Here is a 55,890-nt window from a genome sequence, read left to right as displayed (position 1 = left end):
TTCCGCCGCCAGGACCTGCTGGACGCCTGGGGCGAGCCCCAGGACGTATCCGACGCCCTGTCCAGCCTGTGGGTGGACCTCTATGACGCCCCCACGCTGGGCGGCTGGGTGACCGTCCGGTACGACACCTCGGAGATCTCCGACCCGGACACGGAGCTGGACACGCTGCCGGTGGCGGCCGTGGAGCTCCAGACCATCGGCTGAGCGTATTTTCTTGAAGGAGGGGTTTCATGACCCGAGACGAACTGAAGGCCGCGGCCGTCGCCATGCTGGACCGGTCCTACTGCCCCTACTCCCACTTCCCCGTGGGCGCCGCCCTGGAGTGCGCCGACGGCACCGTGTTCACCGGCTGCAACATTGAAAACGCCGCCTTCTCCCCCACCATCTGCGCCGAGCGGACGGCGGTGGCCAAGGCCGTCAGCGAGGGGCACCGGGACTTTGTGCGCATCGCCGTAGCCGGCCGGTGCGACGATTTCTGCGTGCCCTGTGCCGTGTGCCGCCAGGTGCTGCGGGAGTTCGCGCCGAATATCGAGATCATCTGCCTCAACGGCGCCGGGCAGGAGCGGACCTTTACCCTCCCGGAGCTTCTGCCCCACAGCTTCGGCCCGGAGTATCTGACCCCGGAGAACTGAACCGCAAAACAAGGCCCGGACGCATATGCGTCCGGGCCGTTTTCGATATATCTGCCTGTGTGGGCCTACCGGGCCCGGAAGAGGCGGACCAGCCAGTAGATCATGTCCCCGAACAAGGCGATCAGCACCACCGGCAGAAACCACACCGGCAGGGGCCGGGCCAGGGCGCACCAGACGGTGATCCAGGCAAACAGGACCACCATCAGGAATTTCAGCGTGCTGAGCATGTGGGCCAGCAGGGCGTAGACCCGCTCCCGGTTCTCCTCCGTCACCTTCACGCCGGTGTTCCAGGCGCTTGGAAACTGCTCCACCACGGTGAGAAGGCCGTACATCAGCCAGGCGATCACCGGCAGGATCAGCAGCTCCGCCTGACTGCCCCAGCGGTCGATCTGGCCGGCGGCGTTGAAGTGCATGGGCACCCGGGCCGGGATGCGGTGCCAGTACGCCGCGAGAAACACGGCGGCGCCCGCCAGCACCAGCAGGCTCAGCCGGTTCATCAGCCTGTCCAGGGGATGCTTTTTCACAGTGCGTCCCTCCCTCCGCTTTTTCAGTCTCAGTATATCACGCCGCCGCGACGGCGGCAAGAACGCAGGCCGCTCCGCCCCGCAGGAAAAAAGCGGCCGCCTGTGGAGGCGGCCGCTTTGTGTGCTCTGCCGCCAGAACAGCGGCTCACACCAGTTTTTCAAAGTAGAAGAAGGTCTCGTCCTCTCCCTTTTTCCGCATACAGGACGAAAGCATCTTGTAGGAGGCCTGGTTCTCCTTGTAGCACTTGGCCACCACCCGGCTCAGGTGCACCTTGTACAGCGCCCAGTCCGCCACGGCGGCAAAGGCCTCGGTGCCGTAGCCGCAGCCGGCGTGGGCGGCGTCGACGCGGCAGCCCAGCTCCGCGCCGCCACGGCAGTCGAAGCGGTAGAGCACCGCCTCGCCGATCAGCTGCCCGTCCAGCCGCACGGCGAAGTTCACCGCCTGGCGGTTTTCAAAGTCCCGGCGGGCCACGTCCAGGAAGCTGGTCTGCGTCACCGGTCCGCCCAGGCCGCCCACGTCGTCATAGCCCCACCAGCGGTTCCGGCCAGCGTCCAGCACCAGGGCGTTGTAGGCGGGCAGATCCGCCTCGGTGATGGCGGAGAGGGTCAATCGCTCCGTTTTCAGCTCCGGGATGGCCGCCACATGGCGGATCAGCTCGTTCTGGGGCTCGAAGCGGTACTTGGGGGCCAGCTTGGCAGGGCCGTACTGGAGCTTGGAGGTCCGCAGGCCGCGGTCTGCGGCGTCGTCCTCCCGGTTGATCCACTGGCAGCCCTCGCCGAATGCATCCGCCACCAGCTGCACCAGGGTGGGGTACACGCCGGTGTAGGAGTACAGGGCCTTTTCGATGTGGATGATCAGCGTGTCGCCGCACTTTTCCGACAAAGACAGGCCGATCAGCTTCTCTCCGTCAAAAAGCCCCCCCGTAAAGAAGCAGGATTTCCCCGCCAGCTTCAGCATCTTCCGGGCCAGGGCCAGCTCGTCCAGGGCCTTGGCATTGTTGCCCTTGGGAAACTCCGCCTCATAGTCCTGCCAGAACCGCTGGATCACCGCCTCGTCCGCCGCCGTCAAGGGCCGGAAGGCGGCCTCCGGCCAGCCGGCGCGGAACTTGTTGATATGATTGCGCTGACCGGAGTAGCGGCGGCCGGTGAAAAACTGCAGGTCCTCCCGGTAGTACACATAGTCCTGCCAGGTGCGTACATTGCTGACCTGGGCGTAGGGATAGCGGGCCAGCAGCCGGGGAGCCCTGCTCTCCGGAACCACGGAGATCACCGGCGGGAGCCCCTGCTCCAGGCAGTAAGTCTCAATGGCCTCCAGAGCGGCGTCCTCATCGCCCTCCGGCCCGGGCACCGGGTAGTCAAAGACCACCTGTCCGCCGATCTCGTTGCGGACTACCAGGCAGCCCGCCGCCTCGGTCCAGCTGGGGTGCAGCACGCCCCGCCACATGAGCTTGGTGCCCACGGAGTACTCGCAAAGGCCGAAATCACAGCCCTGATAGTACCGCCGCAGCCGGGCCGCATCTCGTTTTGTCACTGACTGAAACTGCAACATACTTTCAAACCCTGTCCTTAATTGTGAAATATTTGTCCATGGCAAAAAGACACATCTGGGCACTTCCCATGAAAGACACTTGACGGGAGCACCGGAACGTAGTATATTTTTAACAGAAATCCGTATAGGAAAGAGGGGAAATTTTATGTCAAATGAACGAGGTTCCTGGGGCAGCAATATCGGCTTTCTGCTGGCTGCCATCGGCTCCGCCGTCGGCCTTGGCAACATCTGGGGTTTCCCGTACAAGATGGGCAAGTCCGGCGGTTTTACCTTCCTGATCGCATACCTGTTCCTGGCCATCTTCGTGGGCTTTGTGGTCATGGTCAGCGAGCTGGCCATGGGCCGGAAAGTCGGCAAGGGCGTCATCGGCTGCTATCACACCCTGTCCAAGAAGTTCAAATGGGTGGGCTGGCTGGCAGTGTTCTCTCCCTTCATCATCATGAGCTTCTACTCGGTTCTGGGCGGCTACTGCATTGAGTACATGTCCCTGAACATGAGCAACCTGGCCTTCGGCGGTACGGAGGTGCTCTCCACCGGCTCGGAGCTGTTCAGCGCCATGCTGACCAATCCCTTCGGCTGCGTGGTGTTCACCCTGCTGTTCCTGGTAATCTGCTTCCTCATCAACCGGGGCGGCATCTCCGGCGGCATTGAGAAGTTCAACAAGATCGGCATGCCGGCCCTGTTCGTGATGCTGGTCATCATTATCATCCGGGCCCTGACCCTGCCCAACGCCGTGGAGGGTCTGAAGTTCATGTTCGTCCCCGGCTACGCCGTCAGTGCCGGCTTTATTGCGGAGGCGCCCAACTTCATCACCGTCCTGGCCACCGCCGGCGGTCAGATGTTCTTCTCGTTGTCCCTGGCCATGGGCGTCATGTTCACCTACGGCTCCTACCTCAGCAAGCAGGAGAACCTGGTGAAAAACTCCATGGTCATCGTGTTCTCCGATACCCTGGTGGCCCTGATGGCCGGCCTCGCCGTCATCCCCGCCGCCGTGGCCAACGGCATCAACCAGGGCATGAACGTGGCCGACATCAAGCTCAGCGGCCCCAACCTGCTGTTCGTCACGCTGCAGGACGTGTTCAACGCCATGGGCACCGCCGGTCCCCTGTTCGGCGTGATCTTCTACCTGCTGGTCCTGATCGCCGCCATCTCCTCTGCCATCTCCCTGGTGGAAGTGGTCGCCACCTTCTTCCTGGACCGCGCCGCGGAAAAGGGCAAAACTGCCAGCCGCCACAAAGTGGTCCTGATCGTGTGCCTGGCCATCACCGTGGAGGCCATTCTGGTTGCGGTGGACGGCCTGGGCTCCAACGGTCTGTGGGTTCCCGGCCAGGCCACCTTCGGCATCCACACCTGGAACGACTGCTGGCTGGACTTCATGGACATGATGTCCGAGGGCATCGCCATGCCGCTGGGCGCGCTGCTGATGAGCCTGATGGTAGCCTTCGAGGTCAAACCCAAAACGGTGCTGGACGAAGTCCGTCTGGGCAGCAGCGCCAAGATCGACCTCTTCTACAAGATCTGCATTTACATTGTCACTCCGCTGGGTATGTTCCTGGTCCTGCTGGGCCAGCTGAACGACTTCGGCTTCATCCACCTCTTCGGCTGATCGGCGCTTGTACATCAGAAAACGGCGCGGCCTGCGGGCCGCGCCGTTTTTTCGGCCTTATGGGAAGTATACCCCAAAAGGAGGCCGAACGCAGTCGTTTTGGCAACATCCAGTTTATTTCAGGCCAATGTAGGCCATGCCGTAGCAGCCGGGCCCGGCGTGGGTGCCGATGACGGGACCCAGCTCGTCCTGGGCCCAGTCCCGCAGGCCCAGAGCCTGGATGCACTTGTCCCGATAGGGCTCCATGGTCTCCAGGCACCGGGAGTGGCCGAACACCACACAGTGGCGGCTGTCCACGGGATAGTGCTGGGCAAAATCCATGGTGTAGCTGAAGATCTTCTCCCGGCCCCGGACCTTGCCCACGGCCTTGACCTCTCCCTCCACCAGGGCCACCACCGGGGAAATGTGCAGCATCCCTCCCAGCGCGGCAGCGGAGGCGGACACCCGCCCGCCCATTTTCAGATACTTCATGGTGCCGATGAAGGCCAGGAACCGCACCCGGCGGCGCAGATCCTCCAGGGCGGCGGCGATCTCCGCGGCGGACTTTCCCGCGTCCCGCATCCGCACGGCCTCCCGCACCAGCAGTCCCTCGCCGATGGTGGCGTTGAGGGAGTCCACCAGATGCAGCCGCTCCCCGGCCTCCTCCAGCATCTCCTTGGCGATGCAGGCGGACTGGTAGCAGCCCGACAGCTTGGAGGACAGCAGCACGGCCACCACCTCGTCCCCGCTCTCCAGCAGCGGGCCGAAGGCCTCGCAGTACTCCTGGGGGTTGACCTGGGTGGTCTTGGGCAGCGCGGACGCCGCGGCCTGCTTGGCGTAGAACTGCTCCTTGTCCATATCCACGCCGTCGGTGAACACACCGTCCTCGAAGATCACCCGCATCCGGATGACGTGGACGTTCAGCTCCCGCAGCTCCTCATTGGTCAGGTCGCTGGTGGAATCGGTGATGATCTGGACAGCCATGGCTCCTCCTTCTCCGGCGGAACGGGCCGCCGGCAATCCTGAAAGGTTGGTTCCATGATACCAAATCCCCCGGAAATTGCAAGGGCTTTCCGTTGACAGCGGCGGCAATTTCTGCTTTACTGGCCTTATCAATCTCACAGTCCACAGGAGGGGATCGACCTTGACAGAGCGGGAGCGGATGCTGACCGGACAGCTTTACAACGCCGCAGATCCGGAGCTGGCGGCGGCGCGGCTGCGGGCCAAGGAGCTGTGCCGGGCCTTCAACGACACGGCCCCGGCAGACAGCGCCGGGCGGCAGACCATTTTGCGCCGCCTGCTGGGCCATATGGGCGCGAACTGCTGGATCGAGCCCAGTTTCCGCTGCGACTACGGCACCAACATCACCATCGGCGACCACTTTTACGCCAACTACGACTGCATCATTCTGGACGTGGCGTCCGTCGCCATCGGCTCCCACGTGTTTTTCGGCCCCAGGGTGAGCCTCTTCGCTGCCGGGCACCCCATTGACGCCGGGGTGCGGAACACCGAGCTGGAGTTCGGCGCCCCCATCACCATCGCCGACGATGTCTGGATCGGCGGGAGCGTGACGGTGCTGCCCGGCGTCACCATCGGGGCGGGCACCATCGTGGCCGCCGGGTCCGTGGTGAACCGGAGCCTGCCTGCCGGCGTCGTGGCCGCCGGGAACCCCTGCCGGGTGCTGCGGCCCATCACCGACGCCGACCGGGCGTACTGGGAGGCCCAGCGGGCCGCCTACGAGGCGGAGCGCGGCATCCGCCTCACCTGAGCGGCCCAGGTGCCCCATCTGGCCCGCAAACGCACAGAGACCGCCAAAAAGGCCGCCCTGCCGGGCGGCCTTTTTCCTGTCTCTGTTCAGTTCATCTGCTTGCGGCGGCTGAGGTTCATGGTGCCGTCCTGCATGGCGTTGAGGGAGTCCAGGCTCTTGCCGGTGCCCAGGGCAACGCAGGAAATGGCGTCCTCGGCGATGACGGTGTGGATGCCGGTGCGGGCGGTGACCAGCTTGTCGAAGCCGGAGACCAGGCTGCCGCCGCCGGTCATGACGATGCCGTTGGTGGAGATGTCCGCCACCAGCTCCGGGGGCGTGCGCTCCAGCACGGAGTGGATGGCCTCCATGATGCGCTCCACCGGCTCCTCGAAGGCGTCCATCATCTCCGTGGAGGAGACGGTGACCACCTTGGGAAGGCCCGTCAACAGGCACCGGCCCTTGACGTCCATGGTCTCCTCTTCCTCCTTGGGGAAGACGCAGCCGATCTGCTTCTTCATCTCCTCGGCGGTGCGCTCGCCCACCAGCAGGTTGTGCTTGCGGCGCATATACTTCACCACGGACTCGTTGAGCTGATCGCCGGCGATCTTGATGGAGGCGCTCTCCACAACGCCGCTGAGGGAGATGACGGCGATGTCGGCGGTGCCGCCGCCGACGTCCACCACCATGTGGCCGTCGGGCTGGGTGATATCGATGCCGGCGCCGATGGCCGCGGCCACGGGCTCCTCGATCAGATACACCTTCCGGGCGCCGGCCTGGATGCCGGCGTCGATGACGGCGCGCTCCTCGACCTCCGTGATGCCGGAGGGCACGCAGATGATGACCCGGGGCTTGAAGAAGGACACGCCGGCCACCTTGTGGATGAACTCCCGCAGCATCCGCTCGGTCATGTCGTAGTCGGAGATGACGCCCTCCCGCAGGGGACGGATGGCGATGATGTTGCCGGGGGTGCGGCCCAGCATGGCCTGGGCCTCGGTGCCCACCTTCAGCAGCTTGCCCGTGGTCTTATCCATTGCCACCACGGAGGGCTCGTTGAGCACGATGCCCTTGCCCTTTACATACACAAGTACCGACGCGGTACCAAGATCGATACCGATATCCTTCGTCATGGACATAGTTCCACCTCATTTGATCTTTCTAACAGGTATTATGAACGGGTTTTCCCGAACGCAATCATACAAGGTACATTATACTGACAGTTTTCGCCGATTGCAACCCTATTCTTTGGCCGGATTGTGAACTTTTTCCTTCTCCCGGGTCAGCGCGGCGGTCACGCAGGCCACGGACTCCGCTCCGGCGGCGCGCAGGGTCCGGGCGCACTCGGCCAGGGTGGCGCCGGTGGTGCAGATATCGTCCACCAGCAGCACCCGCCTTCCCCGGAGCTTCTCCGCCTCCGCCGCCTCGTAGACCCCCAGCACGTTGGCCCGTCGGGCGGCGGCCTCGCTGAGGCCGGACTGGGCGGGGTTGTCCCAGGTCTTGCGCAGCAGCCGCTCCGGTCTCACGCCCCAGACCCGGCAGGCGCTCTCCGCCAGCAGCCGTGCCTGGTCGTAGCCCCGTTTGCGCAGCCTGCGGCGGCTGACCGGCACCCAGGTGACCACGTCGAACGCCCCGGAGAACCGCTCCGCGGCGCACTGGGCGATCAGCTCCCCCAGGGGCGCCGCCGCGGCGGCGGCGCCCTGGAACTTGAAGCGCAGGAGGCCCTCCCGGGCCAGGTCCTCGTACCACAGCGGCGCGGCGCAGATGGTGCCGCCGGGCAGCGTTTTCAGGCCCTGGTCCCCTTCGGTCCAGGGCAGGGCCTTGCGGCAGGCGGGGCAGATGCCCCGGGTCTCCTGAACCTTGCCGCAGAAGGGGCACTTGGGCGGGTAGAGAAGGTCCAGAAAACTCTCCCAAATTTTCATGGGTTATTTCTCCGCCGGGAATAAGGGCGCTTTTCGTCCGTCAGTCCTACCAGATAATCCAAGCTGACGCCGTAATAGTTTGCCAGCGCAATGGCGTAGCGCAGCGGGAGTTCCCGCTCTCCCCGTTCATACTTCGAGTACAGCGACTGGTCACAAAGCAGAACTTCCGCGATTTGCTTCTGCTTCAAATCACGGTCCTCACGCAGATCACGAATCCTCAAATTCATCAAACATCACCGAAGTGATTGTATTCTTAGGACACATTGTACTGCGCTATTTTGGACTATTTGTCCTATTATATGCAGTGAGCCGTCACTATCAGGCGGGGGGCGGGAGTTTCCCGGAGGAATCCGCCCCCATTTTCTTTTGTCTTGACAAAAGAAAACGGCCGCGGCCGGTCAAAAGAAAACCGCCAGGACAAGAGGCCGGCCCAGAGGGCCGGCCTCTTGTAAATGCGGGGGTCGTGCGAATCGGTCCGGCGCGCATCGACGGCCCCGTCGGCCCTGCGCCTGACTCCGGAGTTTGAAGAGCCCTGTACCCGCATAACAACTGCGGTGGATAAGCGGGGGGAAACCTGAATCGGCGTATTCCCACTCCCGCGCGTTCCGCTTCGCTACGCGCTGCCCTGGCACTTGCAGACGCCGCCAATAGCTGCGCGCTTCCCGACGGGCGCGGTAATTGGGACCGGCGATTGATGTTGGTCCCCGCTTACCGCAGGGGTAGATTCTATATCCTCCTGCTGAGGCCCATGCGTCCGACCCCTGAGCATTCCCTTGTTCGTCAAAACTCTTGCCGCCACCGGGCCAGCGCCTAGCAGCTGCGCAGCCGTTGGCAGCTCTGCTGCCTTACGGATGCGGCGTACCCCTTGCGGGTAAAGCGGAGGGCGCGGAAAGAGAAGCAGGGGCAAATCCGATTTTGCACCCCGAACAATCGCCGCAGTCGTTATGCGGAAACGCAGTTCCACGACCGCCCGGGTAAGGCGCAGGGTCGACGGGGCTGTCGATACGCGCCGGACCGATTCGCACGACCCTCGTTGCACGAAGAGACGGCCCGCACGGGCCGCCTCTTCGTCTCAGCGATTTTCTCTTCCACCGGGCGCGGCGCATTCTCTTTTGGCAAGACAAAAGAGAATGGGGGGCGCATCCCCCGCGGGGACCCCGCGCCGCCCTCCCGGCCCGCCGGGAAAAGGGACATCCCACGAACGCCCCTGCCGGAAACGCTGGCGGCAGACTGCCTCCTCACTCCCCGCTGTGGGCCAGCCGCCACCGCAGCCCCGAATACCGCTTCTGCTGGCGGTCGTTGGCCGCCATGGCCCGGATGGCGGCATCGTCCCCCACCAGGATCAGCAGCTCCCGCGCCCGGGTCAGGGCCGTGTACAGCACGCCCCGAACCATCAGCGACGGGGCGGCGGGCATGACGGAGAGCACCACGCAGCGGTACTCGCTGCCCTGGGCCTTGTGGACCGTCTGGGCGTAGGCCAGGTCGATCTCACTGAGCTGCTCCGCGCCGTAGACGGCCGCCCGGCCGTCGAAGTCCACCTCCAGCCACTCGCCGGAGGGGTCGATCTTCAAAATCTTCCCCACGTCGCCGTTGAACATCCCGGTGCCCACGGTGCCGTCGGCCTTCTCCCAGACCACGTCGTAGTCGTTGCGGGTCTGCATGATCCGGTCCCCCTCCCGGAACAGCCGCTCGCCCCACTGGAGCTCCCGCTTGTCCTCCGCCGGGGGATTCAGCGCCGCCTGGAGGCGGCGGTTGAGGCTGATGGTACCGGTGGGGCCCTTGCGGGTGGGAGTCAGGACCTGGATCTGGTCCGCCGGGACGCCCATCTTCTCCGGCAGGCGGCTGCCGCACAGCTCCACCACCGTGGACACCACCCGCTCCGGGTCCCGGCGGCACAGGAAGAAGCAGTCCCCCTGGTCGTTGGTCAGCTGGGGCGGCTGCCCCAGGTTCACCGCGTGGGCGTTGCGGATGATGGCGGATGCCGATGCCTGGCGGAACACCTCCCGCAGGAAAACCGTCTCCACCTTGCCGCTGCGGATCAGGTCGGAGAACACATTCCCCGCCCCCACCGAGGGCAGCTGGTCCGCGTCCCCCACCAGCACCAGCCGGGTCCCGGGCCGCAGGGCCCGGAGCAGCGCGTCGAACAGCGTCAGGTCCACCATGCTCATCTCGTCCAGGATGACCGCGTCGGCCTCCAGGGGCTCCTTCTCCGACTTGGCGAAGGTCACCTCTCCGGTGCTCTCGCTCCAGTTCATGCCCAGCATCCGGTGGATGGTCTGGGCCTCCCGGCCGGTCAGCTCACTCATGCGCTTGGCGGCCCGGCCCGTGGGGGCCGCCAGCAGGATCTCCAGGCCCATCTTCTCCAGCAGGGCCACGATGCCCCGGACCGCCGTGGTCTTGCCGGTGCCGGGGCCGCCGGTGAGGATCACCACGCCCTGCCGGGCGGCCAGCTCCACCGCCTGGCGCTGAAGGGGCGCGTAGGTGATGCCCTGCTCCCTCTGGATCTCCTCCACGGCCCGGGCGGCCTGGGTGCTGGTGTCCGCCGGGGAGGCCAGCAGGCCCAGCAGCCGCACGCAGGCGGACCGCTCCGCCTCCCACAGCCGCCGCAGGTAGCAGGCGTCCACGTTGGCCACCCGCTCCTGGACCACGGCGCCCCGTTCCACCAGCGTGTCCAGGGCCTGCTCCACCGCCTCCGTGCCGCAGGAGAGCAGCTGGGCCGTGGCGGCGATCAGCTTGTCCCGGGGGAGAAAGACGTGGCCGTTGTTCTCGTTGTGGCTGAGCTCAAAGGTCACCGCCGCCTGGAGCCGCTGGCTGCTGTCCGGGTCGATGCCCATGCCAAGGGCGATCCCGTCGGTGACGGAGAAGGCCACGCCGCAGCTGTCGCCGGAGAGGAGGTACGGGTTCTCCCGGATCTTCTCCAGGGCCGCGTCGCCGTACTGGCGGCGCAGCTGCATGGCCAGCACCGGCGGCAGCTGATACCGGGCCAGGAAGGCCATCAGCCGCCGCAGTCCCATGTGGCGGCGGAAGCTCTCCGCAATCTCCTGGGCCTTTCGGGCGGTGATGCCCTTGAGCTCCGTCAGCCGCTCCGGCGAGAGCTCCAGAATGTCCAGCGCCTGGGCGCCGAAGCGGTCCACGATCCGCTCCGCCGTGGCGGGGCCCACGCCCTTGCACACGCCGGAGGACAGGTAGCACACGATCTCCTCCTCGTCCTCCGGCAGGCTCCGCTCCAGCTCCACCGCCCGCAGCTGCTCGCCGTGCTGGGGGTGGGTCTCCCGGACGCCGGTCACCGTCAGGTGTTCGCCCGGCGCGGCACAGGGGATGCACCCCACCACCGTGACCACCTCGCCCTCCTCGGTCAGGAGGCGCAGGACCGTATAGCCGTTCTCGGCGTTTTGAAAGATGACGCTATGTACGGTGCCCTCGCAGGCGGTCAGCTCTTCCATATCCTTCGTTCACTCGCTTTCGGGGTCTCACCCCAGTTTGATCTCCGGCCCCTCCGTCAGGGCCACGCCCTCGGTCCGGTCCGCCAGGTACGCGGCCAGAGCCCGGGCGTCGGCGCTCATGCCGCAGTCCGCCAGGAGGATCCCGGCCCCCGGCAGCTGGCGGCGCAGACGCCGCAGCTCCCGCACGTCCGCCTCCATGGCCAGGGCCTCCCCCCGCAGGGGCAGCACCAGCAAAAGCCCGGGGATCGCGGGCCGCCCGGCCCGGAGCACCGCCCCCGCCAGGAGCCAGACCACGGTGGTCACGCCCACCGCTGAGAAAAAGGCCAGCAGGCCATCATGGAGCATTACCATCCTCATCACCTCGGGACAGTATATGCCCCATCCGCAAAGATGGTACGCGGCGACTCACCGCCGGTCGCTGCGCCCCACCAGATAGTCCAGGGACACCCCGAAGTGGTCCGCCAGCTTCCAGGCGTTTTCCAGGCTGGGCAAATGCTTTCCCAGCTCAAAAAACTGATAATGCCGCTCACTCAGTCCAACAGCCTCTCCAACCTGCTTCTGCGTTTCGTGGCGTTCCGCGCGTAGTGCCCGTAATCTCTCTTGCACTAAAATATCCATACTCTATTGACACCTAACTTATATCGTGCTATCCTAGTGATAGCACCTAATAAATATCGTGTTTCGGGGGGCTTATCATGTCCGACTTCCTGCTCTGGCTTCACGCCCACTACATCAGGCCCTACCTGGAGGGGCTCCCACAAGGGGACTACAAGCTCTACTTCGATGAGATGTTCGATGTCATGAGCTTTCGGTGTGAGCAGCTCTACGATAAGACCCAGGAGTTTGTTGTGATCCACGCCTTCCTGCTGGGCCTGCACACCGGGCGGGGGCTGCCCCGGGACTAGCGCCCGATCCCCAGCTGGGCCAGGATGGCCTCCTCCCGGGCGCGCATCTGGGCCTTCTGGGGTCCCTCGTCCAGGTGGTCGTAGCCCAGCAGGTGCAGCGCCGAGTGGACCACCAGATACGAGAGCTCCCGGCGCCGGGTGTGGCCGTACTCCCTGGCCTGGGCCGCCACGTGCTCCATGGAGATCACCATGTCCCCCAGGGGCACCAGGCCCGTGCCCGGGTCGGCGTCCTCCGCGCCCGGCAGCTCGCCGGGCGTCAGGTCGAACTCCGGAAAGCTCAGCACGTCCGTGGGCCGGTCCACCTGCCGCATCTCCCGGTTGATCTCGTGGATGCGGGCGTCGTCGGTCAGCAGCACGTCCACCTCGCAGGGGAAGTCCACCCCCTCCGCCTCCAGCGCCGTGCGGATGACCTTGCGGATCAGGGCGCAGTTGCCCTGGCTGGCGGCGCCGGGAATGTCCGCGGTGACCGGAATATAATGCCGCTTTGCCATCACTTCTTCCCCTTTCCGCCGTTTCTGGCGTTCTCGTACTCCTCATAGGCCGCCACGATCCGCTGGACCATGACGTGGCGGACCACGTCGGCGTTGGTCAGCTCGCAGATGCCGATGCCCTCCACCTTCCGCAGCACCCGCATGGCCTCCCGGAGGCCGGAGGCCTTGCCGTCGGGCAGGTCGATCTGGGTCACGTCGCCGGTAATGACGATCTTGGACCCGAAGCCAAGGCGGGTCAGGAACATCTTCATCTGCTCCCGGGAGGTGTTCTGGGCCTCGTCCAGGATGATGAAGCTGTCGTCCAGGGTGCGGCCCCGCATATAGGCCAGGGGCGCCACCTCGATGTTGCCCCGCTCCAGGTACTTCTGGTACGTCTCCGCCCCCAGCATATCGAAGAGGGCGTCGTACAGGGGCCTGAGGTACGGGTCCACCTTGCTCTGGAGGTCGCCGGGAAGAAAGCCCAGCCGCTCGCCGGCCTCCACCGCCGGGCGGGTGAGGATGATGCGGTTGACCTGCTTGTCCCGGAAGGCCTGGACGGCGGCGGCCACGGCCAGATACGTCTTGCCGGTGCCCGCCGGGCCCACGCCGATGGTGACGGTGTTTTTCAGAACGGAGGCGATATACTCCTTCTGGCCGATGGTCTTGGGCTTGATGGGCCGGCCCTTGGCGGAGATGCACAGCACGTCCCCGGTCAGCTGGGTGATCTGCTCCTCCTTGCCGGAGCGGACCAATCCGATGACGTAGCGCACGTTCTGCTCGCCGATGGCCTCTCCCCGGGAGGAGAGGGTCAGCAGGGCCTGGATGGCCTTGCAGGCCAGCATCGTGTTCTCCGGCTCGCCCTCCACCCGGAGCTCTCCGTCCCGGTTCACCACCGTGACGGAGAACTCCTGCTCCAGCAGGCGGATGTTCTCGTCGAAGGACCCGAAGATGTTCACGGCCTGCTCCAGCCGCTCAATGCTGATTCTCTGTTCCAAAGTATCACTCCTGTGCTTTTTACGGGCGGTCTCCGTCCGGTTCTTCCGTATAGATGGGCACCGTCTGGGCGATCTGCTCCACACACTCCGCCGTCAGCGTCACTGTCAGCGTCTCGCCCCGCTGGCGGGAGGAGCAGAGGGTGGAGGACACGGTGCCGTAGTCGTCCACCAGGGTGTGAAGGTAGTCGGTCAGGGCCGCCTCGGCCGCGTCCTCCGCGGCGGCGATATCCACGGCGGCGGCCTGGGGCTCATAGTACCGGCACGTCTCCCGCTCCAGCGTCACCGGCAGCGGCACGCCAAAGAAGGTGAGACGGTCTCTGGTGGTTATTTTATCATAAGAACCGGCCTCCATGCCACTGTTTGAGAAGAATTTTATCCGCTCCGTCCCCAGGACCAGGGAGTAAAAGGTCCTCTCCTCCCCGGTGTAGCGCTTCACCGGCGCCGAAAGGGGCAGGTCGGCAGTGAGCGTATACCAGGTCCGGGCCTCCACGGTGCCCATGCCGGTGAGGACCCGGGCGCCCAGGGTCTGCGTGTCCTCCACGCCGGAGATCAGGATCTGCCCCTCCGTCACAGCCGTGCCCGGCAGCACGCAGGCGGTGCCGTCCAGCGCCTGGATCTCCAGCACCAGACCGGCCCGACGGGCCACTACGTTGGCCGGTTCCCGTTTGCTGACCAGCTCCGGCACCGGCCGCCGCTCCTGCACCTGGACCGTGGCCCGGCAGCCGGAGACGTTGACGGTGAGCCAGTTGAGTTCCGGGATCTCCAGCAGGATGTGATTGCGCAGGTCCTCCGTGTCCAGGCCCAGGCCCAGCGTACCGATGCCGATGCCGTTTTTCTCCAGAGCCCTTAGGATCTCCTCGTCCGAGACGGTCTCGTTGCCCTCCACGGTGAAGTCCCAGATGAAGAAGGACCCCACCGTCACCCACAGCACGCACGCCGTGAGGCCCGCCAGCAGCACCTGCCGCCGGCGGAACCGGCCCAGAAAGAAGGGCACGCCCTCGCCCCGGACCACGGTCATCTCGCACTCCATCCTCCGCAGAGCCCGCCGCAGCCGCCCGCAGTCCCGGCGGCTGAGGCGGCAGGTGAAGGCGGTCTCCGACTGCCACTCCAGGTCCCAGAAGGCCAGCCCCCTGGCGCTGCACAGGTTCAGCACCCGCTCCGGGAAGGGGGCCTCCACCCGCACCCAGGTCTGGCCGCGGAGGCGGTTGACGATCTCTTTCAGCATGGCCTACACCCACTCCACGGCGGCGATCCGCCCGCCGATCCGCAGCTCCTCCGCCGTCATGGCCATCAGGGACAGCCGCTGCCCCCGCACCCGCAGCACACCGCCGGAGGTGTTCACGTCGATCTGCTCCTCCCCATAGGACAGGATCCCGGCGTGGTGCTCCAGATACAGCTGGCGGCTGCCCACCATCTCCAGGTGGGGCAGGCCCGCCACCACGTCCGCCGGCAGGTCGAACAGCTCCGCCACCGTGTCCAGGACCCCCGCCTTGTCTTTTTTGTTCCGCTCCATCGTCTCACCTCTCCCCCGACTGTATGCGCCGCCGGGGAGAAACTTGCGTGTCCCACGGCGGCATAGCCGCCGCCGGCGGGGCATAGACTCAGGCGGGGGGTGACGGGGGAATGAGACTGCGCTGGCGCCTTTTGGCCTGTCTGGGACTGTGCGGACTGCTGCTGTGGATGCTGGCGGACGCCGCCGCGGTCCGGGCCTCCGTGGAGGAGGCGCTGGACCTGTGCGCCCGGTCCGTGGTCCCGGCGCTGTTCCCCTTCCTGGTAGTCACCTCCGCCCTGCTGTCCCTGGGCTTCGGCGAGCTGGCAGCCCCCTGGCTGGCGGGGCTGATGGAACCGCTCTACCGGGTGCCCGGGGCCGGCAGCGCCGCGCTGGTGCTGGGGCTGGTGGGGGGCTATCCCATCGGCGCCTCCACCGCCGCGCAGCTGTGCCGGGCGGGGCTGGTATCCCGGGAGGAGGGGGAGCGGCTGCTGACCTTCTGCAACAACTCCAACCCGGTGTTCCTCATCAGCGTCCTGGGCGTGGGGGTGTTCGGCAGCGTGCGGACGGGGATCTGGCTGTGGCTGATCCACCTGCTCTCGGCGCTGCTGACGGGCCTTTTGTTCCGGGGCCGGGCGCGGCCTGCCCGCCGGCGGCAGCTGACCCGTCCGCCGGCCTTCCGGGCCGTGTCGGCCCCCGCTGCCCTGGTGGAGGCGGTGGCGGCGTCTCTGCGGGGCATGGCGTCGGTGTGCGCCTTCGTGGTGTTCTTCTACGTGCTGGCAAGGCCTCTGGCGGCCCTGGGGGGCCGGGCCGGGGCGTCGCTGGTGGGGCTCACGGAGCTGTTCTCCCTGACGCCCCTGCTGACGCCGGACCGCTTCGGCTTCATCCTGGTCTCCGGCATGGCGGGCTGGGGCGGGCTGTCGGTGCTGTGCCAGACGGCGGCGGTGCTGGAGGGCAGCGGCCTGTCCCCGGCAGCCTGTCTCCGGGGCAAGGCGGTCCAGGGCCTCCTGGCGGCGGCGCTGGCGGCTTCACTGGCGGGGTACGTGCTGGGATAGGCAATCCCTCCTCCGGCGTCCCGGTCCGGCCTCCCCTGCGACGCACCGCACCCCCGGCGCCCAGGCGCCGGGGGTGCGGTTTCGCTGCGTCATATGACAGAATAGCCGAAGCTGTTGACCACCGCGTCCAGGGGCACGCCCCGGCGGCAGAAGGGACACTGGTCCGGCGGATAGCTGGCGTAATCCGGCAGGTCCGTGTAATCGAACAGCGACGCCACGGGCACGTCCTCCATGACCGTCTTATGGCTGTAAATGGCGGCCACGCCGGCCACATGGCCGCCGTAGTACGCCACGCACTCCATGCCCCGGCGGGCGGTGGTGCCGGTGGTCAGAGAGGCAACCAGGAGCAGCACGTTCTTCCCCCGGATCATGTGGCGGGCATTGTCCCGAATCAGGATCTTGCCCTCGCCGTCGGCCTCCGCCCGGAGGACATACATATCCCGGCCCTCGTTCATGGAGCGGTAGCCGGACTGGGTCAGCTGCCGGGCAAGGCAGGTGCCGATGACCCGGGTGCCGTCCAGGCACAAAATGGTGTCCACCAGGCTGTTGGACAGGTGCCGCTCCGCCAGCTGCGCCGCCACGGCCTCCGCCTCCCGGAGGCTGGCCTTCTGGGCGGTCACGTCGATGAGATAGTTGATGTGGCTGTGACGGGTGGCAAAGTGGCCCCGGGCCACCCGCAGCGTCACGTCCCCCACACAGACGGGGAGCTGGAAAAAGATCGGTTCCATGGCGCTCCCCCCTCTCTCAGCGCTGGCCCTTGTCGTAGGGGATGCCCTCGGCCTTGGGGGCCCGGGACTTCTTGGAGGTGAAGGCCAGAACCACCAGGGTGATGATATAGGGCAGCATCCGGTAGAAGTGGGGGCTCACGCCGATCTCCTTGAGCAGGAACACGCCGTCGCCGTTGATGTCGATGCTGGAGTAGGAGGCGGCGATGCACTTGAACAGGCCGAAGATCAGCGCCGCGCCGGCGATGTTCAGGGGCTTCCAGTTGCCGAAGATCATCACCGCCAGGGCCAGGAAGCCGAAGCCCGCCACGTCGCCGGTGGAGGCGCAGTTGGCGGTGGTCATGGCGTAGACGAAGCCGCCCATGCCCGCCAGGGCGCCGGAGATGGTGGTGCCGGCGTAGCGCATCTTGTAGACGTTGATGCCCAGAGAGTCCGCCGCCTGGGGATTTTCACCGCAGGAGCGCAGCCGCAGGCCGAAGCGGGTCTTGTACAGCAGGATGGACAGCACCACGAACAGCAGGATGCAGATGTAGGTGGCAAGGTAGGTCTTGTCGATGAAGGTGGAGCCCAGGAAGCCCATCTCATCGCCGCGGCCGTAGCCGAAGAAGCTCTTTTTGATCATGAACCAGCTGGCGGAGTCGCCCTCGGCCATCTGGAGGGTGTTCTGGTTGGCGATGATGCGGATGAAGAACAGCACCAGGGCGGGGGCCAGCAGGTTCAGCGCGGTGCCGCCGATGGTCTGGTCCGCCTTCAGGTTCACGGAGGCGAAGCTCAGCAGCAGGGAGAACACGGCCCCCATCACCGCCGCCGCCAGCATGGCCAGCAGCATGAAGCCCTGGAGGGCCACCCAGTCGCCGGCGGCCTTGGCCTCGGCGAAGGTGCCCGCCTGCTGGGTCACGTTGACGAACAGCACGCCCACGAAGGCGCCGAAGATCATGATGCCTTCCAGCGCCAGGTTGATGATGCCGCTGCGCTCGGCGAACACGCCGGCCAGGGCCACGATCATCAGGGGGACGGCGTAGATCAGGGTCTGCTGGATCAGAAACGTCATACCCCATCGCCTCCTTTCCCATCCGTTCCATCCGGCCCGTCCTTTGCCGGTGCGGCCGCCGGGGCCGCCTGCTCCGCCGCCGCAGCCCGGCGCTTGCCCCGGGCGCTGAGCAGCATCTTGATCACCAGGGAGAAGGCGCTGAGGTACACGATCACCGCGATGATCACGTCGGTGATGTACTCGTTGTAGGCCGTCAGGTTGGTCATCTGCAGTCCCACGATGTCCAGCATGGACATGAAGCAGCCGGTGAACACCACCGCGATGGGATGGCTGGCCGCCAGCAGGGCCACGGGGATGCCGTTGAAGCCCGTGGCGGGCAGGGACTGGTAGGTGGACCAGAAGAACTCGGTGTTGCCGGAGAGGTAGTACAGCGACGCCGCGGCGCCGGAGAGGCCGCCGGCGATGGCCATGGACAGCACGATGTTGCGCTTGTCGGCGATGCCGGCGTACCGGGCGGCGTGGCGGTTGGCGCCGCAGGCCTTGAGCTCATAGCCCAGGGTGGTCTTGCTCATAAGGATGTAGATCAGCACCGCGATGACGATGGCCACCAGGATGCCGCCGTTGACCTGGGAGTTGGGGAAGAGCTTGTCCAGCCCCAGCTTGGGCGTCTGGACGCCGTTGAAGGAAGTCTTGTAGATATAGCCGCTCTTGGTGTTCTCCACCAGGTTGCGGTAGTCGCTGCCGTCGAACATCCAGGTGACCAGATTGGCGGCGATCCAGTTGGTCATGATGCAGGCCAGCACCTCGTTGATGTTGAGGAAGGCCTTCACCAGGCCCGGGATGCAGCCCCACACGGCGCCGGCCAGGATGCCGCCCAAAAAGGCGATCACCCAGATCAGCCCGGCGGGGACGGTCTCGGAGGGGATGCCCAGGGCCAGCATCAGCGTGGCGGCGGTGCCCATCAGGTACTGGCCCGGCGCGCCGATGTTGAAAAGGCCCGTCTTGAAGGCCACGGCCACGGAAAGGCCCGTCAGGATCAGCGGTGTGGCCCGGAAGAGCATATTGCCCATGTTGGTGGGGTTGAAGCCGAAGGTCAGGGCGCCGGCGGCGTCCCGCCCGGTGGCGAAGAGGCCGCCGAACACCAGCCGGATGCCGTCCCAGGCACCGGTGATGCCCAGCTCCGGAGAGCCCAGGCCCACGATCAGAATGATGACGCCGCCCACGATCAGGCCGATGAAAATGGAGATCAGGGACGCCAGCACGGATTTGGTGCCGTCCCGCTCCAACAGATTGGAACCCTTTTGCTTCACGCCGTCTCACCTGCCTTCGTCGTTCTCTTGGCGCCTGCCATATACAGGCCCAGCTCCTGCACGGTGGTGGTCCGGGGATCCAGCTCGCCCACGATCTCGCCCTCGTACATCACCAGGATCCGGTCGCTGAGGCTCATGACCTCGTCCAGCTCCAGCGACACCAGCAGCACGGCGCGGCCCTTGTCCCGCTCCGCCACCAGCTGGCTGTGGATGTATTCGATGGCGCCCACGTCCAGGCCCCGGGTGGGCTGGACGGCCACGATCAGCGGCTTGTCCCGGTCCACCTCCCGGGCGATGATGGCCTTTTGCTGGTTGCCGCCGGACATGCTGCGGGCCACGGTGACGGGCCCCTGGCCGGAGCGGACGTCATATTGCTCGATCAGCTTGTCGGCGTACTCCCGCACGGCGCCGGTTTTGATGAAGCCCATGTGCTGGAACCGGGGCTCCCGGAACCGCTGGAGCACCATGTTCTGCTCCAGGGTGAAATCCAGGATCAGCCCGTGCTTGTGCCGGTCCTCGGGGATGTGGCTCATGTCGTCCCCCCGGTGACGGATGGAGGCGTGGGAGATGTCCCGGCCGCACAGCTTCACGGTGCCGCCGGAGCACTTCTCCAGCCCCGTCAGGCCGTAGATCAGCTCGCTCTGGCCGTTGCCGTCGATGCCGGCGATGCAGACGATCTCCCCGGCCCGCACCTGGAAGGTGACGTCGTTGACGGCGTTGCGCTTGTGGCTCTTGGAGGGCACGGTGAGGCCCGCCACATCCAGCACCACGTCGGTGGGCCGGGCGGGGGCCTTGACCACCTCCAGCTGCACGGGGCGGCCCACCATCATGTTGCTGAGGGACTGCTTGTCCGTGTCCCTGGTCTCCACGGTGCCGATGCACTTGCCCTTGCGCAGCACCGTCACCCGGTCGGCCACGGCCATGATCTCATTGAGCTTGTGGGAGATGAAGAGGATGGACTTGCCCTCCTTGGCGAACTCCTTCATGGTGGCCATGAGCTCGTCGATCTCCTGGGGCGTCAGCACGGCGGTGGGCTCGTCAAAAATCAGGATCTCGTTGTCCCGGTAGAGCATCTTCAGGATCTCCACCCGCTGCTGCATGCCCACGGTGATATCCTCCACCCGGGCGTCCAGATCCACCTTGAGGCCGTATTTCTCCGACAGGGCCTCCACCTTCTTCCGGGCCTCCTTCTTCTGCAAAAAGCCCAGTTTGGTGGTCTCCGCCCCCAAAATGATGTTGTCCAGCACCGTGAACACGTCGATCAGCTTGAAGTGCTGGTGCACCATGCCGATCCCCAGGGCGGTGGCGTCGTTGGGGTCGTGGATCTTCACTTCCTGCCCGTTTTTCTTGATGACGCCCGCCTCCGGCTGATACAGGCCGAACAGCACGCTCATCAGTGTGGATTTTCCGGCGCCGTTTTCGCCCAGCAGCGCGTGGATCTCTCCCCGCCGCAGCTGGAGCGTGATGTCGTCATTGGCGATGATGCCGGGGAATTCCTTGGTGATGTGAAGCATTTCGATGATGTTCTCCGCTTCCATAAGCCTCATCCCGCCCTCTCCTGAATAGATAGAGCTATTATATAATATTTGGGGAAAAAACACAAGAAATTCATGCCCCGGAACGCCGGGGCCAAAAGAAAGAGGGCGCGTTCGCGCCCTCTTTCCCCAGTGAAATATTGCCTTAGATAATGCTCAGGTTCACGTTGCTCCACTCGGTGGTCTCCAGCTTGGAGAAGTCGTTGTCCACCACCAGGGTGCCGTCCAGCATCTGCTGATACAGGTCCTCGTACTCCTCCACGGTGAAGGTCTCGAAGCGCCAGGAGCTGTCCGCGGTGGGCAGCGCCACGGCGTTGTCCTTCACGCCCAGGGAGGTGCCGGTGCCGCCGATCTCAGAGAAGGTGCCGTCGTACACATGGCCAACGGCCCACTGCACGGCGTCAGACAGACCCTTCATGGCGGAGGTGACCACGTAGTCGGACTCGCCGGACTGGTCCACGTCCACGCCGATCACATAGCCGTCGTTGGCGGAAGCCGCGGCGGCGATGGACTGGAACATGGAGCCGCCGCAGGCAAAGACGATCTCAGTGCCGTTGGCATACCAGCCGCTGATCATGGTCTGCAGCTCGGTGGAGGCGGAGAAGGTGGCGCCGTACTCCCAGGAGTAGTTCATGTCGACGGTGACGCCCAGCTCCTCAGCCGCGGCGTTGGCGCCCTGGACATAGCCGTAGCCGAACCGGCAGCAGGCATCGTTGGTGCCGCCGCCGCCGCCGGAGAAGCCCAGCTTGGTGAAGCCGTCCTTCACAGCGGCGAAGCCGGCCAGATAACCGGCCTGCTCCTCCTGGAAGGAGATGCCGGCCACGTTGGCCAGGACATTGCCGTCGTCATCGGTCAGGGGATAGCCGTCGATGAACACGAAGGGCACGTCGGGGAACTCCATGGCGGCGCGCTTGAGGGCGGCCTCCTGCAGGTAGCCGGCGCACACGACGACCTCAGCGCCGCCGTCCACGGCGGCCTTCATGGCGTCATAGCGGTCATCGTCGGTGGCCTCGCTGGAGTTGGCGGGCTGATAGTACTTGTAGCTCAGGCCGTTGGCGGCGGCATACAGCTTCACGCCGTCAAAGGTGCCCTGGTTGAAGGACTTGTCCTTCAGCTGGCCCACGTCGGTGACGAAGGCCACCTGATACTTGCCGTCCTCGCTGGTCATGGTGTCGGGGATATCGTCGGCGCTGGCGGGAGCCTCGGTCGTGGTCTCGTCAGTGGCGGTATCCTCGGTCGTGGCGGTATCCTCGTCCGTCTGAGCGGTATCGCTGCCGCCGCCGCAGGCGACCAGGGACAAGGCCATCACCAATGCCAGAGTCAATGCAAGAAACTTCTTCATTGGAATCTACCTTCTTTCCATATTTTTCCGGTTTCAACCGGGTCCGATCCGTTTCGGATCAGCTTGCATTATACCAGTTCTTTACCCGGATTTCAACTAGGAACCCCCATCGTTTTCGTTTTGGACACATTTTCCCCTATTTTGACGAAAGCGGGAGGCCGTTTGCCTCCCGCTTTCTCTATCCGCCCTTAGGCGGCGCAGTTCACTTCTTCGCCATTTCCACGGCGGTGCCCAGGGCAATCTCCATCATCCGGGTGAAGCTGGTCTGCCGCTCGGCGGGAGGCAGGGCCTCCCCGGTGACCAGGCTGTCGGAAATGGTGCACATGGCCAGGGCCCGCTTGCCGGCCTCGGCGGCGTTGCAGTACAGGGCGGCGGCCTCCATCTCAATGGCCAGCACCCCCATCTCCCCCCACTTCAGGGTGTCTCCGGCCTTGTTGTAGAACACGTCGGAGCTGAGCAGGTTCCCCACCGGGGGCTCCACGCCCAGCCGCCGGGCCACGGCCACGGCGGTCTCCAGCAGGGTGAAGTCGGCGATGGGGGCGAAGGTGCCGCCCAGGCCATACTGGTGGGCGTAGCGGGAGTCCGTGCAGGCCCCCTGGGCCAGGACCACGTCCCGGAGCTTCAGCTTCGGGGAGATGGCCCCGGCGGAGCCGATGCGGATGATGTTGTCCACGTCGTAGACGTGGAACAGCTCATGGGAGTAGATGCCGATGGAGGGCATGCCCATGCCGGAGGCCATGACGGACACCGGCGTGCCCTGATAGGTGCCGGTATAGCCCTGGATGCCCCGGACGTTGTTGACCAGCACGGGGTTTTCCAGGAAGGTCTCGGCGATGAATTTGGCCCGCAGAGGATCGCCGGGCATCAGGACCGTCTTGGCGAAGGCGCCCGCGGCCGCCTCATTGTGGGGCGTGCCCATGGCTCAGCCCTCCATGGCCTTGACGGCCTTGACGATGCGGCTGGTGCCCAGGCGGGAGGCGCCCAGGCTGATGAAGTCCTCGGCGTCCTTCAGGTCGGCGATGCCGCCGGCGGCCTTGATCTTCACGTCGGGGCCCACGTGCTTTGCGAACAGGGCCACGTCCTCCCGGGTGGCGCCGCCTCCGCCGAAGCCCGTGGAGGTCTTGATATAGTCGGCGCCGGAGGCGGTGACGATCTCACACATCTTCACCTTCTCCTCGTCGGTGAGGAAGCAGCACTCGATGATGACCTTCAGGAGCTTTCCCTTGCAGGCGGCCTTGACGGCCTTGATCTCGCTGAGCAGGTCGTCCCACTTCTTATCCTTGACCCAGCCGATGTTGATGACCATGTCCACCTCCTCGGCGCCGTTGTCCACGGCGTCGGAGGCCATGAAGCACTTGGCGGCGGTGGTGTCGTAGCCGTTGGGGAAGCCGATGACGGTGCAGATGGGGAGCTTTCCCTCCACGTACTGCGCCGCCTGCCGGACGTAGCTTGCGGGGATGCAGACGCTGGCGCAGCCGTATTTCATGCCGTCGTCGCAGATAGCCTGGATCTCCTTCCAGGTGGCCGTCTGGGCCAGCAGGGTGTGGTCGCACTTGCTCAAAATCTCGTTCAGTTCCATTTCAGCACGCTCCTTTATTTGAAGTAGGTCTCTTGGGTGATCCTGCCGCCGTCGGCGGCGAAATAGACGTCGTGTTCCCGCTCCGACCGCCGTTCCACCAGGCCCCGGACCTCCAGATAGTCCAGGTGGGACAGGGCCTCGCCCACGGCGAAGAACTTCTGGGTCACGGGGAAGTCCCCCCAGTCCCGGCAGCGGATGCTCCAGCGCATCTCGCCGGCGATGTCGTAGGCGGTGAGGCCCGGACGGCGGCGGACGATGTCCAGGGCGTTTTCCAGGCGGCGCAGGTGGTGGAGCCGCAGCTCCTCCGCCCGGGCGCGGAGATCCCCCGTCTCGGCCCGGTGGGCCGGCAGCAGCCGCTCCACCGGCAGCTCCTTCACCCGCTCCAGGCTCTTGAGATAGTCCCCCAGGGAGTCCCGCACGCCGCTCCAGCGGCAGATGTTGGGGGTGATGTGGAACAGCACGTGGTCCCCGCAGAACAGCCACCGCCGCTCCGGTTCGTACAGGCACAGGTGCCCCGGCGTATGGCCCGGGGTCAGGATGCACCGCAGCCGGCAGCCGCCGTACGTCAGCTCCGCCCCGTCGGCCAGGGCCGTGTACAAAGACGGGTCCCACTGCCCGGCGCCGGCGTTCTGGGCCGGATTGCCGCACCAGAGCAGGGCCGTCTCCTCCGGGGAAAAGCCGTTTCGCTCATACTCCCGGTACATCCGCCGCCACCGCTCCGGGCTCATGGCGTCCTCCAGCCCCGGCAGGTCCGTGCCGCTGATGAAGATGCGGCAGCCGGGCCGGATCAGCTCCGGGGCCAGGCCCGCGTGGTCGCTGTGGAGGTGGGTGAGGAAGATATCCGTCCGGTCCGGGTCCGCGCCGATCTCCTGAAGCTGGCGGGCCATGGCCTCCCGGCAGGGGTCCTGGCGGAAGCCGGTGTCGATCAGCAGGTTCCGCTCTCCCGTGAGCAGGTAGCTGTTGAGATTTTTCAGCGGGTTCCCCACCAGCGGGATGTCCAGGCGCCACAGGCCCGCTTCGATCTGTTCCGCCATGGTCTCCCCCCCTTCCGTATGGGGCCAGTATAGCAGTTTTCCCCCAGCCTGTCCAGTGACGCGCACTTGCCTGCGGAGGGGATATGCCGTGCGCCGGGTGCGATCCTGGCCCGGGCAGCCGCCGTCAGCTGCGGAGGCTGACCCTCCGCAAATCCCCTCCCCTTCGGCCGCAGGTTGGTTTGGACAGTCGCTTTTTCCGTGGGCGCCGGAGGCGATTTTCTCACGGGGTGACAAAATTTCGCCGGTGATTTTCTCCCTCCTGCCCAAAACGGGAAAGATGCCAAAATTTTTGTTGTATTGCCCCGGCAAACGTTGTATAATTTCTACATTAGGCATTCCCCCGCGCTTATGATCCGGCCCTCTGGGCCAGGAGGCAGCACAACATAAGGAGTGGAACGAACATGAGCTATTCTGTACAAAACATCCGCAACGTCTGTCTGCTGGGGCACAGCGGAAACGGCAAGACCGCCCTGGCGGAGAGCCTGCTGTATATGACCGGCGCCATCGACCGCATCGGCCGCGGCGCCGACGGCAATACCGTCTGCGACTACGATCCGGAGGAGACCAAGCGCCAGATCTCCATCTCCGCCGCTGTGGCGCCCCTGGAGTACAAGGGCTGCAAGATCAACCTGCTGGACACCCCGGGCGCCTTCGACTTCGCCGGCGAGGTCATGGAGTCCCTGCGGGCCGCCGACGCCGCCATCATCGTCTGCTCTGCCAAGGACGGCGTGTCCGTGGGTCTGGAGAAGGCGTGGAAGTACTGCGAGGAGCGGAATATGCCCCGCTTCATCTACATCTCCAAGACCGACGAGGACAACAGCGACTACAACGCCACCTTCGAGGCCCTGCGGGAGCGCTTCGGCAACAAGATCGCCCCGGTGGTGGTCCCCATCTGGGACGCCGACAAGAAGGTCACCGGCATCATCGACGTGCTGAACAAGCGCGCCTATGAGATGCAGAACCTCAAGCGGGTGGAAATCGAGATCCCCGAGGGCAAGGGCGAGGTCATTGAGGAGTTCAACAACGCCCTCAAGGAGTCCGTGGCCGAGACCAGCGAGGAGTTCATGGACAAGTTCTTCGGCGGCGAGGATTTCACCTACGCCGAGATGATCCAGGGCCTGCGCCAGGGCGTCCGGGAGCTGAGTCTGTTCCCCGTGCTGTGCGGCTCCGCCGTCAACTGCATGGGCTCTTTGATGCTGCTGGACAACATCGTGGACCTGCTGCCCAACCCCATGGAGGGCAACTATCATAAAGCTACCAAGGCCGACGGCGAGACCGAGGAGTTCGTGGTCTCCCCCGGCGGCGTGCCCACCGCCTTCGTCTTTAAGACCGTCTCCGACCAGTACGGCAAGTACTCCTTCGTGAAGGTGCTCTCCGGCTCCATCACGCCGGATATGCCCATGGTCAACGCCCGCACCGGGTCCTCCGAGAAGCTGGGCCGGCTGTACGCCATGCGGGGCAAGAAGGCCACCGAGGTCAAGGAGCTGGTCTGCGGCGACATCGGCGCCATCGGCAAGATGGACAAGGTCAAGACCGGTGACACCCTGTGCGACGCCCGTAAGGTCGTGGCCCTCAAGCAGATCCCCTTCGCCGAGCCCTGCTACTCCGTGGCCATCGTGCCCAAGACCCGGGGCCAGGAGGACAAGATCGCCCAGGGCCTTGCCCGCCTCAACGAGGAGGATCCCACCTTCACCGTCTCCAACAACGCCGAGACCCACCAGATGGTCCTCTCCGGCTCCGGCGACATGCAGATCGACGTGCTGGTCAGCAAGCTCAAGAGCCGCTTCAACGTGGAGGCCGAGCTCAAGCCCACCCGCGTGCCCTACCGCGAGAAGATCCGCAAGACCGTCCAGAAGCAGGGCCGTCACAAGAAGCAGACCGGCGGCTCCGGCCAGTTCGGCGACGTGTGGATCCGCTTCGAGCCCCAGGCCGAGCAGGACGACATGATCTTCGCCGAGGAGGTCTTCGGCGGCTCCGTGCCCAAGAACTTCTTCCCCGCCGTGGAAAAGGGCCTGCGGGAGGCCTGCGCCCACGGTCCCCTGGCCGGCTATCCGGTGGTGAACCTGAAGGCCGTGCTGTACGACGGCTCCTATCACCCGGTGGACTCCTCTGAAATCGCCTTCAAGACCGCGGCCCAGCTGGCCTACAAGGCCGCCATGCCCGAGGCCAACCCCGTGCTGCTGGAGCCCGTGGGCGAGCTGAAGGTCACCGTGCCCGACAGCTACATGGGCGACGTCATCGGCGACCTGAACAAGCGGCGCGGCCGTGTCATGGGCATGGATCCCACCGGCGACGGCGAGCAGGTCATCACCGCCGAGGTCCCCATGGCCGAGATGGGCAGCTATGCCATCGACCTGCGGTCCATGACCCAGAGCCGCGGCAGCTTCGTGTTCCACTTCGTCCGCTACGAGGACTGCCCGCCCGCCGCCCAGGAGAAGGCCATCGCTGAGGCCAAGGCCCTGGCGGAGGAGCAGTAACCGAAAACCGCGCCGCCGGCGTCTTCTCGCCGGAAGTCCGGCGTACAAGCATTTTGCCGGAGGCAAACTCTTGAGATCGGCCGAATTCATTTCGGACGATCTGGGTCCAATGCGGGGTCCCCGCAGGGCGCGGAGCGCCCGATGGGGCAAGGCCGTCGCTGAGGCAAGGCCCTGGCGGAGGAGCAGTAACTTCATTCAAAACGCGCCAAAACGGCGGGACCCCCGGGTCCCGCCGTTTTCCGAAGGGAGGAAAGTGAATGTACGAGTACAAATATCTGCCAGTGGAGACCGGCGGCGGATTTCTCTCCGGCTCCCGGGAGCACCGGGAGCTGATCGACCGGTACGCCGCCGAGGGGTGGCGGTACGTGGGCTTCTTTCCGGTGGCCTTCACCGGCCACGGCGGCATCAGCAATGTGGACCTGATCTTTGAGCGGGAAAAAACCACATAAAATTTTTGCGCCTGTTGCATAAGCAACTTCAAATATTCGAATATCCTGTTATACTGTGACCATCCCAAGCGCAATGAATGATTCAAAGAACATAAAACAATAAGGAATATGTTGAGGAGGAAATTACTATGAAGAAGTGGGTCTGCTCTGTTTGCGGTTATGTGTTTGAGGGTGCCAATCCCCCCGAGAAGTGCCCCCAGTGCGGCGTTCCCGCCTCCAAGTTCACCGAGCAGAAGGGTGAGATGAGCTGGGCTGCCGAGCACGTCGTGGGCGTGGGCAAGTCCTTCGGCGAGGGTGTCCCCGCTGAGGTCCAGAAGGAGATCATCGACGGTCTGAACGCCAACTTCATGGGCGAGTGCACCGAGGTCGGCATGTACCTGGCCATGGCCCGCGTGGCCCATCGCGAGGGCTATCCCGAGATCGGCCTGTACTGGGAGAAGGCCGCCTACGAGGAGGCCGAGCACGCCTCCAAGTTTGCCGAGCTGCTGGGCGACGTGGTGACCACCTCCACCAAGAAGAACCTGGAGATGCGCGTCGAGGCCGAGAACGGCGCTACCGCCGGCAAGTTCGAGCTGGCCAAGCTGGCTAAGCAGTACAACCTGGATGCCATCCACGACACCGTGCATGAGATGGCCCGCGACGAGGCCCGCCACGGCAAGGCCTTTGAGGGCCTGCTGAAGCGTTACTTCGGCTAAGAGATCGATCCCCCCTTTCAATCATAAAGAGCGCGCCTCCGGCCACCGGCCGGGGGCGCGCTCTTTATGCGTTCAGAGGCTGCCGCTCAGGAAAATACCGCCTGGGAGAGGTCCAGGCTGTGATCGCAGCGGTTGTCGATATCGGTACCGTTTCCGGCGAACACCGAGCCCACGAAATCCAGGGTCATGTCCGTGGGCACACTCTCCAGCAGCACGGCGGTGCCGTTGTTCTCGAAGCGGTTGTCGTTGTACAGGGAGTGATTGGCGCTCTGGCCGGTGCTGTTGAAGTGGAAGCCCACCTGATTGTCCGCCAGATGGCAGCCGATCACGTTGACCCAGGCGTAGCCGTAACCCAGCACGGCGGTCTTCCAGCCGGTGAAGGTGCAGTCCGTGGCCCGGCCGCTGACGGAGAAGGACAACCCCACACCGGAGCCGTCCCCCACAAAGTCGATGTCGTAGAAGAAATTCAGCCAGTAGGCCTGCTCCGTAGCCACGTGGACGGTGTCGGTGAACACCGTGCGGCCGGTCCCGTCGGTGCAGCCGTGGAACTCATAGGAGCGGCCGGTCAGCTCCAGCTTCCCGGTGTAGGTGACCGGGGGCAGGCAGACCAGCACCTCGTCCAGCCGGTCCGTCTCCGCCTCGATCCGGTCCAGCAGGGTCCGCAGCTGTTCCAGGGTCTCCATGGGGTAGTCGTGGTAGTCGTAGACGTAGGTGTTGATAAGCGTCACGTGCATGGTCTGCCGGACCCGGATCACGTCCCCGTTGGTCAGCTCCAGGACCCACACCACCTGGGGCTCCCCGCAGTCCCCGGTGAAGTCCAGGGTGGAGACCATGGCGGCGTCCGGAGAGTAGTCGTCCCGGACTGTGGGGGCCTCCGCGGTCAGCTCCGAGGCGCCCCGGGCGTCCTGTTCCACCTCCACCCGGAAGCTCTCCACCCGGGCGGAGAACTCGTCCCAGGCGTCGGCGCCGGTGTCCTTGTAGTTGACATACAGCCGGGAGGGCCAGCGGGTGGTCTCCTCCGCCCGCCCGTTCTGGTAGATGTCCGGCGCCGGGGCGCAGCGGTCGTTGGGCCAGGCCACCAGCACCTGATAGGCGGTGTCTCCGTCGGTGTAGATCACCTCGCCCACCCCGTCGTAGACCTGAGGCGCACGGGCCTGGAGCGCCCAGTATACGCCCCCGGCGATCAGCGCCGCCAGGACCAGCAGGCCCAGCAGGCGCTTTTTCCGCAGGGGCGCCGGGGGCTTCGCCGTCCTGCGGGGATGGATGTCCCGGGCGCAGCGGGGGCAGAAGGAGGCCTCCTCCGGCAGAGGGGCCCCACAGTGGGGACAGATGCGTTCCAAATCCGGTCTCCTCCTTACTCAAAGACGGCCTGGGCGATCTCCAGCGAATGGCCGCAGCGGTTGTCGATGTCGGTGCCGTTGCCGGTGAACCGGCAGCCCTGGAAATTCAGCGTCTCCTCTGTGGGCACCCGCTCCAGCAGCACAGCGGTGCCGTTGTGTTCAAAGAGATTGTCGTTGTACAGGGTGTGGGTGGCGTATTTGCCGGCACTGTTGAAGTGGAACCCCACGCCGTTGCCCGTGAAGCGGCAGCCGATCACGTTGACCCACACGTCCCCGTAGCCCAGGACGCCGGTTTTCCAGTTGGTGAAGGCGCAGTTCTCCGCCCAGAAGCGGGACGAGGCGGACACGCCCACGCCGCTGCCGTCCCCGGTGAAGTCCAGGTCGTGAAAGTAGCAGATGGGCCCGTCCGGGGCGGCCACCCGGACGGTGCCGGTGAAGGCGGTGCGGCGGCCGGAGGCGTCGGCGGAGCCGAAGAGGTTCACGGGCCGGTCCCCGATGGTGAGGCCGCCCTGGTAGGTGACGGCGGGCAGGTGGAGGTTCACCACGGCGGGCAGAGGGACCTCCTCTGCGATCCGGTCCACCAGGGCCTGGAGGTCCTCCGCCGTGTCCATGGGGGCGTCCTCCGGGCCGAAGTCATAGGTCTCCACCAGTTCCGCCGCGATCTTCTGCCGCAGGCGGATGGTGTCCCCGTTTTCCATGCGGAGGGTCCACACCAGCTCCGCCGGGGCGCTGCGGCCGGCGAAATCCACCAGGGAGACCAGGGCGGAATCCGGGGAGAAATCCCGGTACTCCGGCTGGGAGCAGACCATGGGCGAAGGGCTGTCCTCCGGCTGGAGCAGCTCGGCGGAGGCCCACTCCACCTTCTGCAAGAAGATCTGCCCGGCGTTGGCACCGGTGTCCACATGGTTGATGAACAGGCGGGAGGGCATCCGGTATTCCCCGTCCGCCTCCGCCTGCTCCGTGATCTCCGGCTGGGGCGTGAAGCGCTCGTTCTGAAAGGTCACCAGCAGCTGATAGGTGCCATCGGCGTCGGTGTAGGTCACCTGGCCGTAGGCGTCGAATGTACGGGGAGCCAGGCAGCGCCAGCCCGCCAGCATGGCCGCCGCCAGCACCGCCAGGATCACGGCAGGCCGCAGGAGCCGCCGCCACCGCCGGAGGGGCGGCGCCATGGTCCTGCGGGGCCGGAGGCTTTGGGCGCAGTGGGGACAGAAGGCGGCGGCCCGGGGCAGAGGCGACCCGCAGTAGGGGCAGGATTTTGAGGTCTGATCCATGTCACAGCGCCTCCATCAGCCGCAGCACGTTCTGATAGCGCTGCTGGGGATTGACGTGGGTGCACCGGTCCACCACCCGGCCCAGCCGCCCCTCCGCCAGCTTCCGGGAGGGGTGCTGGCCGGTGAGCATCACATTGATGAGGATACCCACGGAATAGATGTCCGCCCGGGGGTCGGACTGGGACAGGCCGTACTGCTCCGGGGCGGCGAAGCCGGTGGTGCCCAGGATCTGGGTGTCGGCGCTGAGGGCGGGCTTGTGGAGCCGGGCGGCGTCGAAGTCGATCAGCACGGCCTCATCCCCCCGCAGGAGGATGTTCTCCGGCTTCACGTCCCGGTGGACGGCGCCCAGGGAGTGGAGCACCCACAATGCCCGGCAGACCTGGAGGACGATCTTCCGGGTCTGCTCCGGGGTGAACAGGCCGCCCTGCAACAAAAAGCCCAGGGTGTCCCCCTGGATGTACTCCTCCAGCACGGCGGTCTCGCCCTCGCCCTCCGCCACCTCGTAGATCATAGGAAGATTGGAGCAGGCGCAGTCCAGCAGCTTCCGGTAGACCTCCCCGCTGCCGGTAAAGCGGCGGAGGACAAAGCGCCGCCCCGTGGCACGGTGGCGCAGCAGCCGCACGCTGCCACGGGGACCCTCCTTGAGCAGGCACACCTCGTCGTATTCGGTTTTCAGAATGTCCAACAGCCAGGTGTAGATGGGAAATCCCTCCCCCAAACCGCGGATACTATGCAGAGAGCATATTGTATCGCCTTATAAAACGTTGTAAATTTAGTATATACAATTTCACTTTGGAAGTAAAGAGGGGGGAAAAAGTGTGGAGGAGAAGAGTACAGGGGAACTGATCCAGGAGCTGATGAGCGAGTCGGAGATCGACGCCTATCTGACGGAAAACCAGCCGTTTTTTGCCGATCAGAGCGTCTCCGAGCTGCTCCAGGCGCTCTACGAGAAGAAGTCCCTGTCCAAAGCGGCCCTGGCCCGGAAGGCGGGCACGAGCGAGGTGTACCTCCACCAGGTGTTCTCCGGCCGGCGCAAGCCCTCCCGGGACCGGCTGCTGTGCCTGTGCATCGGCCTGGGCGCCACGCTGGAGGAGACCCAGCGGCTGCTTCAGCAGGCCTCCTACGCCCAGCTCTATCCCCGGAGCCGGCGGGACGCCATCATCAGCCACGGGCTCCTGCACGGAACGGAGCTCAACGCCATCAACGATATGCTCTTTGCCCAGGGAGAGGGGACGCTGTTCTAGGCGGCGCCTCTGGAGAAAGCACCTGAATACGCCGGGGGCGGGAGCGATCCCGCCCCCCAACAACTGCGGATGGGAGAAATGCATCATGCCGACCAGTGTATCCACCCTTTGCTACAACTGCTTCCAGGAGCGGCCGGAGGGCGGGGGTCCCTGCCCCCACTGCGGCTTTGACCTGGCGGAAAACGAGAAGAAATTCCCCACGGCCCTCCGGGCCGGGACAGTGCTGGGCGGCCGCTACATCGTGGGCCGGGTGCTGGGCCAGGGCGGCTTCGGCATCACCTACCTGGCCCTGGACACCCAGCTGGGCGCCAAGGTGGCCGTGAAGGAGTTCATGCCCAGCGAGCTGGCCACCCGTGTGGACGGGACCACCGTCTCCGTCCTGGCCGAGAGCAAGACCGAGGCCTTCACCTACGGCGCGGAGCGCTTTCTGGAGGAGGCCCGGACCCTGGCCAAGTTCATCGGCCACCCCAACATCGCCGGCGTCACCAGCTACTTCGACGAGAACGACACGTCGTACTTCGTCATGGACTACATCGAGGGCATCTCCTTCAAGACCTATATCGCGGGCCACGGCGGCAAGGTCAGCGTGGAGGAGGCGCTCAACGTGATGATCCCCGTCCTCCAGGCCCTGACGGCGGTCCACGCCGAGGGCTTCATCCACCGGGACGTGACCCCGGACAACATCTACATCACCAAAGACGGTATGGTCAAGCTCCTGGACTTCGGCTCCGCCCGGTACTCCATCGGCGACAAGTCCAAGAGCCTGGACGTGATTTTGAAGGTGGGCTACGCCCCCAAGGAGCAGTACATCCGGAGAAGCCGCCAGGGACCCTACACGGACGTGTACTCCTGCGCGGCCTGCTTCTACGCGGCCATCACCGGGTATCTCCCGCCGGAGAGCCTGGAGCGGCTGGACAAGGACGAGCTGGTGCCCATCTCGCAGCTCGGCATCGAGATCCCGGAGTATCTGGACAAGGCCATCCTCAAGGGCCTGGCGGTCCAGCCGGAGGACCGGTTCCAGAGCGCGGCGGAGTTTCTGGAGGCCATTGAGAGCCAGCGGGTGGTGGACCTGCCCGGCGCGGCCCCGGCGGCGCCCACCGCCGGCAGCCAGCTGGATGAACTGATCGGGAAGGTGAAGAAGCGGCCCAAATTCTTCGGCGCCATCGCCGCGGCGGTGCTGGCGCTGGTGATCGCCTCCAGCTTCCTGGGCGGCGGCAGCGGCGGAGACGGAGGCGGAGGCAGTCCCCTCAAAAAGTCCGCGGTGCCCTCCATCACCATCCAGGGCCAGACATACAGCACCGACGAGCGGCGGCTGGAGCTGGAGAACATGGGCCTGACGGACAGCGATATCCAGGATCTCCGGTACATGATCAACCTGACCTATCTGAGCCTGGAGGGCAACGAGATCACGGACCTGACCCCCCTGGAGCCGCTGACGGAGCTGAACAGCCTGCGCCTGGGGAGCAACGACATCACCGACGTCTCGCCCCTGGCAGGCCTGGAGAAGCTGGAGTACATCGACCTGCGGGAAAACCCCAACCTGACGGATCTGAGCCCCCTGTCGGGCCTGACCAACCTGACGGAGTTCAACTACTACGGTTCCCCGGTGGAGGACCTGTCCTTCATGTCCGGCTGGACCAAGCTGGAGTACCTCCAGCTGAACGATGTGGGCGAGGCGGACCTGAGCGTGCTGTCGGGCCTTGTCAACGTGAAGAACCTGAACTTCAACGGCAGCAACAACTACATCTCCGACCTTTCCTTCATGGAAAATATGACCAAGCTCCAGGAGGTCTATATCTGGGGCGATTTTGAGGATCTGGACCTGACGCCGCTGAAAAACCTGACGGGCCTGACCCGCCTGGAGATCGGGCGCAACAACGGCACTTCCGGCGCCAACGGCGTCACCCATCTGGAGGCCCTGTCCGGCATGACCAAGCTCCAGGAGCTGCGGCTGAATGTCAGCGGCATCACCAGCCTGGCCCCCCTGGCGGGCATGACGGAGCTGCGGACGCTGAATCTGGACGACTACAACAGCAGCGGTTACTACTCCCTGTCGGATATCAGCGCCCTGGCGGGCATGACGAAGCTGACGCAGCTGTACCTGAACGTGGGCAACGTGACCGACCTGAGCGTGCTGTCGGGCCTGACGAAGCTGCAAAATCTGAACCTCTCCGGAAACTACTATGTGGAGGACCTGAGCTTCCTCTCCGGCCTGACGGATCTGCGGGAGCTGCGGCTGAGCGGCAGCGACTCCGGCATTTCCTCCCTGAAGGGCGTGGAGGGTCTGACGAAGCTGCAGTCCCTGTCCGTGCGGACCGAGGGGCTGAAGAGCCTCCAGGGCCTGGAGAACCTGACGGAGCTGCGGGAGCTGCAGCTCTACGGCTCTGGCGCTATGTATACCGACGTGACGCCTCTGACCAACCTGACCAAGCTGCAGTCCCTGGACCTGCCCAGCCGGGACTATGATTTCAAGACGCCGATCAACATCGAGGGCCTCGCGGGACTGACGCAGCTGCAATCCCTGGATGTGGACGGTCCGGTGGAGAGCCTGGCGCCCCTGAAGGGCCTGACGGGACTCAAGACCCTGCGCTATTACGGCAACAACGACTATGACGACCCGGGCATTTCCCTGGCCCCCCTGAGCAGCCTCACGGGGCTGACGGAGCTGTACATCAACGGCAATGTCTTCAACAACGACCTCTCCGCCCTGGCGAGCCTGACGGAGCTGCAGACCCTGACGCTGTATATCGGCAATTACGACCATCCCGTCCGGGACATCAGCGCCCTGTCGAACCTGACGAACCTCAAGAGCTTTACCCTGAACAACAGTGCCGATAATCTGGACACCTCCCCGGTGTCCCATGTGACCAACGTGGATATCAGCTGACCCATCAGAGATAGGAGGAGGGAACCCCATGGCACAGATCGAATGCGGGCGGGGACATCTCTATGACCCGGATAAGTACCCCACCTGCCCCTACTGTAAGACCAACCAGCAGATCACCGTGGCCGCGGCGGGCCGCACCGCCCCGGTCCGGACCACCGCCGTCAATCCCACGGCCCCGGTGCCGGTGACGGCGCCCCAGCCCACGGCGCCGCTGTCCCGGACGCCGGTGACGGCGCCCCAGAAAACCCAGCCGCCCAAGGGCTACACTCCGGTCACGGATGACAGCCGGACCCAGCCGCCCCGGGGCTACGCCCCCACGCCGGTGACGGCCCCCTCCAAGACCATGCCCCCCAGGGGCTACGCGCCTCAGCCTGCGCCGGAGCCCACGGCGCCGCCCAGGGGCCTGGGCGTCAGCGTGGCCCAGGCGGGCAAGACCGTGGCCATGATGCAGCAGGAGATGGGCTTCGACCCGGTGGTGGGGTGGCTCGTCTGCGTGGAGGGCCCCAGCCGGGGCAAGAGCTACACCGTCCGGGGCGGCATCAACGCCATCGGCCGCAGCGAGCGCATGGACATCACCGTCACCGGGGACATGACCATCTCGGCGGAGAACCACGCCCGCATCAGTTACAGCGACCGCAACAACCGCTTCAACCTCATCCCCGGCGAGGGGCGCAACATCGTCTATCTCAACGGGGAGGAGCTGTTCTCCCCCATGCCGCTGAAGGCCTACGACCTCATCGACTTCGGCCAGACCAAGCTGCTGTTCGTCCCGCTGTGCGGCGAGCAGTTCCGCTGGGAGGACAAAGAGGGGGACCGCCATGGGTCTGCTACATAACCTGCTGGGCCGCTCCCGGCGGGTCACCGAGCCCTCCGTCACCCGGGAATTGCCCCGGGAGCCGGGCGAGCTGACGGTGGAGGTGGGCAACATCCAGGGCGTGGGCCGGCGGGAACGGCAGGAGGACTCCTTCGCCGTGGTGAACGCGGCCAGCCCCGACCTGCGCCGCAGCCAGGGCCTCCTGGCCGTGGTGGCCGACGGCATGGGCGGCATGGCCGACGGCAAGGAGGCCAGCCAGAGCGCCGTGGAGGACCTGCTGGCCCGGTTCCGGGACTGCGGCCCCGACACGGACATCCCCGCCTGGCTGGCAGAGAGCGTTCACGCCGTCAGCCGGGAGGTGTTCCGTCGCTTCTCCGGCGCCAGCGGCACCACCTTGGCAGCGGTCCATCTGCGGGGCAGCGCCCTGCACTGGGTCAGCGTGGGAGACAGCGCCATCTTCCTCCTGCGGGACGGGGGCGTGTTCCAGCTCAACCGGGAGCACACCTTCCTCAATACCCTCTACGCCCGGGAACTGGAGCAGGACGTCATCTGCCGGGAGCGGGCGGAGCAGGACGAGGACGCCCACCGGCTGACCTCCTTCGTGGGCATCGACCGCCTGGAGGAGGTGGACCGCAGCCTGCGGCCCCTGGCGCTGCTGCCCGGCGATGCGCTGCTGCTGTGCTCCGACGGCGTCAGCGGCGTGCTGACCCCTCCGGAGCTGATGGAGGCCATGGCCCTGCGGCCGGAGGAGGGCTGCGCCCTGCTGGAGCAGATGGTGCTGGAAAAGGACCTCCCCGCCCAGGACAACTTCACCGGGATCCTGATTTCCTGCAAATAAAACGATTTGGAGTGTGTGGTATGAGAAAACTTCGTCATCTTGCGGCCCTGGTGCTGGCCGCCGTCCTGGCGCTGGCGTGCGCGGCCCCGGCCAGCGCCGCCTTCGATCAGAACACCCTCAACGGCATCGTCATGATCCGCACCGGCGCCCCCGACGACGACGGCACCATGAACTACTGGCAGGGCACCGGCTTCTTCGTGGGCCCTCAGGGGGAGGATCCCCAGTACATCGTCACCAACTGCCACGTGGTGGAGGAGTTCATCCTGGCGGGCAAGGCCCTGGGCGGCGGCGAGCTCTATGCCGTCTTTGACAAGGACAGCGAGCAGGAGGCCTATCTGGTGGACTACGACGCCGAGAAGGACGTGGCCCTGCTGAAGCTGGAGAAGGCCACGGACCTGCGGGAGCCGCTGCTGCTGCGGGAGCCCGAGGAGGCCATGCTGGGCAGCGAGGTCTACGCCGTGGGCTATCCCCTGGCGGCAGACATCACCATCCAGGCCGTCACCTCCTTCAGCAAGGACGACGCCACCGTCACCACCGGCAGCGTCAGCCGCTTCCTCACCGAGAGCGGCACCGGCCGCCGCCTGATCCAGACCGACACCGCCATGAGCGGCGGCAACTCCGGCGGCCCCCTGGTGGACGGCAGCGGCGCGGTGCTGGGCATCAACACCGCCGCGTCCAACCTGGACCAGAACCTGTTCTACGCCGTGAGCATCAGCGAGATCCTGCCCATCCTGGACCGCAACAGCATCCCCTACGCCCTCTATGAGGCCGACACCGGCTCCAACCTGGCCCTCTACGGCGGCATCGCCGCGGCCGTGGTGGTGATCGCCGTGGTCCTGGTGCTGGTGCTGCGGAAGAAGAAGGCTCCCGCCCCGGCGGCGGAGGAGCCCAAGGAGGCCCAGGGCACCCCCGTGCTGCGGTCCACCGCTCCCCAGCACGCCGGACAGGTGGTCCAGCTCCACCAGCAGCCGGTCCAGATCGGCCGGGACACCGCCGTGTGCCGCCTGGTCTATCAGGAGGGCACCCCCGGCGTCAGCGCCCGCCACTGCCAGATCTACTTTGACCGGCGGGAGGGCGTGTTCGTGGTCACGGACCTGGGCTCCACCTACGGCACCTTCCTGGCCGACGGCCAGCGCCTGACCCCGGACACCCCGGTGAAGCTGCCGCCCAAGAGCGCCATCTACCTGGGCGAGGCGGCCAACACCGTGTGCCTGGAAGTGGAGTGAGTATGACGATCACCGCCTATTCCTATACCAACCAGGGCGGCCGGGCCCACAATGAGGACAGCCTCCGCCTGGGCCACGGCGACGGCCGGGAGGTGTTCGTCCTGGCCGACGGTCTGGGCGGACACGGCCGGGGGGAGGTGGCCTCCGCCCTGGCGGCGGAGGCGGTCTGCCGGGCCTGCCTGTCCGCCGGCGAGGCCGGGGAGGCCGCCCTGCGGGAGGCCTTTGTCCGGGCCAACGGGGACATCCTGGAGGGGCAGAAGCTCCCCGGCCAGGAGGAGATGCGCACCACCGCCGCGGCGCTGTGGCTGGAGGGGGGCACCGCCCTCTGGGGCCACATCGGCGACTCCCGGCTCTACCGGGTGGCAGAGGGGGGGTGCACCCAGCTGACCGCGGACCACTCCGTCACCTACCGCAAGTTCCTGGGGGGCGAGATCTCCCGGATGGACGTCTACCACGACGACGACCGCTCCAGTTTGCTGCGGGTGCTGGGCCGGGAGACCTGTTCCCCGGAGACCGCCTCGGCGCCCCTGGCGCCGGGCCAGGCCTTTTTGCTGTGCTCCGACGGCTTTTGGGAGTATGTGTACCGGGAGGAGATCCTGGCGGACTGCCTGAAGGCGCAGACCCCGGAGCAGTGGGCCCGGCTGATGCTGCTGCGGCACATCCGCCGCACCCCGCCGGGCAACGACAACTTTTCCCTCATCACCGTATTTGTGGAGGAATGACCATGAGACGACTGCTTGGGGCCCTGGCGGCCTGCGCCGCGGCGGGGCTGCTGTGCGTAAACGCCCTGGCGGCGGAGGGCGCGGAGATCGTCCGGGCCTTCGTGCAGGACAGCACCCTGTATACCTACGTGGAGCTGGCGGAGACCGACCGGCCCGTCACCCAGGCCCGGGCCGGGATCGGCGGCCAGACCTTCTCCGCCGCCCACGCCCTGGAGACGGTGCGCCAGGCCGGGTCCCCCGTGACCTATCTGCTGCTGGTGGACAACTCCACATCCATGCCGCCTTTCCGGGAGGAGCTGGCGGCCTACGCCGGGGCTCTGGCCGCCCAGGGGGGCGAGCACACCCGCTACCTCCTGGCCACCTTCGGCGACGCCGTCTCCCTGTCGGCGGAGGAGATCCCGGCGGAGGACCTGGCGGAGGCCATGGAGGCCCTGCCCTTTGACGAGGACGTCACCCGCCTCCACAGCTGCATTGACCAGGCTCTGGACGCCTTCGAGGCCATCCCCCGGGAGGGCAGTGAGCTGCGGTGCATGGTGGTGCTGTCCGACGCCGTCCAGTACGACCCGGCGGGCGGCGTCTCCCACGAGGACCTGCTGGAGCGGCTGAGCGGCTCGGACGTGATGCTCCACGCCGTGGGCGTGGGCGGAGACAGCGGGGCCATCGAGTCCCTGGGCCTGCTGGCGGAGGCCTCCGGCGGCACCAGCTGCGCGGCGGCGGATCCCGCCGCCGCGGCGGAGGCCGCGGAGCAGCTGGCCGCCCTCAACGGCGCCATGCTGGTCACCGGCTTCGACCTGACCGGCTGCACCGCCTCCGGCGCGGACCAGCCCCTCACCGTCACCTTCGCCTCCGGCGGCGAGCTGCTGTGCCGGGCGGAGAGCACCGTGGACCTGCCGGAGCAGGCGGAGACGGCGGACGACCAGACGGAGCCGCCGGTCCAGCTGCCGCCCTCCGGGAACACCGGCGCGGCGGCCCAGGCCGCCCCGGCGGAGGAGCCGGACGGCGGCCCCGCCGTGCCGCCCCTGGTGTGGATCATCGGGGGAGCCGCAGTGCTGGCGGCGGCCCTGGCCGCGGTGCTGCTGCGGAAAAAGAAACAGCCCGCCGCCCCGGCGGCCCCGGCCGCGCCTCCGGCTCCGGAGGCGGCGGGGATCTTCCTGCGGGTGGAGACGGTCTGCGGCACCCTGGCCGGGGACAGCCCGGAATACACCCTGGTCCGGGAGCTGACCGTGGGCCGGGACGGCACCTGCGACATCGTCTTTGACGACCCCTCCGTCTCCCGGCGGCACGCCCGGGTGTTCCTGGCGGAGGACACCGTGTACCTGGAGGACCTGGGGTCCCAGAACGGCACCCGGGTCAACGGCACGGCCATCTCCATGCCCTGCGCCCTGCGCAGCGGGGACACCCTGACCACCGGCGAGGTGGTCTGGAAGCTGAAGTTCTGAGCGCCTTCTCCGGCGCCTCCGGCCCCTCGTGGGGCTGGCGCGGGAGGCGGACACACTGTCGGGGGATCTTTCGGGAGGGGACCGCAATGCGGTCCCCTCCCTTTTCCCTCCAGCGGGCAGGTTTTTCTTGAATCCGGCCGAAGGCCGTACTATCATGGAGAAAAACGCCGCAAAAGACCGGTGCGGCGGATCGGGAGGGACCGGGATGCTTCATTTGCGCAAACGGGACGGCACGGACTATCCGGAGAGCCAGCGGTGGTGGATCTTCACCATCCTGATGTTTGTGGGCGGCTACTTCGGCGCCTTTACCTACACCATCCGGGGCGGCGTGTTCTGCAACGCCCAGACCGCCAACTTCGTGCTGTTCGCCATGGCGGCCGGCGACGCCCACTGGGGAAAGGCCCTGTACTATCTGATCCCCATGAGCGCCTATTTCCTGGGCGCCTTTTTGTCGGAGGCCGCCCGGACCTCCGACCGCTGGCGCCTGCCCACCCAGTGGGAGACGGTGCTGGTGGCCGTGGAGATGGCAGCTGTGTTCGTCCTGGGTCTGCTGCCGGAGACGGCGCCCTTCCAGATCTCCCAGGTGGCCATCAACTTCATCTGCTCCATGCAGTACAACACCTTCCGGGCGGCGGAGGGCGTTCCTATGGCCACCACCTTCTGCACCAACCACCTGCGCCAGACCGGCATCGCCTGCTGCATGGCCCTGCGGACCCGGGAGCGGCAGTACGTCCGGCGGAGCCTGTGCCACCTGGGGATGCTGGCGGTGTTCGTGCTGGGCGGCGTGCTGTCCACCGTGCTGTGCCGCCGGATCCAGGGCAAGGCCATCTGGGTGGCCCTGATCCCCCTGGCCTGGGTGCTGGCGGATCTGCTGTGGGCGGATCTGAAAACGGAGAGCGGTGCGCCGGGAGCCCTGTGATCCCAGGGAGTTGGAGGAAGTCTGCGCTCCGCAGAGTCCGCTTCCGCCAGCGGGGGTGGACAGTTTCCGCCCCATCCGGTAGCATGGATCCAGAGAGAAAGGAGGACGGCCATGGACACCAACAAGACCGGGGCGTATCTCGCCATGCTGCGAAAGGCCAAGGGGCTGACCCAGGAGGCCGCGGCGGAGATCCTGGGCGTTTCCAACAAGACCGTCAGTAAGTGGGAGACCGGGGGAGGGTTCCCGGAGATCACGGTACTGCCGGCCCTGGCGGAGCTGTACGGCGTCACCGCCGACGACATTCTGGCAGGCCGGACCCTGCGGCAGGAGAGCCCGCCGGAGACGGCGGCGCTGAAGCGGCGGCTCATGTCCCGGCTGCGGCTGCGGTTCGACGTGTGTTTTGCCGTATCCCTGGCCCTGGCGGTGACGGCGCGGCTGGGCATTCCCTATGTGAGCCTGGCGGCGCTGCCCCTGTCGGTGGCCATGGGGTGGATCGGCTTCGTGCTGGCGGCCCACCCGGTGCGGTACGGCGGCGTGGAGGCGGAGGGCACCTTCTGGCTGAACCTGCTGCGCAAGCTCCTGCTCTCCGCCGCCCTCCAGTGGTACGCCTTCGTGTGCCTGCTGCGGCTGGGGACGCCGGACTGGGAGAGCGTGGACCTGGGGACCTTGACAGTCCCCTATACCCACGACCAGTGGAAGCCCGTGATCTTCTGCGCAGGGCTGCTGGTGCTGATCGCGGGTTTCACCCTGGCAGGGCGGCGCCTGGCGGGGCCGGAGCGGGGGCTTTTGGGACCGCGCCTGAATCGGGGGCAGAAGGCCCTGCTCTTTGCCGCCGGAGTGTGGCTGGCGACGTTCTGGGCGCTGTGGGTCTGGGCGGACGGGAAGTTTGACGCCGCCATCGCCCCCTGGATCCAGCGGTTCGGAGAGGACGTGATGCAGGACGCCCGGTTTGACGAGTGGTGGCCCCAGATGAAGGCTCAGCGGGACGGAGAGGTGCTGCCCTGGCTGCGGCTCCGGCGGGCGGTGCTGGCGGCGGGGGGCCTCACGGGGCTGGGACTGCTGGCCGGCGGCGTGAAAAGTATCCTCTCCCGGCGGAAGCGGACACGCTCCGCCGGCGGAGACGACGGAGAAGCCGGCCGCCCGGCGTGAGGGCCGGGATGTCATGCCGGGGCGGTGCTTTGCACCGCCCCGGCATTTGTTTGCGGATGTTTTCCAAAAGAATCCCCCGGAGGCACTGCCTTTTTGCCCAAAGAGGAAAAACGGCTCCCGCCCCCTTGCGAAAGCGGAGCGGGCATGATAGAATTTTCTCCGTGAGAGACAAGAGGAGAAGATTTGATGTATCACTACATATTTTTTGATCTGGACGGGACCCTGACCGACTCCAAGGAGGGCATCCTCAACTGCCTGCGCTACGCTCTGGAGAAGATGGGACGGCCCGTCCCGCCGACGGAGACGCTGCTGAACTTCATCGGCCCGCCCCTTCAGGACTCCTACATGGAGTACTGCGGCTTCACCGAGGAGGAGGCCCTGGAGGGCATCCGTCTGTTCCGGGAGCGCTACGCGCCCATCGGGAAGTTCGAAAACGCCGCGGCTCCCGGGATGCCGGAGCTGTGCGCGCGGCTGAAGGAGCGGGGCTTCGTGCTGGCACTGGCCTCCTCCAAGCCGGAGGAGATGTGCGTGCCCATCTGTGAGAAGTTCGGTTTCGCGCCCTCCATGGCGGCCATCACCGGCAGCCCGCCGGTGGGAGACTGGAGCAAGGCGGACGTGATCCGGGAGACCATGCGCCGCCTGGGCCTCACCGAGGCCGACAAACCCGCCATCTTGATGGTGGGCGACCGGAAGTTCGACGTGCTGGGCGCCCGGGAGTGCGGCATCGACTGCGTGGGCGTGGAGTTCTTCGGCTACGCCGCCCCCGGCGAGCTGGCGCAGGCCGGCGCCGTGGCGGTGGTCCGGACAGCGGAGGAGCTGGAGGCGTTCCTGCTGGATCACGGGGACTGCCGCTGACAAATACCACAGACGGAAAAAGCCGCCCCGAAAGGGGCGGCCTTTTGCTGCGCGGAGGGCGGCCTCAGGCGGCGCCGGAGGCCTTTGCCAGGGGCTGGCCGGGGACCGTCAGGTCCGCGGTGAGGACCGGGTCGATGGGGACGGCCAGATACATGTTGTTGCCGTAGAGGTAGGCGCCGGAGGTGACGGCGATGGCCTGGCCATACTCGTTGAGCAGCGCGCCGCCGCTGCTGCCCTTGGAGATGTCGGCGGTGTTCATGATGCAGGGCAGAGCGTAGCGCTCCACCTCCCGGTCTGTGGCGCTGATGACGCCGGTGCTGACGGCCAGACCCATGCCCAGGGGGTTGCTGATGGTGTAGACCGTGTCGCCGGGGCGGACGTCGGCGGTGGAAACCATGTCCAGATGGTTGAAAGCGGAAACAGCGGTGCCGTCCCGGGTGGTCCGGGCGATCCGGAGTACCGCGATGTCGATGCCGCTGTCATAGTAGACCACGCTCTCCACGGCGCAGACCTCTCCTGTGGAGAGGATGGCGAAGGCGGTCTCCCCTCCTTCGATGGAGTGGTAATTGGTAACCGCCAGTCCGTCCTCACGGATGAAGAAGCCGCTGGCCGCGGCGGAGGGCGTATTCTCCCGAAGTGCCTCCTGGCTCTCGTAGACCTGGAGGCAGAACACGGCGGAGGCGTACCGGTCCGCCGCCTGCCGGGCGGTGAGGGTGGGGGTCAGGAGCCCCAGGGCGTTGGCCGCGGAGCGGGTGACGGCACCCTGTTCCACCATGCGGCCGATCACGGTGCCGCTGCCGTCCCGGTAGGAGAAGGTCAGAGCCGCAGCGGCGGTCTCATACAGGTCACCCAGGGTCATGGCGCCGTCCCAGGCGGCGGGAAAGAGCCCGATCCGCTGGGCAAAGCGGGCGGCGTCAGTGACGGTGAAGTCCCCGTCCTTGTCGCTGTATCCCAGCATCCGCAGCAAAAAGGCGCTCCAGGCATTGGCGGTGACGGTCCTGCCGGGCTGGAAGGCCGTGGCCGTAACGCCGCTGATCCAGCCCTGGCGGGCGGCGTAGTTCACGGCGGCGGCCGCCTGGGCCGTCACGTCCAGGAACCCGGCGGTCCAGCGGGAGGCCGCGGCCTCCTGCTCCGCTCCGGCCAGCTTCACCAGCAGCTCCGCCGCCTGGCCCCGGGTTGCGGGGGCGGTAAGATCGCCGGCATCGTCCGCCAGGCCCAGGGTCACCAGAATATCGGCGGAACGCCGGGCCTCCCCCTCCAGGGCGCCGGCGGCGGGAACGGCACCCAGCACCAGGGCCAGGGCACAGCATACGGCGAGGAATCTTCTTTTCATGGCAGCTTGCCTCCATTCACATGAATTTTATAACAGCCCCGGTGCCGCCCGGAACAGGTCCCACTGCTCCCGGGCGTTTTTGTGCCCGCGCAGCGTTCCGGCAGACGACGGGGCCTTACAGCATTCTTCCAATCAATAAAGGGCCGCCCGGCGGGCGGCCCTCCGCTGTTTTTCGGGTGGGTTCCGGCTCAGTAGCGGCCGGTCCAGTCGGCCATCAGCAGCACCGGCGCCGTCCACAGCAGGCTGAACACCAGCAGCGCCAGCGGGGAGAGCAGGTCGTAGGACCCCTGGAACGCCAGATAGGACGTCAGCAGCGTCCCGGCGGCACTGGCGAAGAAGGACAGCCCCGCCGCCCGCCGCACCGCCCGGCACAGCCGGCGGCTGCCGCACACAGCCTCGGCATAGGGCAGCAGTCCCTCCCGGAAGATCAGGCCCCGGGGCAGTCCCCGGTCCTGCTCCGCCTCGCTGAGGGCCACCCGGTCCGTCAGGTCCGGGTACTCCACCTTCACGCCCTTGTGGAACTTGCGCTTCAAAAGGGCCGGGGTGATGTTGGGGTCCCGGGACGCCAGCACCGGCGTCACGCGGCTGCGGCGCATCATCCGCAGAGCGAAATCCACATTCTCGGCGGCGTGGTACTTCACCGCGAAGGCCGCGGCCAGCTGCCGGTCCACCGCCAGGAAGATCCCGGTCTTGAGGTTGATGTTCCCCGGCAGGCGCACCTCCATCTTCCGCATGAAGGAGGCGGTGCCCAGCAGCACCGTCTCACCGTGGATGGTGGCGGAATAGCCGCCCTCCTCGTAGAAGCTGAAGTCCTGGGCCTCCTGATAGCGGCCGCCCTCGCTGCGCAGCAGCCCGTCAAAGACCCGCTCCAGGCCGCACCCGGCGCACCGGGCCAGCGTGGCCGCGTAAGAGGCGGCCTGTCCCAGCTCCTCGCCAAAGACCTTGACGCCGTTGAGCTGGATGGTGCCCGGGGGAAAGAGGTCTCCGTCGGTCAAAATCATGCGGCGCTGGCTGCTGATCTTCTCCGCCCCGCTCCAGCCGGCCACGGCGCAGCCGGTTTTTTGCAGGTGGCGGGCCAGCTTGGAAAAGGGCAGCGCCCAGCAAAGGGGCAGGGCAAAGGTGGCTCCCGCCGCCAATATGGCGGACCAGTTGAGCAGGAAGTCCGCCCCCCTGCCCTGGCCCAGGGAGCTGAGCCCGGCAAACACCACCGTGGCCACCAGCACCACCGGCAGCAGCACCGCCTGCCAGACCGTCACCGCGTCGTCCCGGACGGCGGTGGTGTAGAACCCCCGCACGGCGCCCCGCTGCTTGCAGGCGCCCCGCTCCGTCTCCGTCACCAGGTACGGCGGCTCGTCGTCCACAGCCGCCGCCCGAAAGGTATCCCGATAACCCTCGCCCTCCCGGGCGGCGCCCCACAGGGCGAAGGTCAGCGCCATACAGCTGACGGCGGCGTAGGGCATGGCGGCGGAACGGGCCTGGGACGTCAGATACAGCACACAGTCCGCCGCCGAGGCCAGAGCCGACAGCACTGCCAGCAGCTGGCTGGAGCAGCGCCTGCGGCTCAGCAGCCGGAACGCCCGCAGGTACACCCGCCGGGCCAGCAGCGACACCACCGCCAGGCAGCCCAGCAGCACCAGGCACTGGTTTTTCACCTGTCCGGTCCAGAAGGGGATCTCCAGCCCGTAGGTCTCCGCCGCCAGCAGCACCGCCGGCAGCAGCGACACCACCGCCGCCGCTGGCAGGGGTGCGCTGAGGATCCGGCTCTCCCGGCGGCAGGCCTCCGACACATCCACAAGGTCCGGCTCCGGCCCGATGGGCTCTGCCTCCGGCTCCGGCTCAGGGGCCGGAGGCCGCTGGTACAGCTCCTCCGTCTCCTCTTCCTCCATGGGCTTGCGGGAGAACAGGCCCCGGCGCCGCCGGGGCTTGAGCAGAGGCTCCCGGCTCTCCTCCATCACCGCGTCCACGGTGCTGCCCACCACTTCCTCCAGCGGGATGGGCCGGGGGGCGGGGGGCAGCTCCGCCTCCGGCGGCTCCGGCTGCGCCGGGACGGCCGGGGCGGCCTCCTTTCGCCGGGGCTGCGCCGGGGCTTGAGCAGGAGCGGCCTCCCTCTGCCGGGGCTGCGGCGGAGCGGAGGGCGGTGTCTCCTCTGCCTCGGTGCCCCGCAGCAGCCGCTGCTCCTCCCCTGCGCCGAACTCCGCCAGGATCTCCTCCAGAGAGTAGTCCTCCGAGGCGGCGGGCACGCCGCCGGAGAGCAGATCGTCATATCGATTGTCCGCGTCCTTTGGAACCATATCCAACCTCTTTATTCCGTGGTTTTCGTAAAGGTCAGCCTCTCTGGCGCACCGCCTCGTACAGCAAAATGGCGGCGGCGGCGCTGGCATTGAGGGAGTTCAGCTTGCCCCGCATGGGGATGCTGACGAGAAAGTCGCACGTTTCCATGGCCAGGCGGGTCATGCCGTCGCCCTCGCTGCCGATGACGATGGCGGCAGGGCCCTTCAGATCCGCGTCATAGAGGGAGGTGGTCCCTCCGGCGGCGGTGCCGAACACCCACACCCCCTGCTTTTTCAGATCCTTGAGCAGCGTGGGGATGTTGGGCACCCGAGCCACAGGCATGTGGGCCACGGCGCCGGCGGAGGTCTTGGCCACCACGGCGGTGAGCCCGGCGCTGCGGCGCTTGGGGATCACCACCCCGTGGGCCCCGGCGCACTCGGCGGTGCGGATGATGGCGCCCAGATTGTGGGGATCGGAGATCTCGTCGCACACCACGATCAGCGGCGCCTCCCCCTTCTCTGCCGCGGCGGAGAGGATGCTCTCCACGCTGACATATTCCCGCACCGCCGCCAGGGCGATGACACCCTGGTGGGCGTGGGTGCGGCTCATGGCGTCCAGCTTGCGCTTGTCCGCCTCCACCACCACCACGCCGGCGGCGCGGGCCGTGGAGGCGATGTGGCCCAGGGTCCGGTCCGTCTCGCCCTTTTGCAGGTAGATCTTATCAATGGTCTCCCCGGCCCGCAGGGCCTCGATGACGGCGTTGCGGCCCTCGATGATGCCGTCGGCTCCGGCGGTCAGGTCGTTTTTTCTCTGTTGGTCCATGGTGTCTCCCCCAAGCAAACTTCTTCACCCCGCCGGAGCGGTCTTTCCAGCGGGCTCTTTTTCTCACATTTGCAGTTTAGTATACCATAGCCGCCGGACACAATAAAGTGGAATTCACAGAAATTTCATCAAAAATCCAAGGCTTTTCCTTGTAGCCCCGCCGCTTCTGTGTTATACTTGCAAGGATTTCATCCCTTTATTTGTAAGGGTATTTTGCCTTTCACCTGAGAGGAGTTCCATACATGAACCAAAACGACAACAAAAACAACAAAAACGACAAAAACAGCAACTGGCGGGGCGTGATCTCCCTGCTGTGCTGGGCGGCGCTGCTGACCATCGTCATCAGCTATGCCAGCAATTACCTGGGAAGCGCTGCCAGCCACACCGGCTCCGCGGAGATCCGGTACACGGATTTCCTGGACCTGCTGGAGGAGGGTCAGGTCCGTGAGGTCCAGGTGGACAGCACCGAGGGCACCCTGGTCATCACCCCCGTGGAGGGGTACGTGTACAAGGACCCGGAGACCGGGACCACCTATGAGACGGACTACCACCTCTACTGCGTCCCCACGGAGAGCGGCGACGCCATCACCGCCCGCTGCGAGGAGGCCGGCGTCCCTCTGGGTGAGCCCTATCAGGCCGCCATGAACCCCATTCTGGCGGTCCTCATCAGCTATGTGGTGCCCTTCGTGTTCATCTTCCTGATGTTCTCCCTGGCCATGCGCTGGATCAACAAGAAGGGCGGCATGGGAGGCATCGGCGGCATCGGCGGCGTGGGCAAGGCCAACGCCAAGGTGTACATGGAGAAGTCCACCGGCGTCACCTTCCGGGACGTGGCCGGTCAGGACGAGGCCAAGGAGTCTTTGACGGAGATCATCGACTTCCTCCACAACCCCCAGAAATACACGGAGATCGGCGCCAAGCTCCCCAAGGGCGCGCTGCTGGTGGGCCCTCCGGGCACCGGCAAGACCCTGCTTGCAAAGGCCGTGGCCGGCGAGGCCAACGTGCCCTTCTTCTCCATCTCCGGCTCCGACTTCGTGGAGATGTTCGTGGGCGTGGGCGCATCCCGCGTCCGGGACCTCTTTAAGGAGGCCAGCAAGGTGGCCCCCTGCATCGTGTTCATCGACGAGATCGACACCATCGGCAAGTCCCGCGACAACCGCATGGGCGGCAATGACGAGCGGGAGCAGACCCTCAACCAGCTGCTGGCGGAGATGGACGGCTTCGACCCCACCAAGGGCGTCATCCTTCTGGCCGCCACCAACCGCCCCGAGGTCTTGGACCAGGCATTGCTCCGGCCCGGCCGCTTCGACCGGCGCATCACCATCGACCGGCCCAACCTGGCCGGGCGCATCGCCACGCTCCAGGTCCACACCCGCAACATCAAGCTGGGCGAGGACGTGGACCTCAAGAAGGTGGCCCTGGCCACCGCCGGGTGCGTGGGCGCGGACCTTGCAAACCTGGTCAACGAGGCGGCCCTCCGGGCCGTGCGCAAGGGCCGCAAGCTGGTGACCCAGGAGGACCTGCTGGCCGCCTTTGAGCTGGTCATCGCCGGCACGGAGAAAAAGGGCAGCGTCCTCACCGAGTTCGAGAAGAAGCTGGTGGCCTACCACGAGGTGGGCCACGCCATGGTGGCTTACAAGCAGAAGAACACCGAGCCGGTCCAGAAGATCACCATTGTCCCCCACACCCAGGGGTCTCTGGGCTACACGTTGCTGATGCCCGAGGAGGACAAGACGGAGCTGCGCACCAAGGACGAGCTCATGGCCAAGATCACCGTCTCCATGGGCGGCCGCGCCGCCGAGGAGGTGGTCATGCACACCATGACCAACGGCGCCAGCCAGGATATCCAGGACGCCACCAACGTGGCGCGGAACATGGTAGCCATGTTCGGCATGAGCGACGAGTTCGGCATGATGGCCCTGGCCTCCCGCCGCAACCAGTACCTGGACGGCGGCTACGGCATGGACTGCGCCCAGGACACCGCCGCCCGCATGGACCAGGCGGTCAAGGAGCTGCTGGACAAGTGCTACAAGGCCGCCGTGGAGGTCATCCAAGAGAGCCGGGATGACATGGACAAGGTGGTGGCCTACCTGATGGAGAAGGAGACCATTACCGGCGCGGAGATGGTAGCCATCATCGAAGGCCGGGACCCCGCTCTGGTGGAGAACCCCTACGCCTCCACCCGGCAGGACGGCTTCCGCCCCTCCACCCCGGACGTGATCGAGCCGGCGGCCAAGAAGGTCCACATGATCTCCCAGAAGATCGAGGCCCCGGAGCTCCCGGAGGACCAGCCCGCCCAGGCGGACGCCCCAGCGGAGGACAAGCCGGACGCCCCGGCGGAAAGCGCTCCGGCGGAGAACAAGTCGGACGCCCCGCAGAACTGATCCAAAAAAGCAACGGCGCGCTGCCCCGGCGGCGCGCCGTTTTCATCCTCCCCGGTCTGCCGCCGGGGCGACGAAATCCATGAGGAGGTACATCCATGATCCGAAAAGCCACGGCCGCCGACCTGCCCGGCGTGGAGGCCATCTACAACGCCATTCTGGACCGGGAGGAGCAGGGCCCCGTCTACACCAACTGGCAGCGGGGTAAATACCCCACCGCCGACACCGCCCGCGCCGCCCTGGAGGCAGGGACCCTGTACGTGGGCGAGGAGGGCGGCGCCCTCTGGGGCGTGGTGAACCTCAACGGCGATCAGCTGCCGGAGTACGACGCCATCCCCTGGTCCATCCCGGCCCGGCGGGACCAGGTGGGCGTGATCCACACGCTCTGCATCCACCCGAACTGGTCCGGGCGGGGCCTGGCCCGGGAACTGGCGGCCTTCTGCGAGACCGAGTGCCGCCGCCAGGGCAAGACCGTCATCCGGCTGGACACCTGGGAGGGGAACCTCCCCGCCAACCGCCTCTATCCCTCCATCGGCTACCGGTACGCCGGGGCGGCGGAGTTCTTCTTCATGGGGTTCATCCACGAGACACTGAACTGCTACGAAAAGCTGCTGTGACCGGAACGTCTTGGGGCGCAGCGGGTTTCCGCCTTTGCTAACCGCAGGTTGACACGGTGCCGCCCGGCGGTTGGTGGCCCGGAACGGGCTGTTTCTGTTACGCTGGCACCGAAAAGGAGGGATCGCCCATGACCATTGGACAGCGCGTGGGACAAAAGCGAAAGGAGCTGGGGCTCAGCCAGGAGGCCCTGGGGGAGCAGCTGGGCGTGTCCCGGCAGTCCATCTACAAGTGGGAGAGCGACTCCGCCCTGCCGGAGATCGACAAGCTGATCGCCCTGAGCCGCCTCTTCGGCGTGTCCGTGGGGTGGCTGCTGGGAGTGGAGGAGCCGCCTCAGGACGATGGAGCGGATGCGGAGCCCGCCCCGGAGACAGGCGAGCTGACGGAGGCCCAGCTGCGCATGGTGGAGGAAATCGTGGCGCGGTACACCGCCGCCCTGCCCCAGCCCCCTTCCCGCCGCAGGCGGAAGTGGCTGAAGGCGGCAGTGATCGCTGCGGCGCTGTGTCTGGTGGGCGGCCTTTACAGTCTCTCCAAACAGCTGGATCGGATGGATCAGCAGTATGGCACTCTGCAAAACAACATCACCCGGGTGGAGAGCACCGTCAACAGCCAGATCGGCTCCATCTCAAGCCGTGTGGAGGAGATATTGAAGGCCCAGAACAGTCTCACCGCCGACTACGGCTGCGAGCAGACCGCCCTGGACCCTGCCGCCAACACGGTATCCTTCCGGGCCTGGGCCGTACCCAAGACCTACGTGGAGGGCATGACCGCCGTGTTCCAGACCGACAGCGGCAGCGGCCCTGTGGAGGTACCTGCGGTTCTGGAGCCGGGACAGACCTTCTCCGCCGGCCTGACCGCAGAACTGACGGACAGCATTACCGTGTCGGTGGTGTTCATCGCCCCCGACGGCACCCGCTCCACCCAACTGCTGGACCAGTTTTACAGCCTGTACAGTGACACCATGCCCACCGTGGATATCCAAAGCAACTTCATGTGGATGGACCTGACAGACGGAGCCCTGGTGCTGACGGAGAACAGCCACGAGCGCTATCTCTGGACCCGGGAGCAGATCTGGTCCGACAGCGCCGCTGCCATCGCCGACGTGCGGGTGGGGCTGTTTAAAAACCGGCAGCTGGCCGCCTGGGCGGAGCCCTGCGAACAGCCCGACAGCTTTCACGGCTTTGAGGACTGCTCCTTCTACTGTCTGCCGGAGCTGCGGCTGGATCTGACCGCTCAGGACACCGTCGAGATCGCCGCGGTGGTGACGGACGTGTACGGCAGGACCATCATCTGCCAGGACGTGCCCTATGTCCCCGATTTGGAGGATGGGGACCTGGTCCACCCGGACATCAGTTCTTCGGACAGCAACCCGGCCAACTGGCACTACTGACGCAAAACAGCGCACCCGGAATTCCGGGTGCGCTGTTTCTCTGTTTTGGGTTTGGGGAAAGCGGCGGTCAGTCCAGTTCCGCCTGGCCGGTGTAGAGCTGGTAGTACCGGCCGTGCTGGGCCAGCAGGTCCTCGTGGTCGCCCCGCTCGATGATCTCGCCCTGCTCCAGGACCATGATGGCCTTGGCGTTGCGGACGGTGGAGAGCCGGTGGGCGATGACGAACACGGTGCGGCCCGCCATGAGCCGGTCCATGCCCTGCTCGATGAGCTTTTCCGTGCGGGTGTCGATGGAGCTGGTCGCCTCGTCCAGGATCAGCACCGGCGGGTTGGCGCAGGCCGCCCGGGCGATGTTCAGCAGCTGCCGCTCGCCCTGGCTCAGGTTCCCGCCGTCGCCGGAGAGGACGGTCTGATAGCCCTGGGGCAGGCGGCGGATGAAGGCGTCGGCTCCGGCCATGGCCGCGGCGGCCTCCACCTCCTCGTCGGTGGCCTCCAGGCGGCCGTAGCGGATGTTGTCGGCCACGGTGCCGGTGAAGAGATGGGTGTCCTGGAGCACGATGCCCAGGGACCGGCGCAGGGAGTCCTTCTCGATGTCCCGGACATCGATGCCGTCGTAGGTGATGGTGCCGGACTGGATCTCGTAGAAGCGGTTGATGAGGTTGGTGATGGTGGTCTTGCCGGCGCCGGTGGAGCCCACGAAGGCGATCTTCTGGCCGGGCTTTGCGTACAGGGAGATGTCGTGGAGGACGGTCTTTTTCTCGTCGTAGCCAAAGACCACATGGTCAAAGCGCACGTCGCCCCGGACCTGGGTCAGCGTGCCGTCGGGCTGCTTCCAGGCCCACTCCCCGGTGTCGAAGTCCGCCTCGGTCAGACTGCCGCCGCGGTCCTCGGTGACCCGGACCAGCTTCACCTTGCCCGCGTCGGTCTCGGGCCGGGCCTCCATGACCTCAAAGACCCGCTCGGCGCCGGCCACGGCGGAGAGGATGGTGTTCACCTGCTGGGAGATCTGGGTGATGGGCTGGCTGACCTGCCGGGTGTACTGGAGGAAGGCCGCCAGGTCCCCCAGCTGGAAGGTGCCGCTGCCGATGGCCAGGATGGCGCCCACGCCGCAGGTGATGGCGTAGTTGATATAGCTGAGGTTGCCCATGGCGGGCATCATGGCGCCGCCGTAGGCCTGGGCCCGGGTGGCCGCGTGGCGGTAGTCCTCGTTGAGCTTGCGGAAATCCGCTTTGGCGGCGTGCTCGTGGTTAAAGACCTTGATGACCTTCTGGCCCTCGATCATCTCCTCGATGTAGCCGTTGACGGCGCCCAGGGCCGCCTGCTGGGCGGCAAAGTACCGCCGGGAGCGGCCGCCGATGACCTTGACCACCCGCAGCATCACCACCAGCATCACCAGAGTGATGAGGGTCAGGGCCGGGCTCAGCACGATCATCATGATGATGGTGCCGGTGAAGTTCAGCGTGCAGGAGATGAGGCTGCCGAAGCTGTTGTTCAGGGCCTCGGAGATGGTGTCGATGTCGTTGGTGTAGCGGCTCATGAGCTCGCCGTGGGTGTGGGTGTCGAAAAATTTCAGCGGCAGGGTCTGCATCCGGTCAAAGAGGTCGGCACGGATCTTGGCCACGGTGTTCTGGGATACATGGACCATGATGCGGGCGTAGCCGAAAGAGCAGGCCGCGCCGGTGATATAGACCGCCGCCATGATGGCCAGCATCCTGGCAAGGCCCGGGAAGTCGCCGGGGAGGATATAGTCGTTGATGAGGGGCTTGATGAGGTAGGACCCGCCCACGGTGCACACGGAGCTGATGACCAGCAGCACCGCCACGATCACCAGCAGGCGGGTGTACCGGCCCAGATACCGCATCAGCTTTCCCAGGGTCCCCCGCAGGTCCTTGGGCTTCTGGAAGCCGTGGCGGCCGGGTCCCCGTCCGGGGCCGCCGGGGCCCATGGGGCGGGAATTGTTTTGACGCTGTTCAGCCACCGATGCTCACTCCTTCCTGCTGGGACTCATAGACCTCGCGGTAGATGTCGCAGGTCTTCATCAGTTCTTCATGGGTGCCCTGGGCCGCCACCCGGCCGCCGTCCATCACCAAAATCAGGTCCGCCTCGCACACAGAGGTGACCCGCTGGGCGATGATGAGCTTGGTGGTGTCCTTGAGCTCATTGGCAAAGGCGCTGCGGATCTTGGCGTCGGTGGCGGTGTCCACGGCGGAGGTGGAGTCGTCCAGGATCAGCACCTTGGGCCGCTTCAAAATGGCCCGGGCGATGCACAGCCGCTGCTTCTGGCCGCCGGAGACGTTGACGCCGCCCTGGCCCAGGTCGGTGTCCAGGCCGTCCGGCATCCGCTCCAGGAACTCGTCGGCGCAGGCGGAGCGGCAGGCCGCCCAGAGCTGCTCGTCGGTGGCGTCGGGATCGCCCCAGAGGAGGTTCTCCCGAATGGTGCCGGAGAAGAGGGTATTCTTCTGCAGCACCACGCTGACCTCATCCCGCAGGTGCTCCATAGTATACTCCGCCACCGGCCGGCCGCCCACGGAGACGGTGCCCTCCGTGGCCTCGTACAGCCGGGGGATCAGGGACACCAGGGTGGTCTTGGCGCTGCCGGTGCCGCCCAGGATGCCCACGGTCTGGCCGGAGCGGATGTGGATGTCCACGTCCCGCAGGATCCACTCGGCGGCCTCGGTGTTGTACTTGAAGGAGACGTGGTCGAAATCGATGCTGCCGTCCTTCACCTGGGCGGGGACGGCAGCGCCGCTGTCATCGGTGTCGGTGACGGCCCGGTCGTCGGTGATGGCGGGCCGCTCCTCCAGCACCTCCCGGATGCGGCGGGCACAGGCCACGGACCGGGTCATCATCATGAAGATCATGGATACCATCATCAGGGAAATCATGATCTGGGTGATGTAGGTGAAGAAGGTGATGAGCTTTCCGGCCTCCAGGGACCCGGCAAAGACCATCTGGCCGCCGAACCACATGACGGCAATGATGGTGCCGTAGACGATCAGCATCATGATGGGCATATTGATGACCACCATGCCGAAGGCCCGCTGGGCGTTGTTCTTCAGGTCCAGGTTGCGCTTGGCGAACTTCTCCCGCTCGTGGTCCTCCCGGACGAAGGACTTCACCACCCGGATGCCGGTCAGATCCTCCTGGACCACCAGGTTCAGCGCGTCGGTCTTTTCCTGCATGGAGCGGAACAGGGGGCTGGCCTTGGAGAGGATCAGCGCCACGGACACCGCCAGCAGCGGCAGCGCCACCAGAAAGACATTGCTGAGCTGACGGCTGATGCGGATGGAGAGAAACAGGGCGCACACCAGCATCACCGGGGCCCGCACCAGCAGCCGCATACCGAACATCAGCGTCATCTGCAGGTTGTTGACGTCGTTGGTCAGGCGCGTCACCAAAGAGGCGGTGGAAAATTTCTCGATATTGGAAAAGGCGTATTCCTGGATGTGGTCATACTCCGCCGCGCGGAGACCCGCGCCGAAGCCCATGCCCGCCGTGGCGGAGCAGGCGGCGGCTCCCAGGCCGAAGGCCAGGGACACCATGGCCATCACCACCATCAAAATGCCCTTGCGCAGGATGTAGCCCTGGTCCCCGGTGGCGATGCCCACATCCACAATGTCACTCATCACCAGCGGGATCAGCAGCTCAAAGATCGCCTCCGCCGCACTGCACCCGATGCCCAGGGCAATCCAGCCGGCGTAAGGCCGCATATATTTCGTCATGTCGCTTGATCCTCCTCCAAATTCCGAATGACCCTGTCCAGGAGCTCCCGGAGCTGCTCCGTCTCCTGGGGAGTAAAGCCCCGCACCATGGCGGCCTCCGACTCCCGAAAGGCCTGCTCAAACAGGGCCTGCTGCTGGCGGCCCTTGTCGGTGAGCGTGATGAGGCGGCGCCGGGCGTCGCTGCCGCTGACGCTGCGGACCACCAGCT

Annotated in this window: 52 protein-coding genes (2 of these 52 cut by a window edge); 22 read left to right on the top strand and 30 right to left on the bottom strand. The window is 66.1% G+C overall.

Features of this window, described 5'->3' with window-relative positions; translation table 11 throughout:
• Together ACVDHE_RS08535 and cdd are read left to right on the top strand one after the other, a co-directional pair.
• On the top strand, positions 1–204 hold the 3' portion of the coding sequence (locus ACVDHE_RS08535; protein ID WP_458884315.1) for a hypothetical protein. Its footprint begins 150 nt before the window's first position; only the last 204 of its 354 coding nucleotides appear in the window; the start codon falls outside the window, past its left edge; its stop codon occupies positions 202–204.
• Between the two features lie 26 nt (positions 205–230).
• Positions 231–632, top strand: coding sequence for a cytidine deaminase (cdd, locus tag ACVDHE_RS08530; protein ID WP_213037636.1), 402 nt, complete (start codon positions 231–233; stop codon positions 630–632).
• Between the two features lie 65 nt (positions 633–697).
• Here the strand turns inward: cdd and ACVDHE_RS08525 are convergent, their stop codons facing one another.
• Positions 698–1,156 (bottom strand): DUF1648 domain-containing protein, encoded by a 459-nt coding sequence (locus ACVDHE_RS08525; RefSeq protein ID WP_458884314.1) that lies wholly within the window; start codon positions 1,154–1,156, stop codon positions 698–700.
• A 145-nt stretch (positions 1,157–1,301) separates the two neighbouring features.
• A complete protein-coding gene (locus ACVDHE_RS08520; RefSeq protein WP_458884313.1) occupies positions 1,302–2,687 on the bottom strand; it encodes a GNAT family N-acetyltransferase in 1,386 nt (461 codons plus the stop codon).
• A 163-nt stretch (positions 2,688–2,850) separates the two neighbouring features.
• Between ACVDHE_RS08520 and ACVDHE_RS08515 the strand changes: the two genes are divergently transcribed.
• Positions 2,851–4,311 carry a sodium-dependent transporter gene (locus tag ACVDHE_RS08515; protein WP_418725126.1) on the top strand — a complete coding sequence of 487 codons (1,461 nt, stop codon included), beginning with the start codon at positions 2,851–2,853 and terminating at the stop codon, positions 4,309–4,311.
• Between the two features lie 114 nt (positions 4,312–4,425).
• Here the strand turns inward: ACVDHE_RS08515 and ACVDHE_RS08510 are convergent, their stop codons facing one another.
• Positions 4,426–5,274 carry a DegV family protein gene (locus ACVDHE_RS08510; RefSeq protein WP_213037632.1) on the bottom strand — a complete coding sequence of 283 codons (849 nt, stop codon included), beginning with the start codon at positions 5,272–5,274 and terminating at the stop codon, positions 4,426–4,428.
• A 160-nt stretch (positions 5,275–5,434) separates the two neighbouring features.
• Between ACVDHE_RS08510 and ACVDHE_RS08505 the strand changes: the two genes are divergently transcribed.
• Positions 5,435–6,058 (top strand): sugar O-acetyltransferase, encoded by a 624-nt coding sequence (locus tag ACVDHE_RS08505; protein ID WP_418725166.1) that lies wholly within the window; start codon positions 5,435–5,437, stop codon positions 6,056–6,058.
• A gap of 86 nt (positions 6,059–6,144) precedes the next feature.
• Here ACVDHE_RS08505 and mreB read toward each other — a convergent pair whose 3' ends face one another.
• The 6 genes from mreB to ACVDHE_RS08475 form a co-directional block, all read right to left on the bottom strand.
• Positions 6,145–7,170 carry a rod shape-determining protein MreB gene (gene mreB, locus ACVDHE_RS08500; RefSeq protein ID WP_458884312.1) on the bottom strand — a complete coding sequence of 342 codons (1,026 nt, stop codon included), beginning with the start codon at positions 7,168–7,170 and terminating at the stop codon, positions 6,145–6,147.
• Between the two features lie 102 nt (positions 7,171–7,272).
• The gene (locus ACVDHE_RS08495) at positions 7,273–7,953 is read right to left on the bottom strand and encodes a ComF family protein (protein ID WP_458884311.1); all 681 of its coding nucleotides are present in this window, start codon (positions 7,951–7,953) and stop codon (positions 7,273–7,275) included.
• Positions 7,950–8,180 carry a helix-turn-helix domain-containing protein gene (locus ACVDHE_RS08490; protein WP_213037629.1) on the bottom strand — a complete coding sequence of 77 codons (231 nt, stop codon included), beginning with the start codon at positions 8,178–8,180 and terminating at the stop codon, positions 7,950–7,952. The genes ACVDHE_RS08495 and ACVDHE_RS08490 overlap by 4 nt, the downstream gene beginning before the upstream one ends.
• A 1,011-nt stretch (positions 8,181–9,191) precedes the next feature.
• The gene (recD2, locus tag ACVDHE_RS08485) at positions 9,192–11,396 is read right to left on the bottom strand and encodes an SF1B family DNA helicase RecD2 (RefSeq protein ID WP_458884310.1); all 2,205 of its coding nucleotides are present in this window, start codon (positions 11,394–11,396) and stop codon (positions 9,192–9,194) included.
• A gap of 27 nt (positions 11,397–11,423) precedes the next feature.
• A complete protein-coding gene (locus ACVDHE_RS08480; protein WP_458884309.1) occupies positions 11,424–11,741 on the bottom strand; it encodes a hypothetical protein in 318 nt (105 codons plus the stop codon).
• Between the two features lie 60 nt (positions 11,742–11,801).
• Positions 11,802–12,014 carry a helix-turn-helix transcriptional regulator gene (locus ACVDHE_RS08475; protein ID WP_418725162.1) on the bottom strand — a complete coding sequence of 71 codons (213 nt, stop codon included), beginning with the start codon at positions 12,012–12,014 and terminating at the stop codon, positions 11,802–11,804.
• 77 nt (positions 12,015–12,091) lie between these two features.
• On the opposite strand from ACVDHE_RS08475, the gene ACVDHE_RS08470 reads away from it, so the two are divergent.
• Entirely contained in the window at positions 12,092–12,301 is a 210-nt protein-coding gene (locus ACVDHE_RS08470) for a hypothetical protein (RefSeq protein ID WP_418725161.1), read from the top strand.
• Here the strand turns inward: ACVDHE_RS08470 and ybeY are convergent.
• Genes ybeY through ACVDHE_RS08450 form a run of 4 tightly spaced genes read right to left on the bottom strand, consistent with a single transcriptional unit; the run spans position 12,298 to position 15,279 of the window.
• Positions 12,298–12,792, bottom strand: coding sequence for an rRNA maturation RNase YbeY (ybeY, locus tag ACVDHE_RS08465; protein ID WP_418725160.1), 495 nt, complete (start codon positions 12,790–12,792; stop codon positions 12,298–12,300). The genes ACVDHE_RS08470 and ybeY overlap by 4 nt on opposite strands.
• Positions 12,792–13,766, bottom strand: coding sequence for a PhoH family protein (locus ACVDHE_RS08460; RefSeq protein WP_213037625.1), 975 nt, complete (start codon positions 13,764–13,766; stop codon positions 12,792–12,794). The genes ybeY and ACVDHE_RS08460 overlap by 1 nt, the downstream gene beginning before the upstream one ends.
• Positions 13,767–13,785: 19 nt before the next feature.
• Positions 13,786–14,991: a sporulation protein YqfD gene (locus ACVDHE_RS08455; RefSeq protein ID WP_213037624.1), complete on the bottom strand. Its 1,206-nt coding sequence runs from the start codon at positions 14,989–14,991 to the stop codon at positions 13,786–13,788.
• 3 nt (positions 14,992–14,994) lie between these two features.
• Positions 14,995–15,279, bottom strand: a complete 285-nt coding sequence (locus ACVDHE_RS08450; protein ID WP_213037623.1) for a YabP/YqfC family sporulation protein — start codon at positions 15,277–15,279, stop codon at positions 14,995–14,997.
• Between the two features lie 110 nt (positions 15,280–15,389).
• Between ACVDHE_RS08450 and ACVDHE_RS08445 the strand changes: the two genes are divergently transcribed.
• Positions 15,390–16,310 (top strand): nucleoside recognition domain-containing protein, encoded by a 921-nt coding sequence (locus ACVDHE_RS08445; RefSeq protein ID WP_458884308.1) that lies wholly within the window; start codon positions 15,390–15,392, stop codon positions 16,308–16,310.
• An 89-nt stretch (positions 16,311–16,399) separates the two neighbouring features.
• Here the strand turns inward: ACVDHE_RS08445 and ACVDHE_RS08440 are convergent, their stop codons facing one another.
• The 8 genes from ACVDHE_RS08440 to ACVDHE_RS08405 form a co-directional block, all read right to left on the bottom strand.
• Positions 16,400–17,038: a type I phosphoribosyltransferase gene (locus ACVDHE_RS08440; RefSeq protein WP_458884307.1), complete on the bottom strand. Its 639-nt coding sequence runs from the start codon at positions 17,036–17,038 to the stop codon at positions 16,400–16,402.
• Positions 17,039–17,054: 16 nt separating this feature from the next.
• Complete coding sequence (locus ACVDHE_RS08435; RefSeq protein ID WP_458884306.1) at positions 17,055–18,086, bottom strand: ABC transporter permease; 1,032 nt, start codon at positions 18,084–18,086, stop codon at positions 17,055–17,057.
• Positions 18,083–19,336 carry an ABC transporter permease gene (locus tag ACVDHE_RS08430; RefSeq protein WP_458884305.1) on the bottom strand — a complete coding sequence of 418 codons (1,254 nt, stop codon included), beginning with the start codon at positions 19,334–19,336 and terminating at the stop codon, positions 18,083–18,085. The genes ACVDHE_RS08435 and ACVDHE_RS08430 overlap by 4 nt, the downstream gene beginning before the upstream one ends.
• A complete protein-coding gene (locus ACVDHE_RS08425) occupies positions 19,333–20,883 on the bottom strand; it encodes an ABC transporter ATP-binding protein (RefSeq protein WP_458884304.1) in 1,551 nt (516 codons plus the stop codon). Before ACVDHE_RS08425 ends, ACVDHE_RS08430 begins: the two co-directional genes overlap by 4 nt.
• Positions 20,884–21,016: 133 nt before the next feature.
• The gene (locus ACVDHE_RS08420; protein WP_458884303.1) at positions 21,017–22,213 is read right to left on the bottom strand and encodes a BMP family lipoprotein; all 1,197 of its coding nucleotides are present in this window, start codon (positions 22,211–22,213) and stop codon (positions 21,017–21,019) included.
• A 202-nt stretch (positions 22,214–22,415) separates the two neighbouring features.
• Positions 22,416–23,132 carry a purine-nucleoside phosphorylase gene (gene deoD, locus ACVDHE_RS08415; RefSeq protein ID WP_458884302.1) on the bottom strand — a complete coding sequence of 239 codons (717 nt, stop codon included), beginning with the start codon at positions 23,130–23,132 and terminating at the stop codon, positions 22,416–22,418.
• A gap of 3 nt (positions 23,133–23,135) precedes the next feature.
• A complete protein-coding gene (gene deoC, locus ACVDHE_RS08410) occupies positions 23,136–23,792 on the bottom strand; it encodes a deoxyribose-phosphate aldolase (RefSeq protein ID WP_458884301.1) in 657 nt (218 codons plus the stop codon).
• Positions 23,793–23,806: 14 nt separating this feature from the next.
• Positions 23,807–24,826, bottom strand: coding sequence for an MBL fold metallo-hydrolase (locus ACVDHE_RS08405; RefSeq protein WP_458884300.1), 1,020 nt, complete (start codon positions 24,824–24,826; stop codon positions 23,807–23,809).
• Positions 24,827–25,227: 401 nt separating this feature from the next.
• Here ACVDHE_RS08405 and ACVDHE_RS08400 point away from each other — a divergent pair, with 401 nt between their 5' ends.
• The 3 genes from ACVDHE_RS08400 to ACVDHE_RS08390 all read left to right on the top strand — a co-directional run bounded on the left by ACVDHE_RS08400 (position 25,228) and on the right by ACVDHE_RS08390 (position 28,447).
• Positions 25,228–27,303 carry an elongation factor G gene (locus ACVDHE_RS08400; RefSeq protein WP_458884299.1) on the top strand — a complete coding sequence of 692 codons (2,076 nt, stop codon included), beginning with the start codon at positions 25,228–25,230 and terminating at the stop codon, positions 27,301–27,303.
• Between the two features lie 257 nt (positions 27,304–27,560).
• On the top strand, positions 27,561–27,752 hold the full coding sequence (locus ACVDHE_RS08395) for a DUF4177 domain-containing protein (RefSeq protein WP_213037613.1): 192 nt from the start codon (positions 27,561–27,563) through the stop codon (positions 27,750–27,752).
• Between the two features lie 128 nt (positions 27,753–27,880).
• Positions 27,881–28,447 carry an NADH peroxidase gene (locus ACVDHE_RS08390; RefSeq protein ID WP_325227013.1) on the top strand — a complete coding sequence of 189 codons (567 nt, stop codon included), beginning with the start codon at positions 27,881–27,883 and terminating at the stop codon, positions 28,445–28,447.
• Between the two features lie 86 nt (positions 28,448–28,533).
• On the opposite strand, the gene ACVDHE_RS08385 is transcribed toward ACVDHE_RS08390, so the two are convergent.
• Genes ACVDHE_RS08385 through ACVDHE_RS08375 form a run of 3 tightly spaced genes read right to left on the bottom strand, consistent with a single transcriptional unit; the run spans position 28,534 to position 31,776 of the window.
• The gene (locus ACVDHE_RS08385; protein WP_458884298.1) at positions 28,534–29,787 is read right to left on the bottom strand and encodes a zinc ribbon domain-containing protein; all 1,254 of its coding nucleotides are present in this window, start codon (positions 29,785–29,787) and stop codon (positions 28,534–28,536) included.
• Between the two features lie 14 nt (positions 29,788–29,801).
• Positions 29,802–31,058: a right-handed parallel beta-helix repeat-containing protein gene (locus ACVDHE_RS08380; protein WP_325227010.1), complete on the bottom strand. Its 1,257-nt coding sequence runs from the start codon at positions 31,056–31,058 to the stop codon at positions 29,802–29,804.
• Position 31,059: 1 nt separating this feature from the next.
• Complete coding sequence (locus tag ACVDHE_RS08375; protein ID WP_418724636.1) at positions 31,060–31,776, bottom strand: serine/threonine-protein kinase; 717 nt, start codon at positions 31,774–31,776, stop codon at positions 31,060–31,062.
• A 100-nt stretch (positions 31,777–31,876) separates the two neighbouring features.
• Here ACVDHE_RS08375 and ACVDHE_RS08370 point away from each other — a divergent pair, with 100 nt between their 5' ends.
• From ACVDHE_RS08370 to ACVDHE_RS08325, 10 genes are all read left to right on the top strand, one after another.
• Positions 31,877–32,302, top strand: coding sequence for a helix-turn-helix domain-containing protein (locus ACVDHE_RS08370; RefSeq protein WP_458884297.1), 426 nt, complete (start codon positions 31,877–31,879; stop codon positions 32,300–32,302).
• Between the two features lie 85 nt (positions 32,303–32,387).
• Entirely contained in the window at positions 32,388–35,189 is a 2,802-nt protein-coding gene (locus ACVDHE_RS08365) for a leucine-rich repeat domain-containing protein (RefSeq protein WP_458884296.1), read from the top strand.
• Positions 35,190–35,217: 28 nt separating this feature from the next.
• Positions 35,218–36,024, top strand: a complete 807-nt coding sequence (locus ACVDHE_RS08360) for an FHA domain-containing protein (protein WP_458884295.1) — start codon at positions 35,218–35,220, stop codon at positions 36,022–36,024.
• Positions 36,008–36,841: a PP2C family protein-serine/threonine phosphatase gene (locus tag ACVDHE_RS08355; RefSeq protein WP_458884294.1), complete on the top strand. Its 834-nt coding sequence runs from the start codon at positions 36,008–36,010 to the stop codon at positions 36,839–36,841. Before ACVDHE_RS08360 ends, ACVDHE_RS08355 begins: the two co-directional genes overlap by 17 nt.
• 20 nt (positions 36,842–36,861) lie before the next feature.
• The gene (locus ACVDHE_RS08350) at positions 36,862–38,067 is read left to right on the top strand and encodes a trypsin-like peptidase domain-containing protein (protein ID WP_458884293.1); all 1,206 of its coding nucleotides are present in this window, start codon (positions 36,862–36,864) and stop codon (positions 38,065–38,067) included.
• 2 nt (positions 38,068–38,069) lie between these two features.
• Complete coding sequence (locus ACVDHE_RS08345) at positions 38,070–38,789, top strand: PP2C family protein-serine/threonine phosphatase (RefSeq protein WP_458884292.1); 720 nt, start codon at positions 38,070–38,072, stop codon at positions 38,787–38,789.
• Positions 38,790–38,791: 2 nt separating this feature from the next.
• A complete protein-coding gene (locus ACVDHE_RS08340) occupies positions 38,792–40,228 on the top strand; it encodes an FHA domain-containing protein (protein WP_458884291.1) in 1,437 nt (478 codons plus the stop codon).
• A gap of 205 nt (positions 40,229–40,433) precedes the next feature.
• The gene (locus tag ACVDHE_RS08335; RefSeq protein ID WP_213037589.1) at positions 40,434–41,147 is read left to right on the top strand and encodes a YoaK family protein; all 714 of its coding nucleotides are present in this window, start codon (positions 40,434–40,436) and stop codon (positions 41,145–41,147) included.
• 111 nt (positions 41,148–41,258) lie between these two features.
• Positions 41,259–42,296, top strand: coding sequence for a helix-turn-helix domain-containing protein (locus tag ACVDHE_RS08330; RefSeq protein ID WP_458884290.1), 1,038 nt, complete (start codon positions 41,259–41,261; stop codon positions 42,294–42,296).
• A 186-nt stretch (positions 42,297–42,482) separates the two neighbouring features.
• Positions 42,483–43,151 carry an HAD hydrolase-like protein gene (locus ACVDHE_RS08325; RefSeq protein WP_213037587.1) on the top strand — a complete coding sequence of 223 codons (669 nt, stop codon included), beginning with the start codon at positions 42,483–42,485 and terminating at the stop codon, positions 43,149–43,151.
• Positions 43,152–43,215: 64 nt separating this feature from the next.
• On the opposite strand, the gene ACVDHE_RS08320 is transcribed toward ACVDHE_RS08325, so the two are convergent.
• The 3 genes from ACVDHE_RS08320 to rlmB all read right to left on the bottom strand — a co-directional run bounded on the left by ACVDHE_RS08320 (position 43,216) and on the right by rlmB (position 47,577).
• Complete coding sequence (locus ACVDHE_RS08320; RefSeq protein ID WP_458884289.1) at positions 43,216–44,484, bottom strand: S1C family serine protease; 1,269 nt, start codon at positions 44,482–44,484, stop codon at positions 43,216–43,218.
• Between the two features lie 188 nt (positions 44,485–44,672).
• Complete coding sequence (locus ACVDHE_RS08315) at positions 44,673–46,775, bottom strand: hypothetical protein (RefSeq protein ID WP_458884288.1); 2,103 nt, start codon at positions 46,773–46,775, stop codon at positions 44,673–44,675.
• A 34-nt stretch (positions 46,776–46,809) separates the two neighbouring features.
• Positions 46,810–47,577 carry a 23S rRNA (guanosine(2251)-2'-O)-methyltransferase RlmB gene (rlmB, locus tag ACVDHE_RS08310; RefSeq protein WP_213037584.1) on the bottom strand — a complete coding sequence of 256 codons (768 nt, stop codon included), beginning with the start codon at positions 47,575–47,577 and terminating at the stop codon, positions 46,810–46,812.
• Positions 47,578–47,819: 242 nt separating this feature from the next.
• On the opposite strand from rlmB, the gene ftsH reads away from it, so the two are divergent.
• The 3 genes from ftsH to ACVDHE_RS08295 all read left to right on the top strand — a co-directional run bounded on the left by ftsH (position 47,820) and on the right by ACVDHE_RS08295 (position 51,963).
• A complete protein-coding gene (ftsH, locus tag ACVDHE_RS08305) occupies positions 47,820–49,961 on the top strand; it encodes an ATP-dependent zinc metalloprotease FtsH (protein WP_458884286.1) in 2,142 nt (713 codons plus the stop codon).
• A gap of 95 nt (positions 49,962–50,056) precedes the next feature.
• On the top strand, positions 50,057–50,575 hold the full coding sequence (locus ACVDHE_RS08300; protein ID WP_458884285.1) for a GNAT family N-acetyltransferase: 519 nt from the start codon (positions 50,057–50,059) through the stop codon (positions 50,573–50,575).
• Positions 50,576–50,703: 128 nt separating this feature from the next.
• Entirely contained in the window at positions 50,704–51,963 is a 1,260-nt protein-coding gene (locus ACVDHE_RS08295) for a helix-turn-helix domain-containing protein (RefSeq protein ID WP_458884284.1), read from the top strand.
• A 67-nt stretch (positions 51,964–52,030) separates the two neighbouring features.
• Here the strand turns inward: ACVDHE_RS08295 and ACVDHE_RS08290 are convergent, their stop codons facing one another.
• The 3 genes in view from ACVDHE_RS08290 to ACVDHE_RS08280 are tightly spaced (at most 25 nt apart) and all read right to left on the bottom strand, a layout consistent with a single transcriptional unit that may run on beyond the window.
• Positions 52,031–53,905 carry an ABC transporter ATP-binding protein gene (locus ACVDHE_RS08290; RefSeq protein ID WP_458886164.1) on the bottom strand — a complete coding sequence of 625 codons (1,875 nt, stop codon included), beginning with the start codon at positions 53,903–53,905 and terminating at the stop codon, positions 52,031–52,033.
• 25 nt (positions 53,906–53,930) lie between these two features.
• Positions 53,931–55,682, bottom strand: a complete 1,752-nt coding sequence (locus ACVDHE_RS08285; protein WP_458884283.1) for an ABC transporter ATP-binding protein — start codon at positions 55,680–55,682, stop codon at positions 53,931–53,933.
• On the bottom strand, positions 55,679–55,890 hold the final stretch of the coding sequence (locus ACVDHE_RS08280) for a MarR family winged helix-turn-helix transcriptional regulator (protein WP_213037579.1). The gene runs 226 nt beyond the window's last position; 212 of the gene's 438 nt are visible here — the last part of the coding sequence; the start codon falls outside the window, past its right edge; its stop codon occupies positions 55,679–55,681. The genes ACVDHE_RS08285 and ACVDHE_RS08280 overlap by 4 nt, the downstream gene beginning before the upstream one ends.

This window comes from Dysosmobacter sp. Phy (genome assembly GCF_054476235.1).
Note: the sequence above shows the minus strand (reverse complement) of the source record. Positions and strands in the feature narration are given on the sequence as shown.

What these genes read in the sequence shown, in the direction of transcription:
- ybeY (WP_418725160.1), bottom strand. Translation starts at nt 12,792, where the DNA reads ATGGCAAAGCGGCATTATATTCCGGTCACCGCGGACATTCCCGGCGCC.
- ACVDHE_RS08330 (WP_458884290.1), top strand. Translation starts at nt 41,259, where the DNA reads ATGGACACCAACAAGACCGGGGCGTATCTCGCCATGCTGCGAAAGGCC.
- ACVDHE_RS08425 (WP_458884304.1), bottom strand. Translation starts at nt 20,883, where the DNA reads ATGAGGCTTATGGAAGCGGAGAACATCATCGAAATGCTTCACATCACC.
- ACVDHE_RS08285 (WP_458884283.1), bottom strand. Translation starts at nt 55,682, where the DNA reads ATGACGAAATATATGCGGCCTTACGCCGGCTGGATTGCCCTGGGCATC.
- ACVDHE_RS08405 (WP_458884300.1), bottom strand. Translation starts at nt 24,826, where the DNA reads ATGGCGGAACAGATCGAAGCGGGCCTGTGGCGCCTGGACATCCCGCTG.
- ACVDHE_RS08345 (WP_458884292.1), top strand. Translation starts at nt 38,070, where the DNA reads ATGACGATCACCGCCTATTCCTATACCAACCAGGGCGGCCGGGCCCAC.
- ACVDHE_RS08490 (WP_213037629.1), bottom strand. Translation starts at nt 8,180, where the DNA reads ATGAATTTGAGGATTCGTGATCTGCGTGAGGACCGTGATTTGAAGCAG.
- ACVDHE_RS08395 (WP_213037613.1), top strand. Translation starts at nt 27,561, where the DNA reads ATGTACGAGTACAAATATCTGCCAGTGGAGACCGGCGGCGGATTTCTC.
- ACVDHE_RS08440 (WP_458884307.1), bottom strand. Translation starts at nt 17,038, where the DNA reads ATGGAACCGATCTTTTTCCAGCTCCCCGTCTGTGTGGGGGACGTGACG.
- ACVDHE_RS08325 (WP_213037587.1), top strand. Translation starts at nt 42,483, where the DNA reads ATGTATCACTACATATTTTTTGATCTGGACGGGACCCTGACCGACTCC.
- ACVDHE_RS08455 (WP_213037624.1), bottom strand. Translation starts at nt 14,991, where the DNA reads ATGCTGAAAGAGATCGTCAACCGCCTCCGCGGCCAGACCTGGGTGCGG.
- ACVDHE_RS08365 (WP_458884296.1), top strand. Translation starts at nt 32,388, where the DNA reads ATGCCGACCAGTGTATCCACCCTTTGCTACAACTGCTTCCAGGAGCGG.
- recD2 (WP_458884310.1), bottom strand. Translation starts at nt 11,396, where the DNA reads ATGGAAGAGCTGACCGCCTGCGAGGGCACCGTACATAGCGTCATCTTT.
- ACVDHE_RS08360 (WP_458884295.1), top strand. Translation starts at nt 35,218, where the DNA reads ATGGCACAGATCGAATGCGGGCGGGGACATCTCTATGACCCGGATAAG.
- ACVDHE_RS08445 (WP_458884308.1), top strand. Translation starts at nt 15,390, where the DNA reads ATGAGACTGCGCTGGCGCCTTTTGGCCTGTCTGGGACTGTGCGGACTG.
- ACVDHE_RS08480 (WP_458884309.1), bottom strand. Translation starts at nt 11,741, where the DNA reads ATGCTCCATGATGGCCTGCTGGCCTTTTTCTCAGCGGTGGGCGTGACC.
- deoC (WP_458884301.1), bottom strand. Translation starts at nt 23,792, where the DNA reads ATGGAACTGAACGAGATTTTGAGCAAGTGCGACCACACCCTGCTGGCC.
- ACVDHE_RS08420 (WP_458884303.1), bottom strand. Translation starts at nt 22,213, where the DNA reads ATGAAGAAGTTTCTTGCATTGACTCTGGCATTGGTGATGGCCTTGTCC.
- ACVDHE_RS08400 (WP_458884299.1), top strand. Translation starts at nt 25,228, where the DNA reads ATGAGCTATTCTGTACAAAACATCCGCAACGTCTGTCTGCTGGGGCAC.
- ACVDHE_RS08380 (WP_325227010.1), bottom strand. Translation starts at nt 31,058, where the DNA reads ATGGATCAGACCTCAAAATCCTGCCCCTACTGCGGGTCGCCTCTGCCC.
- ACVDHE_RS08335 (WP_213037589.1), top strand. Translation starts at nt 40,434, where the DNA reads ATGCTTCATTTGCGCAAACGGGACGGCACGGACTATCCGGAGAGCCAG.
- ftsH (WP_458884286.1), top strand. Translation starts at nt 47,820, where the DNA reads ATGAACCAAAACGACAACAAAAACAACAAAAACGACAAAAACAGCAAC.
- ACVDHE_RS08435 (WP_458884306.1), bottom strand. Translation starts at nt 18,086, where the DNA reads ATGACGTTTCTGATCCAGCAGACCCTGATCTACGCCGTCCCCCTGATG.
- ACVDHE_RS08475 (WP_418725162.1), bottom strand. Translation starts at nt 12,014, where the DNA reads ATGGATATTTTAGTGCAAGAGAGATTACGGGCACTACGCGCGGAACGC.
- ACVDHE_RS08510 (WP_213037632.1), bottom strand. Translation starts at nt 5,274, where the DNA reads ATGGCTGTCCAGATCATCACCGATTCCACCAGCGACCTGACCAATGAG.
- ACVDHE_RS08350 (WP_458884293.1), top strand. Translation starts at nt 36,862, where the DNA reads ATGAGAAAACTTCGTCATCTTGCGGCCCTGGTGCTGGCCGCCGTCCTG.
- rlmB (WP_213037584.1), bottom strand. Translation starts at nt 47,577, where the DNA reads ATGGACCAACAGAGAAAAAACGACCTGACCGCCGGAGCCGACGGCATC.
- ACVDHE_RS08495 (WP_458884311.1), bottom strand. Translation starts at nt 7,953, where the DNA reads ATGAAAATTTGGGAGAGTTTTCTGGACCTTCTCTACCCGCCCAAGTGC.
- ACVDHE_RS08355 (WP_458884294.1), top strand. Translation starts at nt 36,008, where the DNA reads ATGGGTCTGCTACATAACCTGCTGGGCCGCTCCCGGCGGGTCACCGAG.
- ACVDHE_RS08515 (WP_418725126.1), top strand. Translation starts at nt 2,851, where the DNA reads ATGTCAAATGAACGAGGTTCCTGGGGCAGCAATATCGGCTTTCTGCTG.
- mreB (WP_458884312.1), bottom strand. Translation starts at nt 7,170, where the DNA reads ATGTCCATGACGAAGGATATCGGTATCGATCTTGGTACCGCGTCGGTA.
- ACVDHE_RS08320 (WP_458884289.1), bottom strand. Translation starts at nt 44,484, where the DNA reads ATGAAAAGAAGATTCCTCGCCGTATGCTGTGCCCTGGCCCTGGTGCTG.
- ACVDHE_RS08315 (WP_458884288.1), bottom strand. Translation starts at nt 46,775, where the DNA reads ATGGTTCCAAAGGACGCGGACAATCGATATGACGATCTGCTCTCCGGC.
- deoD (WP_458884302.1), bottom strand. Translation starts at nt 23,132, where the DNA reads ATGGGCACGCCCCACAATGAGGCGGCCGCGGGCGCCTTCGCCAAGACG.
- ACVDHE_RS08295 (WP_458884284.1), top strand. Translation starts at nt 50,704, where the DNA reads ATGACCATTGGACAGCGCGTGGGACAAAAGCGAAAGGAGCTGGGGCTC.
- cdd (WP_213037636.1), top strand. Translation starts at nt 231, where the DNA reads ATGACCCGAGACGAACTGAAGGCCGCGGCCGTCGCCATGCTGGACCGG.
- ACVDHE_RS08390 (WP_325227013.1), top strand. Translation starts at nt 27,881, where the DNA reads ATGAAGAAGTGGGTCTGCTCTGTTTGCGGTTATGTGTTTGAGGGTGCC.
- ACVDHE_RS08290 (WP_458886164.1), bottom strand. Translation starts at nt 53,905, where the DNA reads ATGGGCCCCGGCGGCCCCGGACGGGGACCCGGCCGCCACGGCTTCCAG.
- ACVDHE_RS08340 (WP_458884291.1), top strand. Translation starts at nt 38,792, where the DNA reads ATGAGACGACTGCTTGGGGCCCTGGCGGCCTGCGCCGCGGCGGGGCTG.
- ACVDHE_RS08450 (WP_213037623.1), bottom strand. Translation starts at nt 15,279, where the DNA reads ATGGAGCGGAACAAAAAAGACAAGGCGGGGGTCCTGGACACGGTGGCG.
- ACVDHE_RS08300 (WP_458884285.1), top strand. Translation starts at nt 50,057, where the DNA reads ATGATCCGAAAAGCCACGGCCGCCGACCTGCCCGGCGTGGAGGCCATC.
- ACVDHE_RS08470 (WP_418725161.1), top strand. Translation starts at nt 12,092, where the DNA reads ATGTCCGACTTCCTGCTCTGGCTTCACGCCCACTACATCAGGCCCTAC.